Genomic DNA, 57671 nt, shown 5'->3' on the forward strand with positions numbered 1-57671 from the left:
CGGCAGGCGATCCGGATCACCCGCCGCACCGGCGAAGGCCACCGCTCGATGAACTGGTCGGCCATGAGCCGGGTTTGGCTGTCCGCGGTCGCGTCGGTGAGCACCAGCCAACTGCCGGGTGCGGTCTCGCATCCCGCCTGTGGACCGGCCTCGACCGTGATCGGGCTTTCGATCCACTCGGCATCGAACATCTTCTGCGCCAACGGCAGTGGCACCGCCCGGCGCTCGACCCGTCGCAGGTAGATGCCGCCGATTTCGGCCGCTATCTGCCCGGCGTCGTCGATCAAGACGACGTTGCCCAACTTGCCGGCGCCGCCGTCGAGGTTGACCAGCTGGGCGCGACACGTGAGGTGGCGGCCGATGTCGCGGTAGACCCGAACCTTGTCGAAGGACACCGGCAGATAGCTGGCTTCGGCTGACCCCGCGACCTCGCCGTCGGGTATTGCGGCACCCAGGCTTTGCAGGGCCGCATCCAGCATGGCCGGATGAAGCCGGTATCCGGGGTGCCGGGGAGCCTCGTCGGGAAGGGTGATCTCGGTTTCGGCGGAACCGTCGGACAAACGCGATATTCGGCTCAGCGCGGCGAAGGCGGGACCATGGTGTTGACCGGTCTGGCGGAGCAGGGCATAGAAATCGGCGGGCGACACGGCTCCCGCGGTGGACGAACGATGCGCCCCCGGACGGGTGTGCGCGGCGTCGGGCGGCGCCTGTTCGACCCTGGCCGTGGCGTGCCGGCGGAAGTCGCCGTTGGGCGAGCGGGAATACATTTCGACCCGAATCTGGCTGTCCCCATTGCGAATCAACTGGGTGGTCAGCTGGGTGTGGTTGTCGAGGGGCAGCATCTGCTCGACCTCGAACTGGTTGACGCCGATCGAGTCGGCGGATACGCCCAGCGCTTCGGCACCCGCAGCCAACGCGATCTCGGCGAACGCCGCGGCCGGCATGATCGGTTGGCCGAACACCTTGTGATCGGCCAGCCACGGGGATACGTCGGTGCCGACATCGGCCTGCCACACGTGGTTTCCGCCGCTGGGCATCTGGATGTGGGCGCCGAGCAGTGGATGGGTGGCGGCCAGTTCCGACATCGCGGATCGATCCGTGACCCAGAATCTGCTGTGCTGCCACGGTGTGCACGGTACGTCCACGAGGCGCCCGCTGGTGTCGTCCGGGGTGGTCGCCCCGACTGTGGCGAGTTGGGTGTGGAAGAACAGGGTTTGGTCTTGGTCGCGGTTCATTGTCCCCGTGACGATCTGGTCACCGGCCCCCTCCAGGGTTTCGGTGATGGCGTGAATGAGCACCGGGTGCGGGCTCATCTCGATGAAGGCATGGCAGCCATGGTGCTCGGCGGCGGCTGCGGCTCTAATGGCCTGGTGGAATCGCACCGGGTTGCGCAGGTTGGCCGACCAATAGTCGGCATCCATCACCGGGTGCGAATGCGCTTCACAGGGGTGAGTGGTTGTGATGATCGGGATGCGCGGCGGCTGCGGGGTCAAATCCGCGAGCGCGCTTCGCAATTCGGGCAGGATGGGGTCGATGATCGGGTGATGGGAGGCCACGTCGACCTCGACGCGTCGGGCCAGCCGATTCTGTGCGGCAACCGCAGCGATTATCGCGTCGACCGCCTCGGGCGGCCCGGCGATCACCGACTGACGCGGCGATGCATACACCGCCAGCGTCACTTGCGGATAGTCGGCGATCAGCGACTCGGTGGCATCGGCATCGAGTTCGAGCAGCGCCATCGCGCCCTGACCCGACAGCCGGGCCATCAACCGCGACCGGGTGGCGATCACCTTCAAGCCCTGCTCGGCTGTCAACGCGCCGGCCACGACCGCCGCGGCCACCTCACCCATCGAATGCCCGATCACCGCATCGGGTGTCACGCCATAGGACCGCCACAACTCGGTCAGGGCCAGCTGCATCCCGACCAGCACTGGCTGGATGCGGTCGATGCCCACGACCTCGTCGCCCGCGGAAAGTGTCTGCTGTAACGAAAAGCCAACCTGGGCAACGAATACCGGCTCCAGCTCGGCTACCGCCTTGGCGAACGCTGGTTCGTCGGCCAGCAACTGCCGGCCCATCCCGGCCCACTGCGAGCCCTGACCCGAGTACACGAATACCCGGCCCGGCCCACCAGCACGCTGATCACAGCCCACCACACCCACCCGCGGCTGTCCGGCCGCCAGCGCCCGCAAGCCTGCGACCGCCTCCGCGCGGTCACGCGCGATCACGGTGGCGACCTTGGCGTACCGGCTCCGGTGACGGTTCATGGTGTGCGCCACGTCGGCAAGCGATGCCGCCGCGCCCGGCCCGGACATCCAGTCGGCCAACGCCGCGGCCATGGCGGCCACGCGTTGCACCGTCTTGCCCGACACCGCCACGGTCGTGACGGGGGATGCTTCGACGGCTGCCGGTGGTGCCTGGCCCGGGCCTTGCTCGAGGACGACGTGTGCGTTGGTCCCGCTGAGGCCGAACGACGACACCGCGGCGCGGCGCGGTCCGGATGCCGCGGGCCACGGGGCGGTATCGGTAGGCACGAACAGCCGGGTCGCCGACGCGTCGATGGCGGGGTTCCACCGGGTGAAGTGCAGATTGCGCGGAATCTGTCCGCGCTCGACCGCCAGCACCGCCTTGATGAATCCGGCCACCCCGGCGGCGGCCTCCAGGTGACCGATGTTGGTCTTGACCGAGCCCAACGCGCACGCGCTCTCGCTCTGGCCTTTACCAACGCCATACGTGGTCGCCAGCGACTCGAACTCGATGGGATCGCCCAATATTGTTCCGGTGCCGTGTGTTTCGACATACTGGACGCTGTCGGCGGTGACGTCGGCGAGCCGCAGCGCCGAGGCGATCACGTCGCGCTGAGCCAGCGCGTTGGGTGCGGTCATGCCGTTGGAGCGGCCGTCCTGGTTGGTTGCCGAACCTCGGACCACCGCCAGTACCCGGTCCCGGTCGCGCAGCGCGTCGGCCAACCGTTTGAGCACCACCACACCGCAGCCCTCGCCGCGCACGAATCCGTCGGCGTTGGCGTCGAAGCTGTTGCAGCGACCGGTCGGCGACAGCGCCGACCACTTGGACAGCGCGATCGCGGTGAACGGGGACAACGTGAGCTGCACCCCGCCGGCGAGTGCGACGTCGGTTTCGCGCAGCCGCAGGCTTTGACAGGCCAGGTGGATCGCCACCAACGACGACGAGCACGCGGTGTCCACGGCGACGGCCGGACCGCGCAATCCCAGCAGGTAGGAGATCCGGCCCACCGCAGCGCAATGCGGGGTTCCGGTGCTCAGGTAGGCGTCGATGTCGGCTCTGCGTTCGATGTTGACGATCGTGTAGTCCCACGACGACAGCCCCATCATCACGCCGGTTCGGCTGCCGCTCAGGGAATCCGGCTGGATACCGGCGTGTTCGAGCGCTTCCCAGGCAACCTCGAGCAGCATTCGATGCTGTGGGTCCATCGCCACGGCTTCGCGGGGCGTGATGCCGAAGAAGTCGGCGTCGAAAGCGTCGACGTCGGAAACGAAACCGCCCCATTTCGTCGTCATTCGCCCGGGCGCCGACGGGTCGGGGTCGTAGAACGCGTCCGCATCCCAGCGATCCGGCGGCACCTCGCCGATGGTGTCCACACCGTCGACCAGCAGTTGCCAAAAGCTTTCCGGTCCAGTCACATTCCCGGGGAAACGGCAACCGACACCCACCACCGCGATCGGCTCGGCGATGTCGGTGGGGAAGACCGTCCCGGCGCGCACGAGCTCGCGCGCCAGGGCGGCCCGGGCGTTCGGCGACAGTTGCGCCGCGCGCTCTGCCAGGCTCGTCATGACTCACCTCGCGCGGCGGCTTCCAGCTCGCTGGCTTCGACCAGATCGGCGAGCAAGTCCATCTCCTCGTCAGACAGTTCGGGTTCCGCGTCAGCGGTCTGCTGCGCAGCGGCCGGCGGCGCATAGTCCATGCGTTCGCACAAGGCGGCCGCCAGATCGGTGATCGTCGGGTAGGCCCACACCAGGGCGACCGGCAAGGTGATGCCCAGACTTGCTTCCAGCCGGTTTCGCAATTCCAGGGCCATCAGCGAATCGAGCCCCAGAGTCTCCAACGGCCGGTCGTGGTCGATCGGATCGCTCGAGCGCAGCACCCCGCGGATCTCGCCGGCGATCGCCGACGCCAGGTAGCCGGGCCGCTCGGCCGCGTCGAGGGCGTCCAGCTGCGCCCGGACCTTGCCGCCGCCGCTTCGCTCGGGCACCGTCGACTCCTGCAATTTCGCGAACAACGACGACCCGGCCACCGCGGGGAAGGATTGGAACCACTGCCGGGCGTCCAGGCTGAACACACCGGTGCGCGCCCGATCGGCGGCGAGCACCGCCTGCATCGCGGCCAGTCCCTGCTCGGCGGTGATCATCGACACGCCCAGGTCGGCGAAGAACTGAGCGCGACCGACCTCGGCCCATGGGCCCCAGTTGATTCCGACCGCGGGCAGTCCACGCGAGCGCCGATACGCGACCAGGCCGTCGACCCAGGAGTTCGCGGCGGCGTAGGCGCCCTGCCCGGGTGTGCCGAGCAGCGCGGCGGCCGAGGAGAAGGTGAGCCACCAGTCCACGTCCCGCGACGCCGTTGCCTGGTGCAGCCGCCAGCTGCCGTCGACCTTCGGAGCGAAAACCCGCGCGGCGGCCGAATCGGTCATGTTCAACACGATTTCGTCGGCCAGCACCATCGCGCTGTGCAGGACACCGGCCAGCCGGAAACCGGCCGCTTCGACCGCTTGCACCAGCCGGTCGGCGGTACCCGGTTCGGCGATGTCGCCGGTGACCACCTCGATCCGGTGACCCGCGGCGCGCAGCTCCGCGATGGCCGCCCCGACATCGTCGCCGGGAGCCGAACGTCCGTTCAGGACAACCAATCCCGCGCCCTGCTCGACCAGCCGGCGGGCGACGACGAAGCCGAGACCGCCCATGCCGCCGACGATCAGGTAGCCGCCGTCGGGGCTGACCAGTGGGAGTGGTGGCGGCGACGCGACCGCTTCGATGCTGCCGCTATCCGGTATCGAGATGACGATTTTGCCGGTGTGCTTACCGGAGGCCATCAGCCGGAATGCGTCGGCCGCGTCGCGCAGGCTGAATTCGGTGACGGGCAGCACCGGCAGGCTACCGGCTGCCACGTGCTCCAGGATGTGTTGCAGGAGCTGGCGGTACTTCGCCGGTTGCAGCTTGAGGTTCAGGTCGAGGTCTACCACGGAGAACGACGCGCTTTTGGCCAGCGCGGCCAGCCCCAGGTTGGCGTCTGCGTAGACGTCCTTCTTACCGAGCTCGATGAACCGGCCACCGGGCGCCAGGATCTGCACACCACGCTGAATTGCTTCTCCGGCAAGCGAATTGAGAACGATATCGACCCCGTAGCCGTTGGTGAGCTCGAGGATCTCGTCGGCGAAATCCACACTGCGTGAGTCGCCGACGTACTCGACGCCGAGCTTGGAGAGCATGTCGCGTTTGGCGTCCGAGCCGGCTGTGGTGTAGATGCGGGCGCCGATCATCTTCGCGATCGAGACCGCTGCCATGCCGACGCCGCCGGTGGCGGAGTGGATGAGCACACGTTCGCCCGGGGCCAGCCGCCCGATCTCGCACAGTGAATGCCAGGCGGTCAGATATGCGACGCCGAACGTGGCCGCCTCGTTGTCGGGCAGCGCGTCGGGGATGGGGACGACGAGATCGGCGAGCGTGCCCACGTGGGTGCCGAAGGTGCCGGGACCGAAGGCGATGACGCGCTGCCCGATCTCGACCGAGTCGACGTCGTCGCCGACGGCGGTCACGTAGCCGACGCACTCGCCACCGATCACCGGCGCGGCGCCGTCGAGCCCCGGATACACGCCCATCGCCTTGAGCACGTCGCTGAAGTTGAGTCCCGCGGCGACCACCCGGACCTCGACCTGATCGCCGTGCGGCCTGGGCCGTTTCACCTCGTGGACCGTGAGCGCGTCCAGCCGGCCGGGCTGGTCGATCTGCAGCCGGACAGCTCCGCCCAAAGGCCCGGTGCCGTCGAGGTTCACGACGGTGCGGCGGGACTCGGCGGCCAGATCACCCTTCGCGGTGGTGGGGGCGGGCACCAGCCGGTTGACGTAGCGCTGTCCGTCGCGGTAGGCGACCTCGTCGTGGTCCGACCCGGCGAGCAGCTCCGCGGTCAGGTCGGTCACTGAGCCGGTGCCTTCGGGTTCGATGTCGACGAGGGTGGTCTTGAGTTCGGAATGCTCGAACGTCAACACCCGGGCGATTCCACGTAACTCGGTCTGCGCCAACGTGACCGAGTCGGTGGGATCGAACTGCTGGGCGCCGCGGGTGACGATCCACAGCCGCGGGCTCTTACGGGTGCCCATCCGCGTCACGGTCTCCACCACACGGGCGATCAGCAGGGTGCGCGTCTGCGCCAGCTCCAGCTGACCGTCGTCGGGCAACGATTCGTCGACGCTGCGGGGGGGACAGACCATGACGATGCCGTCCCACCCGGAGCCGGATCGGGTGATCGCCGCGTGCAGCGCCGCGTCGTCGTGCGGCGAGACCAGTTCCACCTCGATACGGTCGGACAGCGACGACCGCAACGCGGGCAGCAACGGGTCGCCCGCGGCCGGGTCACCGATCAACAACAGCCGGTCCGGGCCCGGGGACGTGGGGTCCGCCTTGGTCGGCGGCGCCGGTTCCCACTCCAACGTGAACAGGCGTTGGGTGAGTTCGGTTGCGCCACTGCCGGATCCAAGCACGGCCATTTCGACTTCGTCGATGACCAGCAGCGGCAGGCCATCCGGATCGGTCAGGACGACTTCGCCGACCAGCCGGTCCGAACCCTCGCGCGCGGCGAGGGTGCCGACGGCGCGGACGCCGCGGGTGACGTCGCCGTATACCTGCACGCCCGCGTAACGTACCGGCACCACCAGGGATTTCCGGGCGGTCTGCCCGCCGGCCAGGTCGGTGGCCATCCGGGTGGCGCCCAGCGTCTGCAACGCGATGTCCATCATGACCGGATGCAGTAGGAAGTCGCGGGAACCCGGTCTGGCCGACGAGGGTAGCCGCACGTCGGCGCGGGCCGCGCCGGATTGCTCGACGGCGAGCCCGACGATGCCTTGAAACGCCGGTCCGTGTTGTTGGCCGGCGCCGCGCAGTCGCTGGTAGAGCTCGTCGGGGTCGAGTTCGTCCGCCGTGTCGCCGACCGCCGCACCAGGTGCCTCGGCATCCGACGGCGCCACTGACTGGGCGCGGGCAACGGTGGCGGTGGCATGGGTGGTCCATTCCGAAGACCCACTGCGAGAGCGTATTTCGATCCGGCAGCGTTGTTCGTCGCCGGTGAGCGTGGTGACCAGTACGGTGCCTTCGGTCACGTGCAGCATCTGGTGGAGGTCGAGCTCGCCGATCATCCAGGGCTGCTCGGGCCCGTCGTGCTCGACCGGGAAGGCCTCCGTCGCGGCGGCCAGCGCGACCTCGGCGTACGCCGCCCCCGGCAGCACGCAGAGGTCGTCGATGACGTGATCGCCGAGCCACAACAGGTCCGGGGCGAGCTCGCTTTCCCAAATCCGGGTGCCGTTGGTGGGGTCGGTGACACCGACGCCGAGCAGCGGGTGGATACCTGCCCGGTGTAATGCGGACCCGGAGTGCGACGTGGCGCTGATCCAGTGGTGGGTGTGCTGCCACGGGGTGGTGGGCAGCACGGGGTGCGGTTCGGGCGGGTGCGGGGTTTGCGGCGGGTGCGTGGTGTGTGTCGTGTTGAGGTTGGTGTGGAACGTCAGGGTGTCGTGGGTGTCGCGTTGCAGCGTGCCGATGCTCAGATACTCGGCGTCGTGATGCGTGCTCGCGAGGGTGTCGCTGATCGAGTGGGTCAGCAGCGGGTGCGCGCTGATCTCGATGAAGGTGTGGTGGGGCCCGCCCGGGCCGCCGAAGGCATGCGCGATGGCCTGGTGGAAACGCACCGGGTTGCGCATGTTGGTGGCCCAGTGCTCGGCGTCGAAGACCGGTTGGCTGTCGAGGTCGGCGTAGGTGGTGGAGATGATCGGCATGGTCGGCGGCCGCGGGGTGAGATCGGCAAGTTCCGAACGCATTCGGGGCTGCAGCGCATCCATGGCCGGGTTGTGCGGGGCCACCTCGATGTTGACCCGGGTGGCGAAGCCGCCCCGTTGGCGCACCGTCTCGATAAGAGCGCCGATCTGTTGCGGCGGCCCGGCGATCACGGTTTGGCGTGGTGAGGCGTAGATCCCGAGGCTCACCTGCGGGTAGTCGGCGATGAGGGCTTCGGTTTCGGTGGCGTCGAGTTCCAGCAGCGCCATCGTGCCCTGCCCGGACAGCGGCGCCATCAGTCGCGACCGGGTGGCGGTGACCCGCAGGCCCTGCGCCGGCGTGAGCGCGCCGGCGACCACCGCGGCGGCCACTTCGCCCATGGAGTGGCCGATCACCAGGTCGGGCTGCACCCCGTAGGAGCGCCACAGCTCGGTGAGCGCCAGCTGCATGCCGATCACCCCGAGCTGGATCTGCTCGATGCCGACCAGCTCCTTGCCGCCGGCGATCACCTCCTGCAGCGAAAACCCGGCCTGCGCAACGAAATCCGGCTCCAGTTCGGCTACGGCGGCAGCGAATGCCGGTTCGTCGGCCAGCAGCTGGCGGCCCATTCCGGCCCACTGCGACCCACGTCCGGAGTAGACGAACACCGTGCCCGGCCCGATCGAGCCCTCCCGGGGAGCCACCACGCCCGGGGCGGATTGACCCGCGGCCAGCGCCCGCAACCCCGCCACCGCCTGGCCCCGATCCACGGCGGTCACCGTGGCGAACTTGGCGTGCCGGGGCCGGTGATGGTTGAGGGTGTGCGCGGCGTCGGCCAGCGACACCCCGGCGCCCGGGCCTTCCAGCCAATCCGCCAGCACCGATGCCGTTGCGGCCACCCGCTGCGTCGTCTTGCCCGACACCACCAGGGTCGACACCGCCGGAGCCGGGCCGCGCGGCGCAACCGCCGCCGGGGCGGGCGCCTGCTCGATCACCACATGCGCGTTCGTCCCGCTGACGCCGAACGAAGAGATGCCCGCGCGCCGCGGCCGGCCGGTTTCCGGCCATGCCATGCCGTCGGCCGCGATGGTCAGCCGGGCCGCGGCCTCGCTGGCATGCGGTGTTAACTCCCCGAAGTTGAGGTGCCGCGGAATGTAGCCGTTGCCCACGGCGAGTACGGCTTTCATGAACCCGGCGACACCCGCCGCGGCTTCCAGGTGACCCAGGTTGGTCTTCACCGAGCCGATCACCAACGGAGGTGAGCTCTCCCGCTCGCTGAAAACCTTGCTCAGCGAGTCGAGTTCGATCGGGTCACCCAAGGGAGTGCCCGTCCCGTGGGCTTCGATGTAGTCGATGTCGGCAGCCGCTAATCTGGACGACGCCAATGCGGTGCGCAGCAGTGCTTGTTGGGCGGGCCCGTTGGGGACGGTCACCCCGCTGCTGGCGCCGTCCTGGTTGACGGCCGACCCGCGCACCACCGCAAGGATGCGGTCGCCGTCGCGCACCGCGTCGTCCAACCGCTTGAGCACCACCACCGCGGCGCCCTCGCCGCGGACGTATCCGTCGGCGGACGCATCGAAGGTCTTGCACTGACCTTCCGGCGACAGCATTCCCCAGCGCGAGCACGCGATGCTCGGTCCGGGGCTGAGCAACAGGTTGGTCCCACCGACCAGCGCCATGTCGCTTTCCCGCGAACGCAGGCTCTGGCAGGCCAGGTGCACCGCCACCAACGACGACGAGCAGGCCGTGTCGATGACCACCGCGGGGCCGCGAGCACCCAGGATGTAGGCCAGCCGTCCGGCGGCGAAGTTCGCCGAGTTCCCGGTCGGGATGTAGGCGTCGAGCTCTTCGGGGCGAAGCTGACCGGCCAAGGTCAGCATGTAGTCGTAGGCGGTGACGCCGACGAATACCGAGGTTTGGGTGCCGCGGATCAAATGCGGTGGCAGGCCAGCGTTCTCCAACGCTTCCCAGGCGACTTCGATCAACAACCGCTGCTGGGGGTCCATGGCCGCGGCTTCACGGGGGGAGATCGAGAAGAACTCGGCGTCGAATTCGTCGGGCTGCCAGTCGGTGAGGAATCCGCCGTCACGGCTGCAAATGGTCCCCGGCACGGTGTGGTCGTCGGTGTAGAAGGCGTCGGCGTCCCACCGCTCGGCGGGAACCCGGACGATGCCGCTTCGGCCGTCGCACAACAACTCCCAGAACTGTTCGGGGTTGTTCACCCCGCCCGGGAACCGGCATCCCATGCCCACCACCGCGATTGGCTCGGTGCTGGACTTTTCGGCAAGTTCCAGGCGCGCCGTGAGGTCGTCGATTTTGTGCAACGCCTCGGTAATGATCGCTCGGCGATCCGGTGTCGCGGCGGTCATCGCGTTCCCCTTAGTCGTTCGGAAAGCTGTTCCAGGAGCTCGTCTTCGGTGAGTTCGTCGTAGGTGTCGGGGACCGGCTCGTCAGGTGCGGCCCCTTCCGTTGACGCGCTTGTTTCGATGAGCTCGGGCAGGATGGTGGCCAGATAGTCGGTAAGGCTGTAAACCGTCGGGTAGTCGAAAACCACCGATGCGGGCAGGAACTCGCCGAGGCTTTCCGACAGCGACCGTTGCAGCGTGACGCTCATCAGCGAATCCATGCCGAGTTGGAAGAAGCCCGCCGACGGGTCCAGCGTCTGGGTGGCGGGCATTCCCATCACCGCGGCGGCCAATGCGCCGACGTGGTCGAACAGCATGTCCTGTCGGCGTTGCGGGTGACATTTCCGCAAGGCTTGGCGGAATTCGCTTTCCGGCAACGTGACATCTTCCGGCGCCGGCAGTAGGTCGTCGACGATACGCAGTGATCCCCTGGTGCGGTATGCGGCCGCCAGCAGCGGCCAATCCGCGGCCACCACGGCCGTGCGCACCCCAGCCGCCGGGTTCATCACCAGCGGCAGCGCCCCGATGGCGACCTCGTCGTCCATGGGCAGCAGCCCCGATCCCACACTGACCTGATTGGCCTGATGCTCGGCATCGGCAAGGGATTTCCACAACCCCCAGTCGACGACGGTGGCCGGCAGGCCCATAACGCGGCGCGCATACGCCAGGGCGTCCAAGTAACCGCTGGTCGCCGTGTAGTGCGCCAACCAGCGCGAACCGGTCAGGCCTGAGATGGAGGAGAACAGCACGAAATAGCGCGCCGGCGTCGTCACCGACAGGCGGTGCAACAGGGCTGCGGCGTCCAGTTTGGGCGCGAACATGGCCTCGACGTCGTCGTCGGTCATCTCGCTCAGCAAGACCGGCCGGCCGGCGAAGGCAGCCAGGTAGATGCCCTCCAGCGGCGGCAAGTCGGCGCCGAACCGGTCGAACAGCGCCGTCATGGCGCCTTCGTCGGTCACATCCGCGGCAACCGTGACGAGGCTCTTGCCTGCTGCGGCAAGGCTTTCGGCCAGCGCGTGCAGCCGGTCGCCGGGGTTGCGTGATACCGCGACGATGGTCGTGGCTCCCATCTGGGCCAGTTGGCGGATCAGGTGCGGCCCGATGTTGCCGGTAGCCCCGATCACCAGTTGACTCGCGTCAGAACTGAGGGCGACGGTGTCGGTGGGCACCGGCCGCCACTGCAGCCGGGGCACATGGCGGGCACCCAGCCGGTACACGACCTGGTCCTCCTCGTCGGCACCCCGGACTGCGGCCAGCAGCTGCCGCACCGCCAGCGCTGCCGGTGTCGAGTGGTCGAGATCGATGAGCCCGCCCCAGATTTCGGGATGCTCCAGGGCCAGCGAGCGACCCAGGCCCCACAGCACCGCATGGGCGGGGTTGGCCCGATCACCCTCCGCGACGGGTTGGGCATTGCGGGTCACGACGAACAACTTCGCCGGCGAGTTGCGTGCCCTCATTGCGGCGGCAAGCCGCCGGGTTGCGTGGAATACCCGGTAGGCCTGTCCCACGTCCAGGGGGTCGGCGGAAACTGGCGGTGCGTAGAGCACATGGTCCAGCGCGGGCCGGGCTTGCAGCAGCGCGCGCAGGTCACCGTCGTCGGCGAGCGCGGTCAACGGCAGGAGCTCGACCCGGGAATCCGCACCCGCGACACGGCGCAGCTCGGTGCACAATTCGTCATCGGCTACCATCAGCCAGCGCGCGGTGCTTGGTGGATCGGGCTGCGGTGCCGGGCAGGCCGGCCAGGCCAGTTCGTAGCACCAATCGTCGAGCGTGCGGTTTTCGGAGTGCACGTGTCCGGGCGTCGCGACTTTGTTGGGAGTCGGACGCTCGGTGCCCGCCGCGGCGCTGATCCAGTGGCGGGTGTGTTGCCACGGGGTGGTGGGGATGGCGGGGTGCGGCTCCGGCGGGTGCGGGGTCTGCGGTGGGTGGTCCAGGGCGGTGTAGAGGTTACCGCGGAACGTGCCGGTGTCATCGGTATCGCGTTGCAGCGTCCCGATAGTCGCGAAGGTGCCCGCGCTGCCTTCCGGGTGTGCGGCTTCCAGCGTGTCGGTGATGGCCTGGGTCAACAGCGGGTGTGCGCTGATCTCGATGAAGGTGTGGTGCTGGGCGCCGGCCGCAGTGATGGCTTGCTGGAAGCGCACCGGGTTGCGCATGTTGGTGGCCCAGTGCTCGGCGTCGAAAACCGGTCGGGTAGACAGGTTTTCGTAAGTGGTGGAGATGATCGGAATGGTTGGTGTCCGCGGGGCCAGATCGGCCAGTTCCGAACGCATCCGGGGCTGCAGCGCATCCATGGCCGGATTGTGCGGGGCCACTTCGATATTCACCCGGCCGGCGAAGCGGTTCTGGGCCCGCACCCGGGTGATCAGCTGGTCGATCTGCGCGGTGGGCCCGGCGATCACGGTCTGGCGCGGGGAGTTGTAGATCCCCAGAGTCACCTGCGGGTAGTCGGCGATGAGCGCTTCGGTCTGCGCGGCGTCGAGGCCGAGGATGGCCATGCCGCCCTGCCCGGACAGCGGGGCCATCAGCCGCGAACGGGTGGCGGTGACCCGCAATCCCTCGGCGGGGGTAAGGGCTCCGGCGACCACGGCAGCGGCCACCTCGCCCATGGAGTGGCCGATCACCAGGTCGGGTTGCACCCCGTAGGAGCGCCACAGCTGGGTCAATGTCAGCTGCATGCCGATGAGGCCCAGCTGGATCTGCTCGATACCGACCAGTTCCTTTCCGCCGGAAATGACCTCGTGCAGCGAGAAGCCGGCCTGCTCGACGAAAACCGGCTCCAATTCGGCGACCGCGGCGGCGAAAGCGGGCTCGTCGGCGAGCAATCGGCGACCCATCCCGGCCCATTGCGATCCGCGTCCGGAGTAGACGAACACCGTGCCCGGCCCGGGCGAGCCGTCCCGGGGGCCGACCACGCCGGTGGCGTGCTGCCCGGCCGCCAGGGCACGCAACCCGGCCACCGCCTGGGCGCGTTCGCGGGCGACCACGATGCCGTACTTGGCGTGCCGGGCGCGGTGGTGATTCAGCGTGTGGGCCACGTCGGTCAGCGCCACCTCGGCGCCCGGGCCCTCCATCCAGTCGGCCAGCACGGCCGCCGTGGCGGCCACCCGCTGCGGCGTCTTGCCGGTCACCAGCAGCGTCGACACCTCGGTGTCGGGTTCGGTGTCGGTGCAGGTGTTGGTGTCGGGACCCGATACCGGAACCTGTTCGGGACCCTGCTCGATGATGACGTGCGCGTTGGTCCCGCCCAGTCCGAACGACGACACCGCCGCGCGCCGCGGCCCGACTTGACCCGCCGTGGCCGGCCACGCAGTGTTCTCGGTGGGAACGAAGAACCTCGTCGGCGCGACATCGATGGCTGGATTCCATTGCGAGAAATGCAGATTCGGCGGGATCGTGGCGTGCTGCACCGCCAGCGCGGCCTTGATGAACCCCGCGATCCCGGCCGCCGCCTCCAGATGCCCGATATTGGTCTTCACCGCCCCGAGCGCGCACGAACCCTCGCCCCGGCCGTATGTCGACGCCAGCGCCTCGAACTCGATCGGATCGCCCAGTACCGTGCCCGTTCCATGGGTTTCGACATAGTTCACGCTTTCGGGTGCGACGTCACTAGATCGCAACGCATCGGCGATCACGTCGCACTGGGCCGCCGTATTGGGCGCAGTCACCCCGTTGGAGCGGCCGTCCTGGTTGACCGCCGAGCCGCGCACCACTGCGAGCACCCGGTCGCCGTCGCGCACCGCGTCGGTCAACCGCTTGAGCACCACGACGCCGGCGCCCTCGCCGCGCACGAACCCGTCGGCCGCCGCGTCGAAGGTGGCGCACCGGCCCTGTGGGGACAGCAATCCCCAGGCCGATATCGCGATTTGGGTCTCCGGGCGAAGGGTGATGCTGACGCCGCCGGCCAGCGCCAAGTCCGTTTCACGCAGCCGCAGGCTTTGACAGGCCAGGTGAACCGCCACCAACGACGATGAACACGCGGTGTCCACCGCCACCGCCGGACCGCGCAGCCCCAACAGGTACGAGATCCGGCCCACCGTGATGCTGTGCGCGTTTCCGGTGCCGCTGTAGGCGTCCACGTTTTCCGGGCTGGCGGCCAGCATGGACTGGTATTCGTTGAAATAGACGCCCATCATGACGCCGGTCCGGCTGCCGGCCAGTGAATCCGGCGGAATGCCGGCATGTTCGAGGGCCTCCCAGGACACCTCGAGCAGCATCCGTTGCTGCGGGTCCATCGCGGCGGCTTCGCGAGGGGTGATGCCGAAAAAGTCGGCGTCGAAGCCGGCGACGTCGGGCACGAATCCGCCCCACTTGGTGGTCATCCGGCCCGGCGTCAACGGGTCGGGGTCGTAGAACGCGTCGGCGTCCCACCGATCGGCCGGTACCCGCGAGATCGCGTTGCGCGCGTCAACCAGCAAGTCCCAGAAGCTGTCCGGGTCGGTGGCGCCGCCGGGAAACCGGCAGCCGATCCCCACCACCGCGACCGGCTCGGCCACCGCGATCCGGGAGATCTTGGTGAACTCCTCGGCCAACGTGGCGCGTTGCTGTGCGCTCATACCGGAGATCCGGCTGAAGGCGGTGCGTATCACCTTTCGCCCTCGGTCGAGGTCGATTCGATCCGGTCGAACAGGCTGTCCAACACGCTTCCCGCCGAAGCGGACAACGCGGCTATCTCATCGGCGGCCGAATCCTGCTGTGGTGCGACGAGTTTGGTGAGGTACTGGGCCAGCAATGCCACCGTCGGATGATTGAACAGCATGGTCGCCGACAGCTCTATCCCGACGAATTGCTCGGCTTCGCGCCGAATCGCCATCGCCATCAACGAGTTGAGCCCCAGTTCGGCGAACGGTCGGTCGGTGTCCAGTTCTGTTTCCCGCAACCGCAGCTCGGCGGCGATGATGCCGCGCAGTCCTTTCTCGAGCTCGGTGCGCACCTCGGTGGTCGACATTTGCGACCAGTCCTGCGCCGGCTTCAGGTGCGCGGCTGCACCGATCGACCCGGGCGCGGCGGCCGGCGAGGGCACCGGCACCACGACGGCTTGCGCGACGTCGTAGCCGTCGACGTATTCCCACGCGGTGAAAGCTTCCGACGGCGTGATGTCGCGCGAACCCATGCGCTGCAGCTCGTCGCTGACGATCTGGGCGTCGGCGGCGAAACCAAGCCCCCGCCAGGCAACCCAGTCGAGACTCATGGTGTGGCAGCCCTGTTGACGGCGGGCCCGTGCCAACGCGTCCAGATAGGAGTTGGCGGCCGCGTACGAACCCTGTCCCGGGATGCCGAATATGCCTGCCGCCGAAGCCGTCAGGAAGAGGAAGTCCACGCTGCCGGGTGGGAACGCCTCGTGTAGCACCTGGCTGCCGGCGACCTTGGGCCACATGACCTGTCGCACCGCATCGTCGGTCAGCTGCGTCACCAGTTGATCGTTGGTGACGCCAGCGGCGTGGATGATCCCGCGGATCGGCGCGGCTCCGTCCCGATCGCGCTTGGCCAGCAGGGCCTGTACGTCGTCGCGGCATCCGACGTCGACGGCGACGGCTTCCACCGCCACGCCCCGCATTTCCAGCGCACGGATGGCGTCGATCTTCGTTCGCAGGCCGGCGTCGAGGGCTTCGAGTTCCCAGTCCCGCCGTGGCGGCAACGGGGTACGACCGGTCAGCACCAGGCGACGGGCGCCGCGATCGGCGAGCCAATCGGCCATCAGCAGACCCAGCGCTCCCATCCCACCGGTGATGAGGTAGGCCGCATCGGGGCGGCACTGCAAAGACGGGCGCACCGGCGTGCCACGCACCGGCGCCAGGGCGGGGGCCAGTACCACGCCGTCTCGTGATACCAGGATCGACTTGCTTGGTGCCGCAAGCAAATCGACAAGTATCGGCGCGAATTCGTCCAGGTCGGCGTCGGCCGCAAGGTCGACCAGCCCACCCCACAGCTGGGGATGTTCGGCGGCGATGACGCCCGCAAGGCCCCACAGGAAGCTCTGGCGCAGCGCCGACGGCGTCACCGATTCGTGGACTCCGCGGGTGACGATCCACAGCACGGCCGGCTCATCGGCATCTCGTGCCGCCAAAGTCTTTACCAGAGCCCCGATTTCGGCGGTGATCCGCACGGAGAAGTCGACGTCGGTCTCGTCGGCTGTTGCCGGGTGGGAGTCCGCGACGTAAAGCAGATAACGGGCATCCGACACCGCTGCGGGCGGGAATCCGGCGTTCTCGAGATGTGTCCGAAGCGGGGCGCCGTCATCACCGATCACTGCGACGGGCTGCGGTCCGGTCACCCGACCGGGTGCCGGGTGGGCTTGCGCGTCAACGACATCGGCGCGCGGTTGCCAGTCGATCGTGTGCACGAAGGTCCGGGCGTCGGTGCTCTCGGCGGCCGGTTGCCCGTCGCCGAAGTCCAGCGCCCGGTAGCGAAGTGAGCGCATCGACATGCTGGCTGCGCCGCCGGGGGCGGTGATGTCGACATCGACGGTGATCCCGTCGGCGTCGCGGGCGGTTCGGGTGAGCCTCACCGAGGCGCGCGGTGTCCCGACAGGGTCGCCGAACCACATCTGCTCGATGGCAGCCGGCACGTAGAGCCGCGGGTCGGTGTCGTCGGCCAGCGCCCCGACGTGCACTGCGGCGTCCAGTAGCGGTGCGGTCGAGCCCTCGGGCAGTGCCTCGGGAAGCTCGATCCCGACGGTGAGCCCGGTGGCTTCCGGTGTCCATGAATCCACCGACCAGATGAAGGGCAGGCCGTCGACGCCATGGGCGGCGAACAACGCTGCAACGTCGGGAATCTCGTCGCCGTGAACATTCTGACGGTGGTATCCGTTGTCGGGAAGGGCCGAACCGGCCGGTGACGACGAAAGTCGCGCTGTCGCATGCCGTGTCCACCGGTTCGACGACGCTTCGGCAGCCGGAATCGAGGCCAGGCCGATCGACAGGTTGTCGGCGACCACCTGGATCAGTCGCGGCTGGTCGGCGAAAACGGGTTGCTCAAATCGGATGTCGGTCAGCGCGCCATAGCCCAATTCTGTTGCGGCGGAGACCATTGTATGCAGCACAACGGAGGCTGGGACGAGTTCGACCCGGTGGAATCGATACCGGCCCCGGTACGGCTTGGCATCCGGTGCCAACCTGGCTTGCCAGAGATGAGACGGCGGACTCGACAGGACCGAGGTGTGTTGGCCGAGCAGGGTGCCCGCCGCGGGAGCCGCAGCGGCCACGTGGGCCGAGCGTTTGGTGGTGATCCAGTGGCGGTGGTGCTGCCAGGGAGTGGTCGGGATGGGCGGGTGCGGCTCGGGCGGGTGTGGCGTGTGCGGTGGGTGGTCGGTGTGGACGGTGTTGAGGTTGGTGCGGAAGGTGATGGTGTCGTCGCTGTCACGTTGCAGGGTGCCGATGCTGGTGTATCGGGTTCCGTGCTGGGCGCTGCGCAGTGTGTCCATGACGGCCTGAGTCAGCAGCGGGTGTGCGCTGATCTCGATGAAGGTGTGGTGGGTGCCGCCGGCCCGTGCGATGGCCTGCTGGAAGTGCACCGGGTTGCGCATGTTGGTGGCCCAGTGCTCGGCATCGAACACCGGGCAGCTGTCGACGTCTTCGTAGGTGGTGGAGATGACCGGAATCGTCGGGGTCTGCGGGCTCAAATCGGCCAGCTCCGAACGCATCTGGGGCTGCAGCGGATCCATGGCCGGGTTGTGGGGAGCCACTTCGATATTGACGCGGCTGGCGAACCGATCCCGGGCCCGCACCCGGCTGATCAATTCGTCGATCTGCCCGGTGGGACCGGCGATCACGGTCTGGCGCGGCGAGTTGTATATCCCCAGTGTCACTTGCGGGTAGTCGGCGATGAGTGCCTTGGTCTCGGTGGCGTCGAGTTCGAGCAGGGCCATGCCGCCCTGCCCCGACAACGGCGCCATCAGGCGAGACCTCGTCGCGGTCACCCGCAAGCCCTCGGCAGGTGTCAGCGCTCCGGCGACCACGGCGGCGGCCACTTCGCCCATCGAGTGGCCGATCACCGCGTCGGGTTGCACTCCGTAGGAGCGCCACAGCGCGGTCAGCGCCAGCTGCGTGCCGATCAGGCCCAGCTGAATCTGTTCGATGCCGACCAGTTCCTTGCCATTGGCGAGCACGTCGTGCAGCGAGAAGCCGGCCTGTTCGACGAACACCGGCTCCAGGTCGGCGATGGCCTCAGCGAAATCGGGCTCGTCAGCCAGTAGTTGGCGGCCCATGCCGGGCCATTGCCAGCCGCGACCGGAGTAGACGAACACGGTGCCCGGCCCCGGCGAACCCTCCTGGGGGCCGACCACGCCAATGGCGTGCTGACCGGCGGCCAGCGCACGCAATCCGGCTACCGCCTGCGCACGGTCACGCGCGACCACAGTGCCGAATTTGGCCTGGCGGGACCGGTGATGATTGACGGTGTGGGCGACATCGGCCAACGGCACCTCCGCGCCGGGGCCCTCCATCCAGTCGGCCAGCACCCCTGCCGTCGCGGCCACCCGCTGCGCCGCCTTACCCGCTACCACCAGCGTCGACACCGCCGGGTCCAGGTCGCGCTGAGGTGACGGCGACACTTCCTGGCCCTGTTCGATCACCACGTGCGCGTTGGTACCGCCGAATCCGAATGACGACACACCAGCGCGCCGCGGATGGCCGGTCTGCGGCCATTCCGTCAGCGTGTCAACGACTTTCATCCGCAGGTCGGCGAACGGGATGTGCGGGTTGGGGCTTTCGAAGCGCTGGTTCGGCGGAATCCGGCCATGCTGTACCGCCAGCACCGTTTTGATGAAGCCGGCGATGCCGGCCGCGGCCTCGGTGTGGCCGAGATTGGTCTTGACGGCGCCGATGAGCAGGGGAGCGTCCTCGGGGCGTCCGCGGCCCAGCACGGTGCCGAGGGCTCGGGCTTCGATCGGATCGCCCAGCAGCGTTCCGGTGCCGTGAGCTTCGACGAAGTCGACTTCGTTGGGCTGCATCCCCGCGTTGGTGTAGGCCGCGCGGAGTACGGCCATCTGGGCCGCCGGGTTGGGTGCCATCAGCCCATTGGAGCGGCCGTCCTGATTGACTGCCGAGCCGCAGATCACCGCCAGCACTCGGTCGCCGTCGCGTTGCGCGTCGGTCAACCGCTTGAGCACCACCACCCCGGCGCCTTCGCCCCGCACAAAACCGTCGGCGGCCGCATCGAAGGCGCGGCAATGACCGGTGGGCGACAACGCACCCACTTGGTCGAAGCCGCGAAATACGGCCGGGGACAACAACAAATTCACGCCGGCGGCGATGGCCAGGTTGCAGTCCTGCGTCCGAAGGCCCTGGCAGGCCAGGTGGATCGCCACCAACGACGACGAGCATGCGGTATCCAGCGCCACCGACGGGCCGCGCAGGTCGAGGAAATACGAGAGGCGGTTGGCGATGATGCTCATCGCGCCGCCGGTATTGCTCCAGCCGTCGACCTGCGACAGATCGGTGGAGGCGATAGCGCCGTATTCGCTCAAGCACGACCCGGCGAATACTCCCGTCTGCGAGCGCCGCAGCGCGCTGGGCGCAATTCCGGCGTGTTCCAACGCTTCCCAGGCCACTTCCAGCAGCAGGCGCTGCTGGGGGTCCATCTTGTCGGCTTCGCTGGGGGAGATCTCGAAGAACTCCGCGTCGAATGCGTCGATGTCGGGCAGGAATGAGCCCCACCGCGTGGTGCGGTCCAGCAGTGCCCGCACTTCCGGCGAGCCGTCGTCGAACTGTTCCCACCGTTCGTCGGGGACCTTCCCGATCGCCGAACGGCGGTCACAAAGAAACTGCCACAACGCATCTGGGCCGGTGATCCCCCCGGGAAACCGGCACCCCATGCCGATCACGGCGATCGGCTCTTCCAGCGAGCTTCGACCGGGACGCTTGAGCGCCGCGTCCGACTCGGAATCGGGCTCGGGCGCGGTGAGATATGCGGCCAGGGCGTTGATCGTCGGATGTTCCCAGAAGTCGATCGGGGATACCGTCTTGCCCAATAACTCGGTCAACTCGCCGGACAGCACCACCGCGTCACGCGAACTCACCCCGAGATCGGCCAGTGACAGATTGGGGTTGACCTCGTCGGGTGTACAACCGATATTCGTCACCAAGTAGTCGACAAGCCAATGGCGAAGATCGGCTTCGCCATTGATGCTCGCCGTCATGCGCTCACATCCAGGCGTTTGAAGCCGTCGCGGCGATACCGTTCGACGCAGGCCGAACGGCGCACCTTGCCGCTGGTGGTGATCGGAATCGACCCGGGGGAGACCAGAACCAGGTCGGCCACCCGCAAGCTGTGTGACCTCGAGATCGCGAAGGTGACTTCACGCTTGACCGAACGTAGCTTGCGCATGGCCTCTTCGGCGGACGCCCCGCGTCGCTTCAGCTCGATGATCGCGACTAGTTGCTCGGTGATGTCGTCCGGGACGGATATCGCCGCGACGCGGCCACCGGTGATCTCCTGGATCGTCGCCTCGATGTCGTCGGGGTAGTGATTGCGGCCATCGACGATGAGAAGGTCTTTGATGCGGCCCATGATGAACAGTTCGCCGTCGGATATGACACCCAGGTCTCCGGTCCGCAGCCACGGTCCCTCGGGCGCTCCCGGGGCGGGATCGACCAGCTTGGCTTTGAACGTGCGCGCCGTCTGCTCCGGCTTGCGCCAATATCCCATCGCAACGTGGTCACCGTGCAACCAGATCTCACCGACCGTCCCCGGCGGATTCTCGATCATGGTCTCGGGGTCGACGATGCGCACGGCCGACGGGTCCGGCGAACCGTAACTGATGAGTTCGGTGCCGACCGGCCCGTCGGTTCCGCTGCGCCTGGCCTGTCCGGCAGTCAACTGTTCGTAGTCGAAACGAACGGTCCTGGGCGCAGTACCCCGTTCGGGGGTCGCCACGTAGAGGGTCGCTTCCGCGAGCCCGTAGGAGGGCCGCACGGCCGTCGGGCTGAGGTTGTACCGGGCGAAACGCTCGGTGAAGCGCTTCACGGTCGCCACGTGGATTCGCTCGCTGCCACTGACGATTCCGACCACGTCACCGAGGTCGAGCCCTGCCATATCCTCGTCGGACGTCCGTCGCACGGCCAATTCGAAGGCGAAATTCGGTGCCGCGGAGAAGCAGCTTCCGGTGGTGGCGAGCAATTGCATCCAGCAGGCCGGCCGCCGCAAGAACGACATCGGGCTGAATAGGACTGCGCTTCGGCCCGCGACCAGTGGCGCACATATTCCAAGAATCAGGCCCATGTCATGAAACAAGGGCAGCCACGACAGCAGCACCGCGTCGATCGGCATTTCGGGACCGCCGAAATAGCCATAGAGGCTCTGTGTCACGTTGGCGATGACGTTTTTGTGCGACACGATGACACCGGCCGGCGTGCGGGTCGAACCAGAAGTGTATTGCAGATAAGCCGCTCCGGTCGACAGCCGCGGTGGCGCCGCCAGCTGACGCTGCGAGTCCAGATCAAGCAGATCGACCTCGATGACGAACGGCGCGGGTCGTCCGTCTTGCGCGTTCGCGTATTTCGCGACGTCGGCGACGACCGACGACGTCGTCAGAATGGCGACCGGGTTGGAGTCGCGCAATACCGCGGAAACGCGATCGTCGTGAATACCATACTGCGGCGTCGAGAGCGGAACTGCGATAAATCCAGCCTGCAGGGCGCCCAGGAATGCAATGACATATTCCAGACTCTGTGGCGCCAGAATAGCTACGCGATCACCCGGTGACCCGTACAATTTGAGCTCTTCAGCGATGGTGTAGGCACGACCGTACACCTGCGACCACGTCAAACTCTCAGCGAACCCCTTCGGGTCCAATCCGTAGTCGATGAATGTATACGCGGTGGTGTCAGCGTGCTGATCCGCCCGCTGCTTCAGCAAAGCAGGGACGGAAGAGTCGATCACCGGCATCGCACTTAACTCCCATCGGCTTGTCGGTTTTGATTGTGTGTTGCACCCGCGAATCACTGAAACAGTGCGACTGACCAGCATCGTGAAACCCGCGAGTCCGAGCTGACTAGTCCGCTATGACAACGAGGCAGCTTTTGCTGTTGAAGCACACCGATGTGCCCATGCTGACCGCCCCCGGAATGACCTCGTTCCCCATACGACTAGTCGGTCTACGTAAGGAAACCACCTCTCGGGACGGGTGCGGGCAGTATTTGGAAAATCCACACTTTCCCCACAGCGTCCGCCAATGCTACCGCCCGCTATCGCACCGTTCCGACCTGCATTAAGCCTTTGTACCAGGGACTCCGCTGTGAGCCGGGGTGGCAGATGTGACTTTTGATACATCAGTGACAGATGACTAGTGCAGTGAGAGTTGGTGTCTCGATTCTGGCACGCTGGTGCCAGCAGTTTGGGACCGGCGTCTCGTTGTGACAAAGTTCACAGCCTTGCCCGGGGGTGATGCGCGCGGCGGGCGGTCGGCCAACCGGACCGGGGCCCGGCATCGCGGCTGCCGTTGCGACATCGGACCGGCTCTGGCGCAGTTGTTGGCGAACTTCGGCAGCAACCCGGCCGGAGGTGGCAAGACTGGCGTGTGACGTGGCGGCCGAGTTGTCGCAGGTTTTGTCGCAGCTAAGCTTTATGGAGCTGTTGGAGCGTCCGGTCCTCGATGTCGCCTACGAGCTCTGGCAAATTGTTGTTGAGATAGAAATGATCCCCCGGGAAGACGCGGATCGCGAATTCGCCAGTCGTTCGGTCGCGCCACGGCTCCATGTCTTCTCGGGTGGTAATCCAATCCTTATCCCCGATGTATGCGTATATTGGGCACGATACTTTTTTCTCCGGCGGGCAGGTATAGCCCGCAATGGCGCGGACGGCTCGCAATGTGGGTAGTACCCCCACCCGAAATTCTTCGTCGGCAAAGAAATCCGGATTAGTGCCGGTCGCTCGGGCTACCAAATCCAGCATCTCGTTATCCGAGAAACCCTCGAGTTGTTTGTATCTGATATGGCCGGGTGCCGAGGTGGCCGACACAAACAGTGCGAGGATGCGGTAACCGGCTGATTGAAACCGCAATGCGACTTCGAAGGCCAGCATTCCGCCCATGCTGTGACCGAAGAAGATGACCGGATCGCCGATCGGGGCGGTCGGCTTCATCATGGCGAACACTTCGTCAGCGAGACCCGGAATGCTTTCCAGCGGCGGCAGGCCGGACCGGTCGTTCTGTCCCGGGTACTGGACAGCTATTCGCTTCAGGTCACCGGAAAACTCGCGAGAGAATGCGACATAGTCTTTTGCGGTTCCACCGGCGTGCGGGAAGATATACAGCGTAGGGCTTTTGCCGTCGTTCGAGCGGGCGTGCACGGCGCCACCCTACCGAACGCGCACATCAACCTCGCCCAACCTCGCCCAAACCTCGCCCAAACATCGCCAAACCTCGCCCAAACATCGCCAAACATCGATGCCGGGCACCCGTCGACCGAGGGTGGCCAGACATCGCGGACATCGCGAACGAATACCGCGCCAGCCCCGCGGCGTCTGGGGGCGGGTGCGGCCTGCGGTGTCGGCCGAAGCCGGGAAACAGGCCGACACACCGACGTCGCCACCGACGTCACAGGGATAACAGCAGGCACACTGGTAACAACAAACCATGCCAGGGATGCCGGGAGGATATGGCCGTGTACCGAGTCTTTGAAGCGCTCGACGAATTGAGCGCAATTGTCGAAGAGGCCCGTGGCGTGCCGATGACGGCGGGCTGCGTGGTGCCACGCGGCGACGTGCTCGAGCTGATCGACGACATCAAGGACGCGATCCCCGGCGAACTCGATGACGCGCAGGACGTACTCGACGCCCGCGATTCGATGCTGCACGACGCAAAAGCGCATGCCGACGCCATGGTTTCTTCAGCGACCACCGAGGCAGACTCGATGCTGAACCATGCACGCGCGGAGGCGGACCGAATTCTGTCCGACGCGAAATCCCAGGCCGATCGAATGGTGGGTGAAGCGCGCCAGCACAGTGAGCGGATGGTCGCGGACGCCCGGGCGGAGGCGATGCGCATTGCCGCCTCAGCGAAGCGGGAGTACGAGGCCAGCATCAGCCGGGCCAAGTCCGAATGCGATCGATTGATTGAAAGCGGCAACATCTCCTACGAGAAGGCGGTGCAGGAGGGCATCAAGGAACAGCAGCGCCTGGTGTCGCAGAACGAGGTCGTGCAGGCGGCCAATGCGGAGGCCACCCGCCTGATCGACACGGCGCACGCCGAGTCCGACCGGCTGCGCGGCGAATGCGACGTCTATGTGGACACCAAGCTTGCCGAGTTCGAAGAAATGCTCAACGGCACACTTCGCTCCGTCGGACGAGGCCGTCATCAGCTTCGCACCGCTGCCGGTACGCACGACTACGCAACGCGCTAGTCGAGTTCCCGCCGCAGGAGAGTCGGCCGCGGCAGTGGGGTTCGGCGCGGCAGCCGGCGGATTCCCGCCAGAGCCCGGCGCGCGCCGTAGGATCTCCCCTATGGCGAGGCAGCACAGCCAGACAGTCCGCGGACGTCTGACCGCGCCGATGGCGATTGACATCGCCCGGCTGGGGCGTCGCCCCGGGGCCATGTTCACCGTGCAGGACAAAGTGGACAGTCCCGTGCGCATCGGCGTGGAGCTGATTGCCATCCAGCGGGGTGCCCCGCTGGCCCTGGACCTGCGCGTGGAGTCGGTTTCGGAGGGAGTGTTGGTCACCGGAACGGTTACCGCCCCCACGACCGGGGAGTGCTCCCGCTGCCTGACCGCGATTCAAGGTCGGGTACGGGTTGTCCTGACCGAACTGTTCGCCTATCCCAACAGCACGACCGCGGCCACTACCGAGGAGGACGAGGTCGGGCACGTCGTCGACGAGAAGATCGATCTCGAGCAGTCGATCATCGACGCGGTCGGCCTGGAATTGCCGTTTTCCCCGGTGTGCCGGCCTGACTGCCCCGGGCTATGCCCGCAGTGCGGTGTCGTGCTGGACACCGACCCCGACCATCGCCATGACCAGATCGACCCCAGGTGGGCGAAGCTGACCGATATCGTCACGGCGCAGAGCCCCGACGCCGCGGATCGAGGTGAGCGGTGACGGCGTCGTCACGGCAGAGTCTGCTCGACGCGCTCGGTGTCGACCTCTCCGATGAACTTCTGTCGCTGGCGTTGACGCACCGCAGCTATGCCTACGAGAACGGCGGGCTACCGACCAACGAGCGGCTGGAGTTTCTCGGCGATGCGGTCCTGGGGCTGACCATCACCGACGAGCTCTACCATCGCCACCCCGACCGTTCCGAAGGCGACCTGGCCAAACTGCGGGCCAGTGTGGTCAATACCCAGGCGCTAGCCGACGTCGCGCGCAATCTGTCCGACAACGGCCTCGGTGTGCACATGCTGCTGGGCCGCGGCGAGGCCAACACCGGTGGAGCCGACAAGTCCAGCATCCTGGCCGACGGTATGGAATCGCTGCTGGGCGCGATCTACCTGCAGCACGGTATCGAGGTGTCGCGCAAGGTGATCCTGAAGTTGTTCGGACCACTGCTGGACGCGGCGGCGACGCTGGGCGCCGGGCTGGACTGGAAGACCAGCTTGCAGGAGCTGACCGCGGCGCGCGGGCTGGGCACCCCGTCCTATCAGGTCACCTCCACCGGCCCGGACCATGACAAGGAGTTCACCGCGGCGGTCGTCGTGATGGACGCCGAGTACGGGTCGGGTATGGGTCGGTCCAAAAAAGAAGCCGAGCAGAAAGCCGCGTCAGCCGCCTACAAGGCGCTCGAGGCATTGGACGTGCTGGACACGGCTGGGAAACCTTCGCCCTAGATGCCCGAACTACCCGAGGTCGAGGTGGTGCGGCGTGGCTTAGCGGCCCATGTGGTGGGCAAGACGATGACCGCGGTGCGGGTCCATCACCCCAGGGCGGTACGGCGCCACGAGGCCGGACCCGCCGACCTGACGGCGCGGCTGCTGGGCGCGCAAATCACCGGAACCGACCGGCGCGGCAAGTACTTGTGGCTGACGCTGGATAGCCCGGATAGCGCACTTGTGGTGCACCTGGGCATGAGCGGGCAGATGTTGCTGGGGGCAGTGCCGCGCTCCGACCACGTCCGGATCTCCGCCCTGCTCGACGACGGGACCGTGCTGAGCTTTGCCGACCAGCGCACCTTCGGCGGGTGGCTGCTTGCCGACCTGGTGACCGTGGACGGCAGCGTGGTGCCGGCGCCGATCGCCCACCTGGCAAGGGATCCGCTCGACCCACGGTTCGATGCCCATGCCGTCGTAGAGGTCTTGCGGCGCAAACACTCCGAACTCAAGCGCCAGCTCCTGAACCAACAGGTGGTCTCCGGAATCGGCAACATCTACGCCGACGAAGCGCTGTGGCGGGCCAAGCTGAACGGCGCCCGGCTGGCCGCAACCCTGACCCGCCGGCAACTGAGCGCCGTCCTTGATGCCGCCGCCGACGTGATGCGTGACGCGCTGGCCCAGGGTGGGACGTCGTTCGATTCGCTATACGTCAATGTCAACGGCGAGTCGGGCTATTTCGACCGATCGCTGGACGCCTACGGCCGCGACGGCCAGAACTGCCGGCGCTGCGGCGCGGTGATTCGCCGGGAGAAGTTCATGAACCGCTCGTCGTTCTACTGTCCGCGATGCCAGCCGCGGCCGCGGCGTTGACGCGTCGAGATCGACCTCAGGGTGGTGCTCTCTCGAACTTTTCCGCGCTGCCCTAAATCTCGGCACGATAGCACGATAGAAAGAAGCTATGACGCAACTGTGGGTCGAACGCACCGGCACTCGCCGCTATACGGGATACAGCTCGCGCGGAGCGCAGGTGCTCGTTGGCTCCGAAGACGTCGACGGGGTGTTCACCCCCGGTGAGCTGATGAAGATCGCGCTCGCCGCGTGCAGCGGCATGTCCAGTGATCAGCCGCTGGCCCGTCGCCTCGGCGACGACTACCGGGCGGTGATCAAGGTATCGGGTGCGGCCGACCGCGACCAGGAGCGCTATCCGCTGCTCGAGGAAACCCTGGAGCTCGACCTGTCGGGTGTGGCCGCCGAGGAGAAGGAGCGCCTGCTGTTGGTCGTCGACAGGGCCATCGACCTGGTGTGCACCGTCGGGCGCACCTTGAAGTCGGGCACCACCGTCAACGTCGAGGTCACCGATGTCGGCACCTGACGTGCGGCTGACCGCCTGGGTGCACGGCCGGGTCCAGGGCGTCGGTTTCCGCTGGTGGACCCGCTGCCGGGCTCTGGAGCTGGGCCTGACCGGCTATGCGGCCAACCAGGCCGACGCCCGCGTGCTGGTGGTCGCCCAGGGGCCGCGTGAGTCGGGGGAGCAGTTGCTGCGGCTGCTACAGGGTGGCGCCGCCCCTGGTCGCGTTGACAAGGTGGTCGCCGACTGGTCGGAGGCGTCGGAGCGGATCGCCGGGTTCAGCGAGCGGTAATCTGGCTGCTCGTGTACCTCAAGAGTCTGACGCTGAAGGGCTTCAAATCCTTCGCCGCGGCAACGACTCTGCGGTTCGAGCCGGGTATCACCGTCGTCGTCGGTCCCAACGGATCCGGCAAGTCCAACGTGGTCGACGCGCTGGCGTGGGTTATGGGGGAGCAGGGGGCCAAGACCCTGCGCGGCGGCAAGATGGAAGACGTCATCTTCGCCGGCACCTCGTCGCGTGCCCCGCTGGGCCGGGCCGAAGTCACCGTCACCATCGACAACTCCGACAACGCGCTGCCGATCGAGTACACCGAGGTGTCGATCACCCGGCGGATGTTCCGCGACGGCGCCAGCGAATACGAAATCAACGGCAGCAGTTGCCGTTTGATGGACGTCCAGGAGCTGTTGAGCGACTCCGGCATCGGCCGCGAGATGCATGTGATCGTCGGGCAGGGCAAGCTCGACGAGATCCTGCAGTCGCGGCCCGAGGAGCGCCGGGCCTTCATCGAAGAAGCCGCGGGCGTGCTCAAACATCGCAAGCGTAAAGAGAAGGCGCTGCGCAAACTGGACGCGATGGCGGCGAACCTGGCGCGGCTCACCGACTTGACCACCGAGCTGCGGCGCCAGCTCAAGCCGCTGGGCCGGCAAGCCGAAGTCGCCCGGCGTGCCGCAACCATCCAGGCCGACCTGCGCGACGCCCGGCTGCGGCTGGCCGCCGACGATCTGGTCGGCCGGCGCGCCGAGCGCGCAGTGATCGTGGACGCCGAGAACGCGATGCGCCGCGAACATGACGAGGCCGCCGCGCGGCTGTCGGTGGCCGCCGAGGAGCTGGCCGCACACGAGGCCGCACTGACCGAGCTCTCCCAACGGGCCGAGGCGGTACAGCACACCTGGTTCGGCCTTTCGGCCCTGGCCGAACGGGTGGGCGCGACGGTACGCATCGCCAGCGAGCGTGCTCAGCATCTCGACGCCGAGCCGTTGACCAGCAGCGACACCGACCCCAGAAAACCCCAGGAGCTGGAAGCCGAGGCCGAGCAGGTGGCCGCCGCCGAACAGCAGCTGTTGGCGGAGCTGGCCGCCGCGCGCACCCGCCTGGATGGCGCCCGCGCCGAGCTGGCCGAACGGGAGCGTCAAGCGGCCGAGGCCGACCGCGCCCATCTGGCGGCGGTGCGGGCGGAGGCCGACCGGCGCGAGGGCCTGGCGCGGCTTGCCGGGCAGGTGGAAACCATGCGGGCACGCGTGGAGTCGATCGACGACAGCGTCGCGCGGCTGTCCGAACGGATCGAAGAGGCCGCCGCGCGTGCTCAGCAGGCTCGCGCGGAATTCGAAGCCGTGCAGGGCCGCGTCGGCGAATTGGACCAGGGCGAGATCGGCCTGGACGAGCAGCACGAGCGGACGGTGGCCGCGTTGCGGCTGGCCGACCAGCGCGTGGCCGAACTCCAGGTGGCCGAACGCGACGCCGAACGCCGGGTGGCGTCGCTGCGGGCCCGCATCGACGCCCTCTCGGTGGGACTGGACCGTAAGGACGGCGCGGCGTGGCTTGCCCGCAACCACGGCGGCGCGGGAGTTCTCGGGCCGATCGCCCAGCTCGTCAAGGTCCGCCCGGGCTATGAGGCCGCACTGGCAGCGGTGCTGGGAGCAGCGGCCGACGCGCTGGCCGTCGACGGCCCCGGCGCGGCTCGCGCCGCGGTCAGCGCGCTCAAGGAGGCCGACGGCGGCCGGGCGGCGCTGGTGTTGAGTGACTGGCCGGTCCCGGACAACCCGGCCCCGGAGTTGCCCGGCGGCGCGCGGTGGGCACTGGATCTGATCGAGGCGCCGCCGCGATTGCGCGGGGCGATCACCGCGATGCTTTGGGGCGTCGCGGTGGTCAACGACCTGGCCGAAGCGCTGGATCTGGTGGCGGTTCGGCCCCAGCTGCGGGCCGTCACCCTGGACGGTGACCTGGTGGGAACCGGCTGGGTGAGCGGCGGGTCCGACCGCAAGCCCAGCACGCTGGAGATCACCTCCGAAATCGACAAGGCCCGCAGCGACCTGGCCGCGGCCGAGACGCAGGTGGCTCACCTCAGCGCGGCGCTGTCCGGCGCACTGACCGAACAAGCGGCTCGCCAGGACTCGGCCGACCAGGCGCTGGCTGCGCTCAACGAATCCGACGCCACCATTTCGGCGACCTACGAGCAGCTGGGCCGGCTCGGTCAGGACGCGCGCGCGGCCGAGGAAGAGTGGACCAGGCTGCTGCGGCAGCGCGAGGAACTGGAAGCCGGGCGGGCGCAGACGCTCGAGGAGGTCATCGAACTCGAGACCAGGCTGCGCAACGCCCAACAAACCCAACACGTGCAGGCGGCCGAGCCCAGCACGGCAGCAGTCAGGCAGGCGATCGCGGCTGCGACCGAAAGTGCGCGGGCCGTTGAAGTGGAGGCGCGATTGGCGGTGCGGACCGCCGAGGAACGCGCCAATGCCGTTCGGGGAAGGGCAGATTCGCTGCGCCGCGCGGCTGCGGCCGAACGGGAGGCGCGGCTGCGGGCCCAGCAGGCGCTGGAAGCGCGACTGCGCTCGGCCGCAGTTGCCGCGGCCGTCGCCGAGTCCGGGCGGCTGTTGGCGTGGCGATTGAACCGGGTGGTGGACGCGGCGTCGCAACTTCGTGACGAGCTCGCCGCCGAACGCCGGCAGCGGTTGGGGGCCATGGCGGCGGTTCGCGAAGAGACCAGCACGTTGAGCGCGCGGGTGGCTGCGCTGACCGATTCGCTGCACCGTGACGAGGTGGCAGAGGCCCAGGCGGCAATGCGAATCGAGCAGCTCGAACACACGGTGCTGGAGCAGTTCGGGATGGCGCCAGCCGATTTGATCGCCGAGTACGGTCCCGAGGTGCCGCTGCCGCCCACCGAGCTGGAGATGGCCGAGTTCGAGCAGGCCCGCGAACGCGGCGAGCAGGTGGTCGCGCCCGCCCCGATGCGGTTCGACCGCGCTACCCAGGAGCGCCGGGCCAAACGCGCCGAGCGTGACCTGGCCGAACTCGGCAGGGTCAATCCGCTGGCCCTCGAGGAGTTCGCGGCGCTGGAGGAGCGCTACAACTTCCTTTCCACCCAACTCGAGGACGTCAAGGCCGCCCGCAAGGACCTGCTTGACGTCGTCGCCGACGTCGACGCCCGCATCCTGCAGGTTTTCAGCGACGCGTTCGTCGACGTGGAACGCGAATTCCGGGTCGTGTTCGGCTCGCTGTTCCCCGGCGGCGAAGGCCGGCTGCGGCTGACTGCGCCCGACGACATGCTGACCACCGGCATCGAGGTGGAAGCCCGTCCGCCGGGTAAGAAGGTCACCCGGCTGTCGTTGCTGTCGGGTGGGGAGAAGGCGCTGACCGCGGTCGCGATGCTGGTGGCGATCTTCCGGGCCCGACCGTCGCCGTTCTACATCATGGACGAGGTGGAGGCCGCCCTGGACGACACCAACCTGCGCCGGCTGCTCGGCCTGTTCGAACAGCTGCGCGACCGGTCTCAGCTCATCATCATCACGCACCAGAAGCCGACGATGGAAGTCGCGGATGCCCTCTACGGCGTGACCATGCAAGGCGATGGCATCACCGCCGTGATCTCGCAGCGAATGCGGGGTCAGCAGCTGGATGAGCTGGTCGCCAATTCTTCTTGACGGTGACCCGTAGCGTGGGGCCCGGGCGCCCCGGTAAGCCCCTGGAAGGATGTCAGTGTGTCGGAAGGTCTGTGGATCGCCATTGCGGTCGTCGCCGCCCTGGTCGTCATCGCCGCGCTGGTCATCGGCCTGGTGCGCTATCGCCGTCGGCGGATCCGCCTGTCGACCCAGCCGAAACCGGGCGTAATCGACCGTTCGGGCGGCTACACCGCGTCGTCCGGCATCACCTTCAGCCAGACGCCCTCGGCTGTCGAGACGGTCGAACCGGTCGATCGGATCGACACCAGCGGACTGCCCGCAGTGGGCGACGATGCGACCCTCCCGCGTGACGCCGTCAAACGCACCATCTCCGATGTCCATCTCCCCGAAGTCGAGCCCGAACCCGAGGCCATTGCGCCGCCGGTAGCGCCGGAAGTCGAGGCGATCGAGCCGCCGGAAGGGCGCTTGGAGCGGCTGCGCGGGCGGCTCGCCAAGTCGCAGAACGCCTTCGGCCGCAGCATGCTGGGTTTGCTCGGCGTCGGCGACCTGGACGAGGACTCCTGGCAGGACGTCGAGGACACCTTGTTGGTCGCCGACCTGGGCCCGGTGGTCACCCAGTCGGTGGTGTCGCAGCTGCGCAGCCGGCTGGCCAGCGCCAATGTGCGTTCCGAGGCGGATGCCCGGGCCGTGCTACGAGACGTCCTCGTCAAAGAACTGCAACCGGTCATGGACCGCTCGATCCGGGCGCTGCCACACGCCGACCATCCCTCGGTGCTGCTGGTGGTGGGTGTCAACGGCACCGGCAAGACCACCACCGTCGGTAAGTTGGCGCGGGTGCTGGTGGCCGACGGCCGGCGGGTGGTGCTCGGCGCGGCCGACACCTTCCGGGCCGCGGCGGCCGATCAACTGCAGACCTGGGCGGCCCGGGTGGGTGCGGAGGTGGTGCGCGGGGCCGAAGGCGCCGACCCGGCATCGGTGGCCTTCGATGCCGTCGACAAGGGCATCGCCCACGGCGCCGACGTCGTGCTCATCGACACAGCCGGCCGGCTGCACACCAAGGTCGGGTTGATGGACGAACTCGGCAAGGTCAAGCGCGTGGTTACCCGCCGTGCTGCTGTTGACGAGGTGCTGCTGGTGCTCGACGCCACGATCGGGCAGAACGGGCTGGCGCAGGCCAGGGTTTTCGCCGAAGTCGTCGACATCACCGGCGTGGTGCTCACCAAACTGGACGGAACGGCCAAGGGCGGCATTGTCTTCCGCGTGCAACAGGAGCTTGGCGTGCCGGTCAAGCTGGTCGGGCTCGGCGAAGGCCCCGACGACCTGGCGCCGTTTGAACCGGCCGCCTTCGTCGACGCCCTGCTCGGCTAGCAGCTCTTACACAGCAAGCTCTACGTTAATTTTCACGAAACATCACCGCACCATCGCCGCAACAACTACTGCGCATGGTTCTGGATCAGGTCGCCAGTCATAGTCCTGGGGCCCTCCCAACGCTGACTGGAGGTGATAGCGAGTGGACCAATTCCCGATCATGGGCATACCCAACGCCGGCGATACGGCCTGGATGCTGGCGAGTTCCGCCCTCGTGCTGTTGATGACGCCGGGCCTGGCTTTCTTTTACGGCGGCATGGTGCGCGCCAAGAGCGTGCTGAACATGATCATGATGAGCGTCAGTGCGATGGGCGTCGTCACCGTGCTCTGGGTGCTCTACGGCTACTCGATGGCGTTCGGCGACGACGTCGGCAACATTGCCGGCAACCCGACGGAATACTGGGGCCTGAAGGGCCTGATCGGTGGCAACGCGGTGGCCGCCGATCCCGCGACGCAAACCGCGGCGGTGAATATTCCGCTGGCCGGCACCCTGCCGGCTACCGTGTTCGTGGCATTCCAGCTGATGTTCGCGATCATCACGGTTGCCTTGATCTCGGGTGCGGTCGCCGACCGGCTCAAGTTCGGTGCCTGGCTGGCGTTCGCCGGGCTCTGGGCGACGTTCGTCTACTTCCCGGTGGCGCACTGGGTCTTCGCGTTCGACAAGTTCGCTTCCGCGCACGGCGGCTGGATCGCCAACAAGCTGCACGCCATCGACTTCGCCGGGGGCACCGCGGTCCATATCAACGCCGGTGTGGCCGGCCTGGTACTGGCGATCGTGCTGGGCAAGCGCAAGGGCTGGCCCACGACGCTGTTCCGGCCGCACAACCTGCCGTTCGTGATGCTCGGGGCCGGGCTGTTGTGGTTCGGCTGGTACGGATTCAACGCCGGGTCGGCCACCAGCTCCAACGGCGCCGCCGGGTCGACGTTCATCACCACCACCGTCGCCACCGCCGCGGCCATGCTGGGCTGGCTGCTGACCGAACGCATCCGCGACGGTAAGGCCACCACGCTGGGCGCGGCGTCGGGCATAGTCGCCGGACTGGTCGCCATCACCCCGTCCTGCTCGTCGGTCAACGTTCTCGGCGCGTTGGCGGTCGGTGCGGTGGCCGGTGTGCTGTGTGCGCTGGCGGTCGGCCTGAAATTCAAGCTGGGCTTCGACGACTCGCTGGACGTGGTCGGGGTACACCTGGTCGGCGGTTTGGTGGGCACCTTGCTGATCGGTTTGCTGGCCGCTCCCGAGAGCGTGGCCATCAACGGCGTGGCCGGGGTGTCGAAGGGGTTGTTCTACGGCGGCGGGTTCGCGCAGCTGGAACGGCAAGCGGTCGGCGCGTTCAGCGTTCTGGTCTACTCTGGCGTCGTCACGCTTATCTTGGCTCTTATCCTGAAGTACACCATCGGGCTGCGGCTGGGTGCGGAGGAAGAATACGCGGGCATCGACGAGGCTGAGCACGCCGAGAGCGGCTATGATTTCGCGGTCACCAGCGGTTCGGTTCTTCCCCGTCCCGGCCCGGCGCTGGGTTCGCGTAATGGCCTGGAAGAGCGAGTGAGCGAGAAAGTGGAGGCGGAGCCGATATGAAGCTGATCACCGCGATCGTCAAGCCGTTCACCCTCGACGACGTCAAGGCCAGCCTCGAGGACGCCGGTGTCCTGGGGATGACCGTCAGCGAAATCCAGGGCTATGGACGGCAGAAGGGCCACACCGAGGTCTACCGGGGCGCCGAATACTCGGTCGATTTCGTGCCCAAGGTCCGGGTCGAAGTCGTCGTCGACGATTCCATTGTCGACAAGGTCGTCGACAGCATCGTGCGGGCGGCCCGCACCGGCAAGATCGGCGACGGCAAGGTGTGGGTCAGCCCCGTGGACACCATCGTGCGGGTACGCACCGGTGAACGCGGACCGGACGCGCTGTGAGAGTCGCCGCGCATTGCTGAACCGATCGGGGAAGGGCCGGCGCCGGCCCCACCCGGGATGACTCCCGAGCAGCCAGGTCAGTGCGGAACCGCCTGCCCGGCAAGCGATTTGGTTGCCGCACGGCGCCAATTGCTGTCCGACGACCAGCGGGCACCGCATCCTGCGGAGCTGCGACAGGCCTGGCTGGATCTGCACGAGTCCTGGCTGGCCGCCAAGGCCGCAGAAATCGGGATCACCGACGACAGCGGCTTCGCGATCGTCGGGGTCGGTGGGCTCGGCCGACGCGAACTGCTGCCGCATTCCGACCTGGACCTGCTGCTGGTGCACGACGGCAAGCCTGCCGAGGTGCTGGGGGAGGTCGCCGACAAGCTGTGGTACCCGTTGTGGGACGCCAACATTCGGCTCGACCACAGCGTGCGAACCGTTCCCGACGCGCTGGGCGTGGCCAATTCCGACCTGGTGGCCGCCCTGGGCATGCTGGAAGCCCGTCACATCGCCGGCGACAAGCGACTTTCGGACGGGTTGATCGAAGGCGTGCGGCGGCAATGGCGCAGCGGAATACGTTCGCGCATGGACGAACTCGTCGAAATAACTCATGACCGTTGGTTGCGTTACGGCCGCATCGCCCACCGCGCCGAACCCGACCTCAAGTCGGGTCGCGGTGGCCTTCGCGACGTGCAGTTGCTCAACGCGCTGTCGATCGCGCAGCTCATCGACCGCCACGGCATGGCCGCCCCGGGCCTGCCGGTGGGTTCGCTGGACGACGCCTACCTCACGCTGCTCAACGTGCGCACCGAACTGCACCGGGTATCGGGCCGCGGACACGATCTGCTGCTGGCCCAGCACGCCGACGACATCAGCGCAGCCCTGCATTTCGGCGACCGATTCGACTTGGCACGGATGCTGTCCGGCGCCGGCCGCACCATCGCCTACCACTCCGAAACCGGGCTGCGCACCGCCGCCAACGCGTTGCCGCGGCGGGGCATCTCGGCCTTACGGCACCGGCCGAAGCGGCGACCGCTGGACGAAGGTGTCGTCGAGTACGCCAGCGAAATCGTGCTCGCCCGTGACGCTCACCCCGAACGTGATCCCGGACTGATGCTGCGCGTGGCCGCCGCCGCAGCCGACACCGGACTGCCCATCGGCGCCGCTACCTTGAGCCGACTGGCCACCTGCACCCCGGAGCTGCCGACGCCCTGGCCGCGTGAGGTATTGGACGACCTGCTGGTGGTACTGCTTGCTGGCCCGACCGCGGTGGGGACGATCGAAGCGCTCGACCGCACCGGCTTGTGGGGCCGATTGCTGCCGGAATGGGGCAGCATCCGCGACCTCCCGCCCCGCGATGTCGCTCACAAATGGACCGTGGACCGGCATGTGATCGAGACCGCGATCCATGCCGCGCCGCTGTCCACCCGGGTGGCTCGCCCCGATTTGTTGGCGCTCGGTGCGCTGCTGCACGACATCGGTAAGGGCAGGGGCGCCGACCACAGTGTCCTCGGCTCCGAAATGGTCATGCAGATCGGCGAGCGGCTGGGTCTACCGCCGGCGGACATCGATGTGCTCTCGAAGCTGGTCCGTCATCACCTGCTGCTACCCGTCGTCGCCACCCGCAGCGACTTGAACGACCCGAAGACCATCGAGGGCGTATCCGAGGCCCTGGGCGGGGACCCGCAATTGCTCGAGGTGCTGCACGCGCTGACGGAAGCCGACTCGAAGGCCACCGGCCCGGGGGTGTGGAGCGAGTGGAAGGCGTCGCTGGTCGACAAACTGGTGTCACGCTGCCGGATGGTGATGGCCGGCGAGGCCCTGCCTCAGGCGAAACCCCTTGCTCCGCACTATCTTTCGTTGGCTGCCGATCACGGCGTGCACGTGGAGATCGGGCTCGGCGACAGCGCGCGGATGTACCAGGTGGTGATGGTCGCTCCGGACAAGCCCGGGTTGGTCTCCAAAGCCGCTGCCGTGCTGGCGCTGAATTCGCTGGGCGTCCATTCCGCGGCGGTGAACAGTCACGACGGTGTTGCGATCACCGAATTCGTGGTGTCCCCGCTGTTCGGTTCGCCGCCGGCGGCCGAACTGCTGCGCCAGCAGTTCGTCGGTGCCCTCGGCGGCGACGTCGACGTGCTGGCCATGGTGGAAAAGCGGGACAGCGAGGCCAGCAGTTTCGCATCCGAGCGAGCCGGTGAGGTGGTGGCCGGAGTGCCGGTCACGCGTTCGGCCGCCCCACCGCGCATCCTGTGGCTGGAATCTGCCAGCTCCCGTCGGCTCATCCTGGAGGTTCGTGCCATGGATAGACCGGGATTGCTCGCGCTGCTCGCGCACGCCCTGGAGCGCGCGGGCGCAGATATCCTGTGGGCCAAGGTCAACACGTTCGGGTCGACCGCGGCCGACGTTTTCTGCGTGACGGTTCCCGGGGAGTCCGACATACCCGCCGCGGTCGAGCAGCAGCTGTCGGCGGTGCTGGGTACCCCCGCCGACGTATTGGTCGACGAGCCCGTCGGCGATTAACCGGCCCGCGGTCAAGCCTGCTCAGGGTTCAATTGGCGCAACGCTTCGATGCGCGCCTTGAGCTGCTCGCGGGTTGCGGCGGCGATCGGCGGGCCGCCGCAGCGCCGGCGAAGTTCGTTGTGGATCCAGCCGTGCGGCCTGCCGGTGCGGTGATGGGCGATCGCCACCAGGCTGTTGAGCTCGCGGCGCAGCTCGCGGAGTTGGCCGTGGGTGGTGGCCGGCTGGGCGGGGCCTGCTTGCGCGGCCCCTTGCTGAAGCCGGGCCCGCCTTTGCAGTTGCTCGTCTTGGCGGCGGTGCAGCAGGGCGCGCATCTGCTCCGCGTCGAGCAGCCCGGGGATGCCGAGGTAGTCGGCCTCCTCGTCGCTTCCCGCCGGAGTGGCGGTGCCGAACGACGATCCGTCGAAGATGACTTGATCCAATTCGGCGTCGGCTCCCAGCGCGGTGAAGCCGGTTTCGCCCGGTTCGGTCTGTGTCCTGGTGGCGGGATCACCGGTGAGCGGATCGTCGCCCGATTCCCGGTGCGGCTTGCCCAGCACGTGATCGCGCTGCGCCTCCAGCTCGCTGGCCAGCTGCAGCAGGGTGGGAACCGACGGCAAGAAGATGCTTGCGGTTTCACCGGGTCGACGTGACCGCACGAACCGGCCAACCGCCTGCGCGAAGAACAGCGGCGTCGAGGCGCTGGTGGCATAGATTCCCACCGACAGGCGAGGCACGTCGACGCCTTCGGAAACCATCCGCACCGCGACCAGCCACCGGCTGGTGCTGGAGGCGAATTCCGCGATGCGGGAAGAGGATCCGGGATCGTCGGACAAAACGACGGTGGGCGCTTCGGACGTCAGCTTGGTCAGCAACCCGGCATAGGCTCGGGCCGCCGTCCGGTCCGAGGCGATGATCATGCCACCGGCGTCGGGCACCTGGGCGCGCAGTTGACGCAGCCGCTGGTCGGCGGCGGTGATGACCGCCGGCATCCACTCGCCGGCAGGGTCCAGCGCCGTGCGCCAGGCCCGTGCGGTCTGCTCGGCCGACAACGGCTCACCCAGGCGCGCCTCATGCTCCTCGCCGGCGCTGTCGCGCCAGCGCGCCTGCCCGGAGTAGGCGAGGAACACCACCGGCCGGACCACGCCGTCGGCAAGGGCTTCGGCATAGCCGTAGGTGTGGTCGGCTTGGGAACGCAGCACGCCGTCCCCGTCGGGTGCGTAGCTGACGAACGGGATCGGACTGTCGTCACTGCGAAACGGTGTGCCCGTCAGGCCGAGACGGCGGGTGGCGTCGCCGAACGCCTCCCGGATGGCGTCGCCCCAGGTCTTGGCATCGCCGCCGTGGTGGATCTCGTCGAAAACGACCAGCGTCTTGCGTTGTTCGGTGCGCACCCGGTGCAGCGTCGGATGCGCGGCGACCTGGGCGTAGGTGACGACGACGCCGTGGTACTCCGGTGAAGTCTGGGGGTTGGAGTTGGTGAACCTGGGGTCCAGGGCCAGCCCGTGCCGTGCGGCGGCCTGTGCCCACTGGATTTTCAGGTGCTCGGTGGGCACCACGACGGTGACGTGTTCGACCGCGCGATGGCTCAGCAATTCGGCCGTGATCCGCAGGGCGAACGTCGTCTTGCCCGATCCGGGGGTGGCTACGGCCAGAAAATCCCGCGGCTCGGCGGCCAGGTACTTGACGATTGCCCGGCGCTGCCAGCCCCGCAACGGCCGACTGCCTTCGGCGTCGGCGTGACTGACCTGCTGCATCGAACACTGCCCCCAGATGCTCACCCGCGCGTGGCGGTTCACGTTCACGCCGTCACCTGGCTCCGCACGCCGACCCGACGTGCCGGCCTGTTGCGGCACAACACGCGGGGAGCCGTTGTCGGCACACCGGCGGGCGCGACGAAAGTGTTGCGGGTCGGATCAGTGCGGCTGGGCGGCGAGTGTGAAATCTAGCATGGCAACGCTTTTCGGTGCAGTCGCGACATGGGTCACTTCCGGATCAGCCCGCCGCGTTCTTCGGGTCGACCGCTGCGCGGGTGAGAGCTTGGGGTCTGTACGCAGCTCATATTCGGCGCGAAAACCCACTGGTAGACCGCCGGGGCCGTAAAGGCCATAAAGCGGCCCCGGCTGTCACCGGCTAGGGCGCGCCTATCGTGAGCTGCCCCGCTCGGCTCGGCCACGTCGGGCCGGACGCACTCACCGCGATTTACGTCAGCGCGATCTGCTCCGGCGTGTCGTCGCGGTGGTGTAGATGTCGCGGCACGGGCCTGGATGGTGGTGAGCTGTTGCGCCCCGCTTCGCGGGGCTGGCACTCACCACGGGCTCGACGGCGAGGCCCGTATCGTCGCCCGGCTAGGCTGGCAGACGTGTTTGAATCGCTGTCCGACCGGTTGACCAGTGCCCTCCAGGGGCTACGCGGCAAGGGTCGCCTGACCGACGCCGATATCGATGCCACGACGCGTGAAATCCGGTTGGCGCTGCTGGAAGCCGACGTTTCGCTGCCCGTGGTCAGGGCGTTCGTCCACCGGATCAAAGAACGCGCCCGCGGCGCCGAAGTATCCGGGGCACTCAATCCGGCCCAACAGGTCGTCAAGATCGTCAACGACGAACTCATCGGCATCCTCGGTGGCCAGACCCGCGAACTGGTGTTCGCCAAGACGCCGCCGACCGTCATCATGCTCGCCGGCCTGCAGGGCTCCGGCAAGACGACGCTGGCCGGCAAGCTCGCCGCGCGCCTCAAGAGCCAAGGACACACACCGCTGCTCGTGGCCTGCGACCTGCAGCGCCCGGCCGCGGTCAATCAGCTGCAGGTCGTCGGCCAACGCGCCGGGGTGACGGTGTTCGCTCCGCATCCCGGCGCATCACCTGAGTCCGGACCCGGCGACCCGGTCGCCGTCGCCGCGGCGGGACTGGCCGAAGCCCGGGCCAAACACTTCGACGTCGTCATCGTCGACACCGCCGGACGGCTGGGTATCGACGAGGAGCTGATGGGCCAGGCCGCGGCGATTCGAGACGCCGTCAATCCTGACGAGGTGCTGTTCGTCCTGGACGCGATGATCGGCCAGGATGCGGTGGCCACCGCTCAGGCATTCGGCGAGGGTGTCGGCTTCACCGGCGTGGTCTTGACCAAGCTGGACGGCGACGCCCGCGGTGGGGCGGCGCTGTCGGTCCGCGAAGTAACCGGTGTGCCAATCCTTTTCGCCTCTACCGGGGAGAAGTTGGGGGACTTCGACGTCTTCCATCCGGACCGGATGGCCAGTCGCATCCTGGGAATGGGTGATGTGCTGAGCCTGATCGAACAGGCCGAGCAGGTCTTCGACGCGCAGCGAGCCGAGGAAGCCGCGGTCAAGATCGGGGCCGGCGAGCTGACTCTGGAAGACTTCCTCGAGCAGATGCTCGCCGTCCGCAAGATGGGCCCCATCGGCAACCTGCTGGGCATGCTGCCCGGCGCGGGTCAGATGAAGGAAGCGCTGGCCGAGATCGACGACAAGCAACTCGACCGGGTGCAGGCCATCATTCGCGGGATGACCCCCGAAGAGCGGGCCGACCCCAAGATCATCAACGCGTCGCGGCGGCTGCGCATTGCCAACGGCTCGGGCGTGACGGTCTCCGAGGTCAACCAGCTCGTCGACCGCTTCTTCGAAGCCCGCAAGATGATGTCCTCGATGCTCGGCGGCATGGGTATCCCCGGTCTTGGCCGCAAGTCCGCGACGCGCAAATCCAAGGCCGCCCGCGGAAAGGCCGGCAAGAAGGGCAAGAAGGGCGCCCGCGGTCCGACACCGCCGAAGGTCAAGAGCCCCTTCGGCATGCCGGCTATGCCGGCTATGCCGGGTATGCCGGCGGGATTCCCGGACCTGTCGCACATGCCTGAAGGCCTCGACGAGCTGCCGCCCGGACTGGCCGACTTCGACCTTTCCAAGCTCAAGTTCCCGGGCAACCCCGGCAAGAAGTAGCCGCGCCGTGCCCCTGCACGTGCGAGGCCTGGCGCTGCCCGACGAGAACCCGATCGACCTGTGGATCGTCGACGGTCGCATCAGCACCGAGCCCGTTGCCGGCGCCGACACCGTCTTCGGTGCTTCCGGGGGCGGCTGGATCCTGCCGGGCCTAGTGGACGCGCACTGCCACGTCGGGCTGGGGCAACACGGCGCCATCGCCCTCGACGAGGCGGCAACCCAGGCGCAGACCGAACGTGACGTGGGCGCACTGCTGCTGCGTGATTGCGGTTCACCGACCGATACCCGCAGTCTCGACGACCGCCACGACCTGCCTCGCATCATCCGCGCCGGCAGGCATCTGGCCAGGCCCAAGCGCTACATCCCCGGTTTTGCTGTCGAACTCGAGGACGAATCGCAGCTACCGGCCGCGGTGGCCGAGCAGGCCCGCCGCGGCGACGGTTGGGTCAAGCTGGTCGGCGACTGGATCGACCGCCAAGTCGGCGATCTCGCCCCGCTGTGGTCCGACGACGTCCTCAAGGCCGCCATCGCTGCCGCACACGCACACGGGGCCCGGGTCACCGCCCACGTCTTCGGTGAGGACGCACTGCCGGGTCTGATCAACGCCGGAATCGACTGTATCGAGCATGGCACTGGGCTGACCGACGACACCATCGCGCTGATGCTCGAACACCACACCGCGTTGGTGCCCACGCTGATCAACGTCGAAAACTTCCCGGGTATCGCGGGTTCGGCGACTCGCTATCCGAGCTACGCCGCCCACATGCGCGACCTGTATGCCCGCACCTATCCACGGGTGGCCGCGGCCCGGGAGGCCGGAGTTGCGGTGTATGCCGGTAGTGATGCCGGCAGCACGGTCCGACATGGACGTATCGCCGACGAGGTCGAGGCCCTCAAGAACATCGGGATGAGTCCGACCGAAGCAGTGGGCGCGGCGTGCTGGGATGCCCGCCGCTGGTTGGGCCGGCCCGGCCTGGACCACGGCGCATCGGCTGATTTGTTGTGCTACGTCGAGGACCCTCGGCAGGGCCCCGGTGTGCTGAACCGGCCCGATGTGATAATCCTGCGCGGCAAGACGTTTCGGGCCAAGTGTTAACCGACTGTTAGCTGGACGCTTGCCGGGCGTGCTGTCGCGGCTGCGGTTACCATCGCGGAATGGCGTTGGCCGGCGGCGCGACCTTTGCCGCCTACACAATCGTGCGACTTCTGGGGTCGGGCCCGACGGGCGAGGTCTATCTCGTCGACGACCCACGCTCGGCGCAGTGGGCGGCATTGAAAGTTCTCTCGCCGGCCCTGTCGTCGGACCCCGAGTTCGGCCGGCGATTCCACCGGGAGACCGCTGTCGCCGCGAACCTCTATCACCCCAACATCGTCGAGGTCCACGACCGCGACGAATTCGAGGGCCGGCTGTGGATCGCGATGGACTACATCGACGGCATCAGCGCCGCGCAGCTGATGCGCGAGCGGTTTCCGGCGGTCTTGCCGGTCGGCGAGGTGCTCGCCATAGTCAGCGCCACGGCCGCCGCTCTCGACTACGCCCATCAGCGGGGAGTGCTGCATGGCGACATCAAACCCGCCAACATCCTGGTGACCAACCCGGGGCCGGGCGAGCCGCGGATCTTGTTGAGCGACTTCGGGATAGCGCAGCGCGCGCCGGAACAGGCGACGGGGACCGAGGCCGACGGGCGCGCCGACCAGTACGCCTTGGCAGCCACCGCTTTTCAGCTGTTGACCGGCACGTCGCGGGTCGACGTGCCGGGCAAGCTCAGCGACCTGCGCCCGGACTTGGCGCGATTCGATACGGCCTTGTCCAGGGCGCTCAGCGCCGATCCCGCCGGTCGTTTCGGGAGCTGCCGGGAGTTCGCCGATGCGCTCAACGAGAAGGCCGGGGTCATGCCGGTCGACCAGCGCCCCGAGGCTTTAGATGCAACGACGGTCTGGTCGGCCGCCACCGTTGCCGAACCCGCCTATGTCGTCGACTACCCGGTCTATGACTGGCCGCAGTACCCAGCTGCACCACCGACCCCACCGCCGGCCCCCGAACCGGTGACACAGCAACGGCGCGCCACCCCGCTGCAGTCGGCGGCCGCGGCGGTGGCCCGGCGCCTCGAAGCGTTCTCCCAATCAACGCAAGAACCGGGCAAGCGCAGATCGCGCCGGATCCTGCTCGGCTCGGCCGTCGTAGTACTGCTCGTTGGCCTGCTCGCCGTCGGCATCGCGATCGGTCGCAAGACGACCGGCGACCATCCTCAGGCGGCCGGGCCGCGGATCAGTTCATCCGCCGCATCCAGCATGCCTGCGACCAGCGACCCGGCCGCCCCGCCGGCCCCCCTCGACGGCACCTACCAAATCGAGGTCCAACGCTCGAAGCAGACTTACGACTACACCCCGAGCCCGCAGCCTCCGGACGTCAACACCTGGTGGGCAATCCGGTCTTCGTGCACACCGACGGGGTGTCTGGCCGCGGCCACCATGCTCGACGACAACGACCACACGCAGGCAAAGTCGGGTGTTCGCCCGCTGGTCTTGGAGTTCGGCCAAGGTCAGTGGAAGTCCCGGTCCGAGGCGGTGCAGTTCGCGTGCATCGGACCCAACGGCGCGGCCAGCACCCAGGCCACCACCCAGGTGCTGTCGTTGCGGCCCCAACCGGTCGGGGATCTTGTGGGCGAGATGGTGGTCACCGTGCACAGCAACGATTGCGGTCAACAGGGAGCGGTCATTCGCATCCCGGCGGTGGCCAGCCGCAGCGGTGATCTGCCGTCCGCGGTCAACGTGCCGGATCCCGTGACCATTCCCGAAAACCCACCGGCAACCACAACGCCAACCACGCCGCCGTCCGGCCCGGGTCGCTGAGACTACGGCCGCCGCTTCGGCAGGAGAATCGCGCGTGCCGGAAAAGATTGCGAGTGATCACTATCTATGTTACCTTCGTGGCAACTCGACGACCCGGAGGAACTGTGAGCTACGACGTAATCATTCGCAACGGACTGTGGTTCGACGGCACCGGCGCCGCGCCGCAGACCCGCAGCCTGGGCATCCGTGACGGAGTAGTGGCCACGGTGTCCCACAAGGCGCTGGACGAAACCGGTTGTCCGGAGGTGATCGACGCGGCGGGGAAGTGGGTGGTGCCCGGATTCATCGACGTGCACACCCACTACGACGCCGAGGTGCTGCTCGATCCCGGACTGCGCGAATCGGTGCGCCACGGCGTCACCACGGTGCTGCTGGGCAACTGTTCGCTGTCGACGGTGTATGCCAACTCCGAGGACGCCGCCGACCTTTTCAGCCGCGTCGAAGCGGTGCCGCGCGAGTTCGTCCACCGTGCCCTGGACACCAACCGGACGTGGTCCACGGCAGCCGAATACATCAAGGCCATCGACACCCTGCCGCTGGGCCCGAATGTTGGCTCGCTGCTTGGCCATTCGGATTTACGTGCGGCGGTGCTCGGGCTTGACCGCGCCACCGATGCCACCGTCCGGCCCACCGATGCCGAGCTGGAGACGATGGCGAGGTTGCTCGACGAGGCGCTCGACGCCGGAATGCTCGGCATGTCCGGGATGGACGCGGCGATCGACAAGCTCGACGGCGACCGTTTCCGGTCCCGCGCGCTGCCGTCCACCTTCGCGACCTGGCGTGAGCGGCGCAAGCTCATCTCGGTGTTGCGCAAGCGCGGCCGGATCCTGCAGAGCGCGCCCGACCTCGACAGGCCGGCGACCGGACTGCTGTTCTTCTTGGCCAGCAGCCGAATCCTCAATCGCCGCAAGGGAGTTCGGATGAGCATGCTGGTGTCGGCGGACGCCAAGTCGATGCCGCTGGCCGTGCACACCTTCGGGCTCGGCACCCGCGTCCTCAACAAGCTGCTGGGCGCCAGCGTGCGCTTCCAGCACCTGCCGGTCCCGTTCGAGCTGTACTCCGACGGAATCGATCTGCCGGTCTTCGAAGAATTCGGCGCCGGCACGGCGGCGCTGCATCTGCGTGAGCAATTGGAACGCAACGAATTGCTGGCCGACGAGTCCTATCGCCGGCGGTTCCGGCGCGAGTTCGACCGCATCAAGCTCGGACCCACGTTGTGGCACCGCGACTTCCACGACGCGGTGATCGTCGAGTGCCCCGACAAATCGTTGATCGGCAAGAGCTTCGGGCAAATCGCCGACCAACGTGGACTGCATCCGCTCGACGCGTTTCTCGACGTGCTGGTGGACAACGGCGAACGCAATGTGCGCTGGACTACCACCGTCGCCAACCACCGGCCTAACGAGCTCAACAAGCTCGCCGCCGACCCGAGCGTCCACATGGGCTTCTCCGACGCCGGCGCGCACCTGCGCAACATGGCCTTCTACAACTTCCCGCTTCGGTTGCTCAAGCGGACGCGGGACGCCGACCGGGCCGGCAAACGATTCCTGTCCGTCCAGCGTGCGGTGCATCGCCTGACCGGTGAAGTGGCCGAGTGGTTCGGCATCAACGCCGGCACGCTGCGCCAGGGCGACCGCGCGGACTTCGTGGTGATCGACCCGGCCCATCTCGACGAATCGGTGGACGGATACCACGAGGCGGAGGCCTCCTTCTACGGCGGCTTGCGGCGCATGGTCAACCGCAACGACGCGACCGTCGTCGCTACCGGGGTCAACGGCGCCGTCGTGTTCCGCGGGGGTCAGTTCCGGGACGGTTACGGGCAGACCGTGCAGTCGGGACGGTACTTGCGAGCGGGTGAGCGCCAAGCCATGAGGGTCGGCGCCTGAGATGGCGCGCACCCAGCAGCAACGCCGCGAGGAAACCGTCGGACGGCTTCTCGACGCCAGTATCGCCACCATCATCGAAGTGGGCTATGCCCGGGCATCCGCGGCCATGATCACCAAGCGCGCCGGGGTGTCGGTAGGCGCACTGTTCCGCCACTTCGACACGATGGGCGACTTCATGGCGGCGACGGCTTCGGAGGTGTTGCGCCGTCAGCTCGAGACGTTCACCAAGCGCGTTGCCGAGATACCGGCCGACCGGCCGGCGCTGGAATCGGCGCTGGCACTACTGAGGGACATCACCAGCGGTCCGACTAACGCCGTGCTGTACGAACTGCTGATCGCCGCGCGCACCGACGACAAGCTCAGAGACACATTGCAGCAGGAACTCGGCCAGTATTCAGCGAAGATCTACGATGTGGCCCGGTCGCTGCCGGGTGCCGAGAGCTTCCCGGAGGAGACGTTTCCGGTCATCGTGGCAGTGCTGACGAACGTGTTCGACGGAGCCGCCGTGGTGCAGGGGATACTGCCACAGCCGGAGATCGAGGAGCGGCGGATCCCGGTGCTCACCGCCTTGCTGACCGGCGGCTTGTGACCGCGAGAAGACGCAGAATCGCCCATTTTCGCTGAAATATGGGCGATTCTGCGTCTTCTCGCGGTGCCGGCGGTACTAGAGGGAATCGATGCTGGCTTGCGGGCTGAGGGCAAATCCCCAGTCGAACAGGCTGGCGGCCTGATCCCAATAGGTGGGGCCGCCCTCTTTGACCATCCCGTACATCATGGCGATCACCAGCCGGCGGCCGTTTCGGGCAGCGGCGCCGACGAATGTCTTGCGCGCGGCGTTGGTGAACCCGGTCTTGCCGCCGATCGCACCCGGATAGCGCTGTAGCAGCTCATCCTGGTTGACGATCGGTTGGTCACCGTTATCGCCGGGGAACATCGCCGAGGGTTCGGCAGTGATATGAGCAAACACCGGGTTGGCCATTGCGGCCCGGAAGATGACCGCGAGGTCGTGCGCCGTCGAGGCGCCGGAACCGCCGGGTCCGTCCAAGCCGGACGGGGTAGCCGCATGGGTGCTTCCTGCACCCAGGGCAGCGGCTTTGGCGTTCATCTTGGCCACGGCGACGTCCTGGCCGCCCAGCATGTGCGCCAGTGTGTTGGCGGCGTCATTACCAGAAACCAGCAGCAGCGCGTCGAGCAGCTCCCGCGCGGTATAGGTGCGGCCCGGCTTGATGCCGACACAATTGCATTCGACCTGGGTGTCGGCAATGTCGGCGACGACGGTCGAATTCAGGTCGAGTTCGTCCAGCGCAACCAATGCCAGCAGCACCTTGATCGTGCTCGCGGGCGGATGGGCGACATTCTGCTCGCGTTCGGCCAGTACCTGGCCGCTGTCGAGATCGGCCACGATCCAGGTCTGGGCCGGACCGTCAGGGATCGGTACCGAGCCGGCAGGCTGGACATCGCTATCTGCCCTCGAGACCGGGGAGGTGGCGGCCGCGTTGACGCTGGCGACCGCGAGCAACGCTGCGGCCGCAGCCATGAGCTTCCGCATGGGCGCAGAGTTTATCGTCCAGTGTTACGTGACGCCCAATTCGGCGGGCGCCCGGCGCGTCAGCGGGAATGCCTACGGCCACGGCATGTCACGCCAGGAGTAGAAGGCTCCGGTGCCAATGTCATGGATACCGTAGGAGTCCCAGTAGTAGTCGTGGCAGACATTCCCGTCCCGGGGCACGGGTCTGCCCGCTGGATTGGGGTCACCCGGGCGCCATTGCTGGCATGACTGGAGGCTCGGGCAGCCCCCGGGGAGCGGCCTGGGCTGAAGGTGCTGCCAGCGCCACACCGCTCAGCAGCAACAGGGTCGTTGCCAGTCCCGCGATCGCTGATTTCATAGTGGCTGGATTATTCTCCTCGGCAACACTTCGTGTCCTGGGAAAAGACGGAATCCGCGACGTGCGGTTCATCCTGACTCCTTCGTTGCTGCGGTCGGTTCTTTCGCAAATGGACATCGGCCGCAGCGATACCGATCTCAACTTCCGGGACTCCATGCCGCGGTGGGATCGCTACCGACTGAAAACTCCGTCAGGTCGGCGGTGTTGAATCAAACCGTGTTGACCCTGGCCGAAATTTCTGACCGGTTGGAGATCCAGCAACTGTTGGTGGACTATTCCACAGCGATCGACTTGCGCCGATTCGACGATCTCGACAAAGTGTTCAGCCCTGACGCGTACATCGACTACCGCGCGCTGGGCGGTATCGACGGCCACTATCCCGCAGTGAAGAAGTGGCTGGCTGAGGTGCTGCCGAACTTTCCCGTGTACGCGCACATGCTCGGCAACTTCTCGGTGCGCATCCACGGCGATACCGCGTCGTCGCGGGTGATCTGCTTCAACCCGATGGTGCTGCCGGGCGACCAGCAGCAGGTGCTGTTCTGCGGACTGTGGTACGACGACGAATTCGTGCGCACCCCCGAGGGCTGGCGAATGACACGTCGCGTCGAATCGAAGGTGTTCCAGAAAGTGCTGTGACCGTCGCAACCCGCTGCGACTGGCTAGACACACCGAGCCGGGCTTGCGATCGCCACGGGACCGATGGTGGCAACCCGCTGCGCCCGGCTAGACACGCTTGCGAGTCGCCACGGATTTCCCCGGGGTCAGCGCCTTCTGGCACAATAGGCGGCTGTCCGGCGCGCGACCCACCTCTGTCGAAGTGCTCGCACGGCGGTGAGACACGCGAGGCAAAACCGGACCCCGGCATCCCGCCCTGGTCGCTGAATTGCAGCGTGACACACAGGAGAAGTCGCTTAATCATGGCTGTGAAGATCAAGCTCACCCGGCTTGGCAAGATCCGCAATCCGCAGTACCGCATCGCCGTCGCCGATGCGCGCACCCGCCGCGACGGCCGCTCGATCGAGGTCATCGGCAGGTACCACCCCAAAGAAGAGCCGAGCCTGATCGAGATCAACTCCGAGCGCGCCCAGTACTGGCTGTCGGTGGGTGCTCAGCCCACCGAACCCGTCCTCAAGCTGCTCAAGATCACCGGCGACTGGCAGAAGTTCAGGGGACTTCCGGGTGCGGAGGGCCGGTTGAAGGTTGCCCCGCCCAAGCCCAGCAAGCTCGAATTGTTCAACGCCGCGCTGGCCGCCGCAGAGGGCGGTCCCACCACCGAGGCCGCCAAACCGAAGAAGAAGTCGCCGGCCAAGAAGGCCGCCAAGGGTGCCCAAGAAGCCGGCGCCACCCCTGAAGCCGGTTCCGCGGCCGAGAAGACAGAAGCGCCCGCCGAGGGTGCCGAACAATCCGAGCCGACCGAAAGTTGACCGGCGCCATGAGCACGGTGGTAGTCGACGCTGTCGAACACCTGGTCCGCGGGATCGTGGACAACCCCGACGATGTGCGGGTGGATATGGTGACCAGCCGTCGTGGACGAACGGTGGAGGTTCACGTGCATCCCGACGACCTGGGCAAGGTGATCGGCCGCGGGGGGCGTACCGCGACCGCGTTGCGCACGCTGGTTGCCGGTATCGGCGGCCGGGGCATTCGCGTCGACGTGGTGGACACCGACCAGTAGCTGAGCCCATGCTCATGGAGCACCCATGGAGCTGGTAGTCGGGCGTGTGGTGAAGGCGCACGGTATCAGCGGCGAACTCGTCGTCGAAATCCGCACCGACGATCCGGACACCCGGTTCGCCCCCGGAACGCTGTTGCGCGCCAAGAGTTCCCGCGACCCGGGCCAGAAGCGCAGCTATGTGATCGACAGCGTGCGCGACCATGGCGCGCGGCTCCTCGTGCGTTTGGTCGGCGTCACCGATCGTGATGCGGCCGACGCGTTGCGCGGCAGTGTGTTCGTCATCGACTCTGCCGACCTGCCGCCGATCGAGGAGGCCGACACCTACTACGACCACCAGCTGGAGGGTCTGCGAGTCCGCACGGCGACGGGCCAGGACGTCGGCGTCGTCACCGAGGTGCTGCACACCGCTGCCGGCGAGCTGTTGGCGGTGCGGCGTACGGCTGGCAGCCAAAAGGGCGAGGTGTTGGTGCCGTTCGTCCGCGCCATCGTCACTTCCGTGTCGCTAGAGGACGGTGTTCTGCAGATTGATCCGCCAGACGGTTTGCTGGATCTGAGCTAGCGGAGGCGTATCGACATGAAAATCGACATAGTCACGATCTTCCCTGGCTACCTGGACCCGCTGCGGCAGTCGTTGCCGGGCAAGGCAATTGCGTCAGGGCTGGTCGACTTGCAGGTGCACGACCTACGGCGGTGGACCCACGACGTGCACCGCTCGGTGGACGATACGCCGTACGGCGGCGGCCCGGGAATGGTGATGAAGGCGCCGGTATGGGGTGCGGCGCTCGACGAAATATGTTCTGCTGAAACGCTTTTGGTAGTTCCCACGCCCGCTGGTGCGCTGTTCGACCAGGCTACCGCGCAACGTTGGAGCACTGAGCAGCACCTGGTGTTCGCCTGCGGCCGTTACGAGGGCATCGACCAGCGAGTCGTCGAGGATGCCGCCCGGCGGATGCGCGTGGCAGAGGTCTCGATCGGCGACTACGTACTACCCGGTGGCGAGTCGGCGGCCGTGGTCATGATCGAAACCGTGCTGCGGCTGCTGGCCGGAGTCCTGGGCAATCCCGATTCCGTCCAGCTTGATTCGCACTCGCCAGGTCTGGACGGGCTGCTGGAGGGCCCCAGCTACACCAGGCCACCGAGTTGGCGGGGTCTGGACGTGCCTGAGGTCCTGCTCTCCGGTGACCACGCCCGCATTGCCGCCTGGCGTCGGCAGGTCGCGCTACAGCGCACTCGCGAGCGGCGACCGGAATTGGCCCCACCAGATTGAGACCCCACCGAGCTGAGGCTGCCGAGCAGCCGCAGACTCGCACACGGGAAGCCGGACCTGTGCGATTGTGTGTCTGCTCGCACCCCAGCGTGCGCCGCCCCAGCGAGCGCCGGAGCGTGGAGCGGATCAGATACGGCCGTTGGGGAAGATCGTCTTGACGGCTTGGGTGATGGTTTCGCGCGCGGTGGCCTCGTCGGAAGCTTGTAACGACTCGATCACCATGATGTAGCGGCGGTCAGAGCCCACGACACCGGTCGACAGGTGCATCCAGTTTGCCCCGATACAGCACATCCAGCCTTGTTTGACCGCGACCGGCTCCGCGTACAACCCATCGGGAATGCCGAACCGCTGGGGGTAGCCGTCGACTCCGGTCGGGGTGGACCGGGCCAGGTCGTTCACGATGAACCCGGCGCGGTCCAGCGGCAGTCCACCCGTGCCGTCGAGCAGCATTTCGTAGTAGCGGATCAGGTCGGGTGAGGTACTGATCGTGTTCCACCAGCGCCCGTCGCTGGGCGGCGTGGTCGACGTCAGTCCATATCGGGCGGCCACTTGGGTGATGGTGGCGTCGCCGCCGAGCTGAATCCAGAACCTCTCGGCGGCGCCGTCGTCGGATGACCGCAGCATGAGGTCCAGGGCCTGGTGATCGTCCGCGGTGAGGGTGAGTTTGCCCTGCGATTCCTGCAGGAGCAGCTGGTCGGCGATGAACAGCTTGGAGACCGAGGCGGTCGCGATGATCGAGGTGTTGCCATTGGAGACCAGTTGCCGGGTCGCGCGATCGAGAAGGGCGACCGACAAGGTGGCGCCCTTAGCAGCGGCATCGTCGGTCGCCTGCTGGATGCGTTCCTGCACTCCGCTCAACCCGGCGCCGGACAGCAGCGCATCCGGTGCGCCGGGCGGGGCGATCGCCCGCAACAACAACTCGACGAGCTGCTGTTGCGGCTGGGCGGGGTAACGGGACGCGCTGTGATCGGGCGTGCTGTATGCCTTCGCCTGTACCTTTGCCTCGCAAGCCGCAACCACGACCAATGCCACCGCCGCCGCGGCGGTGAGCATCGTAAGCGGCCGTGCTCGCATCCTTCTCCTCTTGCATCTTCCGGCATCGCGAAGACGTGCAGGTGGGCGGCCGCATTGCCATGTGCCCGGGCATCACGCAAAAGTGCGGGTCCGACTCATGCGGTTTGACCCCGTTCATATGTACCATTCGCCGGTGCTTGCGGGCGGGCGTGAACCGCGCTGATTTCCTGTGATTTTCATGGCACGCACGGCGTCTGGCACAATTGACCAGTTGTCCGCGCAGGCCGGGTGTCCTCGCCTGTTGCGGCATACAGCCATAAGCCCGTATCCATCGGCTTGCTAACCGCCTCACGCCTGCGTGTCGGCGGTTCACCAGGCCGCGAACCGGAGGAAGTGTCTTTCCATGAACAGGCTGGACTTCGTCGACAAGGCGTCGCTGCGCGACGACATCCCGGCCTTCAGCCCGGGTGACACCATCAACGTGCACGTCAAGGTCATCGAGGGCGCCAAGGAGCGTATCCAGGTGTTCAAGGGCGTGGTGATCCGCCGGCAGGGCGGAGGTATCCGCGAGACATTCACGGTGCGTAAGGAAAGCTACGGTGTCGGCGTCGAACGGACTTTCCCGGTGCATTCGCCGAACATCGACCACATCGAGGTGGTGACGCGCGGCGACGTTCGCCGCGCCAAGCTGTACTACCTGCGGGAGCTTCGCGGCAAGAAGGCCAAGATCAAGGAGAAGCGCTGACCGGCGCTGGCGTGGTGACCGGGGCGGCCCCGACACGCCAGTCGCAAAGGACATGGCGTGTGCTGGCTACGCTGATCCCGTGACCGAAACCACGGACTCCCCGTCTGAGCGCGAGCCCGGCGCTGGTCAGCCGGAATCGAAGGCGTCTGGTCCCGAATCTGACACCACCGGCGAGACACCCCGGCCAGCCGGCGCGGCCGAGTCCGCAGAAGCCGACAACGGCGCATCCAAGCCGGCCAAGAAGTCGACACTGCGGGAACTTGCCACTCTGACGGTGATCGCGGTGGTGCTCTACTACGTCATGTTGACGTTCGTGGCGCGTCCTTATTTGATTCCTTCGGAATCGATGGAGCCCACCCTGCACGGGTGTTCGACCTGCGTCGGTGACCGCATTCTGGTGGATAAGCTCACCTACCGCTTCAGCTCGCCCAAACCCGGCGACGTCATCGTCTTCAGGGGACCGCCCTCGTGGAACGTGGGTTACAAGTCGATTCGCTCGAGCAATACGCTGGTGCGCTGGGCGCAGAACGCGCTGTCGTTCATCGGTTTCGTGCCTCCTGACGAAAACGACCTGGTGAAACGTGTCATCGCGGTCGGTGGACAAACGGTTCAGTGCCGCTCTGACACCGGCTTGACGGTCAACGGCAAACCCCTCAAGGAGCCGTACCTGGATCCGTCCACCATGATGGCCGACCCGTCGGTCTATCCCTGCCTGGGCAGCGAGTTCGGCCCGGTGACCGTTCCGCCCGGGCGACTGTGGGTGATGGGCGACAACCGGACCCATTCGGCGGACTCACGCGCTCACTGTCCGATGATGTGCACCGGGGATCCCATGGCGGGCACCGTGCCGATATCCAACGTGATCGGTAAGGCCCGCTTCATCGTGTGGCCGCCGTCGCGATGGGGTGTGGTGCGGTCGGTGAACGCGCAACAAGGGCAGTAGCCGTGGCTGGAATATGAATAAGACCTGGCCACCACGGACAGTGATCCGCAAAGCTGGGGGTTTGCGCACCCTGGAATCTGCACTGCACCGCAGCGGGCTGGGTCCGGTCGCGGGGGTGGACGAGGTGGGGCGCGGCGCCTGCGCCGGCCCGTTGGTGGTGGCGGCGTGCGTGCTGGGCCCGAATCGCTTGGAAAGCCTTGCCGCCCTGGATGATTCGAAGAAGCTTACCGAGAAGGCGCGGGAGAAGCTGTTTCCGTTGATCTGCCGCTATGCCCTGACCTACCACGTGGTGTTCATCCCGTCGGTCGAGGTCGACCGGCGCGGTGTGCACGTGGCCAACATCGAAGGCATGCGGCGCGCGGTGGCCGGGCTGGCGGTGCGGCCCGGCTACGTGCTGAGCGACGGCTTCCGGGTGCCCGGGTTGCCTATGCCGTCGCTGCCGGTGATCGGGGGCGACGCGGCGGCCGCGTGCATTGCCGCGGCCAGCGTGCTGGCGAAGGTCAGCAGAGACCGATTGATGGTCACGATGGATGCGCAGTATCCGGGGTACGGTTTCGCCGAGCATAAGGGCTATAGCACGCCCGCGCACACCCTCGCGCTGGCCCGGCTGGGTCCTTGCCCGGAGCATCGTTACTCCTTTATCAACGTCCGCCGGGTTGCGGACGGATCGGACGTCCGGGTGGTGGCCGAGTGCGATCCGGACCCTCCGGAAGAGCGCGGCGAAGTCCGGTGAGGAAAGATGGTGCGCGAGTTCCCGCCCGGCGACGTTTCGCGCCGTGTAGCACTTAGGGCTCGGCGGGACCCTGGGCCGGGAAGTCAGGCATATTGGCTGGGAGAAGGACGTCTGAGCAGATGAGTGGCAGATGAGTGCAGAGGATCTCGAAAAGTACGAAACCGAGATGGAGCTCTCGCTGTACCGCGAATACAAGGACATCGTCGGCCAGTTCAGCTACGTCGTAGAAACGGAACGACGCTTTTACCTGGCGAACAGCGTGGAGATGGTGCCGCGTAACGCCGACGGCGAGGTGTATTTCGAGCTGCGGCTGGCCGACGCATGGGTATGGGATATGTACCGGCCCGCTCGGTTCGTCAAGCAGGTGCGGGTGGTCACCTTCAAGGACGTCAACATCGAGGAAGTCGAGAAGCCCGAGCTGCGGTTGCCTGAATAACGCTGGATAACAGCGGTGTGGCCGCGCGGTTGCTCGGCAGAAAGACTGCGGATTACTGATCGTGGGGCGGCAGCTGGCCCCGGTTCTCGATGACCTTGCGCGCCACGTCCGCCAATTTGATATTCAGGCTCTGGGAATGGCGCCGCAGCACGTCGAACGCGTGGTCCTCGGTCATGTCGTGCAGCAACATCAGCATGCCGACCGCCTTGCCGATTTCGCGATTGCTGAGCAGCCCTCGGCGCAGGCTGGCGGCGTCTTCCCCGTGGGCGATGGCGTTGACGGCCACGCTGGCGAACGACGCCAGCACCGCCGCCCGCCCGGCGGATTCGGTGTCGAAGCGGTTGGGGGCATCGGCGAACAGGTTGAGCGCGGCGGCCTTGCGTTTGTCGATTTGCAGCCGGAAGCCCATGGCGCCGCGCACCGGCGTATCGGCGACCAGGGCGGCCGCGAACTTGGGCCACTGGCTGGGCGTGGTCAGGTCTGTTTCGATCTGCGGGGTTTCTTCCTCGATCGCGTCGATGCACGGGCCGTCGCCGGCGCGCCGTTCGATTTCGTCGATGCGCTGTGCCAGCCGGTCGCTGGCGCCGACCGTGACGTAGCGGTCGTTGGTCTTCACCAGCATGCTGGCGTGGTCGCAGCCGGGGACGATCAAGGTCGCCGCGACGCAGATGGCGGCGTAGATCTCCGACGGATTTGCCCCTTGATAGATGATCTCGGCCAGGGCGGAGAAGACGGTGGCCGGATCGGCCATCGTCGCGCCCGATGTCGAGCCCTGGGAGCTGCGCTTCGGTGTGCCCGCCACGTCCCTCCCTCACTTCAGCTGCCCGGACCGCCGTGCCGACGTGCTGGCCGTAGACTACCGGCCACGGTTGTGTGCTCAAGCTCCGACAGCACGTTCTAACTCTTTCAGCGATGTCTCCAGGTGGCCCAGCATGCGCTGCAGATGTGGCACGCTGCGTCTGCACCCGACGAGCCCGAAGTCCAGATTACCGGCGTTGTTGGTGACTGTGATGTTCATTGCCTGACCGTCGAGCGCGATGGACAGGGGATAATTTCCGACCAGCTGTGCGCCCCGCCAATACAGTGGGTCGGCGGCGCCCGGCACATTCGAAATGACGATGTTGAACGGTGGCGGGGCGGTGGCAACGAAGCCGGGAATCAGCCCGAAGACCAGACCGCCGGTGAGAAAAACCGACAGCGCCAGCTGCTGGACGCGGGGCAGCTGGCTGAACACTTCCTTGTTGTCGCGCATCGACTGGTTGATGGCGTATAAGCGGACCGCCGGGTCCTCGACATGGGTGCTGAGGTTGCACAAGACCGTGCCCACCATGTTTCCGCCGCGCTCGGCGTCGCCTTCCTTTCGCAGGCTCACCGGGACCATGGCGGTCAGCGGCGTGTCGGGCAGTGCGTGCTGGTCGATCAGGTAAGCGCGCAGGGCGCCGGCCGACATGGCCAGCACGACGTCGTTGACGGTCACGTTGGCGGCGTTCTTCACCGCCTTGATTCGATCCAGCGACCATGACTGTGCGGCGACCCGCCGCGCTCCGCCGATCCGGACGTTGAACATGGTCTTGGGAGCCCGGAACGGCAGCGTGAGTTGCTGCTCCAGCAAGCCGGCACGTGCCAGTGACAGTGTCGACGGCGCCAGGGCCGCCGCCGATCCGACCGTCTGGGTGAGCAGCTGAAGCGGTGAAGACTTCCGGCCGGTGTGGGTGCGTTCTCGCGGCTTCAGCGTCCACGGCACCCGGATCTCGTCGTCGTCGGGGTCTGTGGTCAATGCCCGCTGCATCAACTTCTGCGCAGACACGCCGTCCTGCAGCGAATGGTGGAACTTGACGTAGACCGCGTAGCGGCCGTCGTTGAGGCCTTCCACCAGGTGTGCTTCCCACAGCGGCCGGTGCCGGTCGAGCAGGCTGCCGTGCAGCCGCGAGGCCAGCTCCAGCAGCTCGCGTACCCGGCCCGGCCGAGGCAGTGCGGACCGGCGGAAGTGGTAGTCGAGTTCGATGTTCTTGTCGAAAGTCCACGCGAGGTTGGTGACAGCGCTGAGGAACGCCGGATGCTTGCGGAACATCGGCTGGACATCGGTGCAATGGAGCATGGCTTCATAGGCATCGGTCACGAAGTTTTCGTCAGCATGCTCGGGCGGCTGGAAGAGCTGCAGGGCGCCGACGTGCATCGGATGTTCGCGCGATTCGCCGAGCAGGAACATCGAATCGGTCGGTGTTATCAGCTTCATGTCCGTCTCCCGCGTAGGCCTGTACAAGCGGGATAGCCACCCGCAGCGTGTGGCACACATTAGTCGGACATCAGTCGGACCCGGTCGAAGCGTTTGGGCGCCGGCGCCGCGGGGGAATCCAAGGTCAATGGGAGTTACTGTCGCCGTTACCGGGCCGACCGGAGAGATCGGCATCTCGGCGGTGACGGCGCTCGAGCGCGAACCGGCGGTGGAGAAGATTGTCGGGATGGCGCGCCGGCCGTTCGACCCGACGGTGCACGGGTGGAGGAAAACCGTTTATCAGCAGGGCGACATCTTGGATCGCGACATGGTAGACGCGTTGGTCGCACAGGCCGACGTGGTAGTCCACCTGGCGTTCATCATCATGGGCTCACGCGCGCAGAGTGCCCGGGTCAACCTGGAGGGCACCCGAAACGTGTTCGAAGCCACGGTTGCCGCGCGGCGGCCGCGGCGGTTGGTCTATACGTCCTCGGTCGCCGCATACGGCTACCACTCCGACAACCCGGTGCCACTGACCGAGGACACGCCCGCCCGCGGGTCGCCCGAGCACTACTACTCCCAGCAGAAGGCGACCTGCGAGGCCGAACTGGCGGAAATCACCAAAGGCTCGTCGCTGCAAGTGTTCGTCCTGCGGCCATGCATCGTCGCCGGACCCGAGGCTCACGCGTTGGCCGAGGCGATGCCGTGCAACCAGCTGCCGGCCCCGGTGCGGGCCTTGAGCAAGGCGCTGCCGATGTTGAAGCCGATCGTGCCCGATCCCGGTTTTCCGTTGCAGCTGGTGCACCACGACGACGTCGCGGCCGCGATCGCGCTGGCCGCCACCGCTCCGGTACCGCCGGGGGCATACAACATCGCCGCCGACGGCACGGTGACGGTGACGGACGTGGCCAAGGCGCTGGGCGGG

Annotated in this window: 35 protein-coding genes and 2 pseudogenes (1 of these 37 running past the window's edge); 26 read left to right on the top strand and 11 right to left on the bottom strand. The window is 67.2% G+C overall.

Going from position 1 to position 57671, the window contains the following annotated elements:
• The 6 genes from EET03_RS07995 to EET03_RS08020 form a co-directional block, all read right to left on the bottom strand.
• A partial coding sequence (locus tag EET03_RS07995; RefSeq protein WP_136625660.1) for a type I polyketide synthase occupies positions 1-3812 on the bottom strand: 3812 nt, incomplete at its 3' end.
• The gene (locus EET03_RS08000) at positions 3809-10366 is read right to left on the bottom strand and encodes a type I polyketide synthase (protein WP_099194061.1); all 6558 of its coding nucleotides are present in this window, start codon (positions 10364-10366) and stop codon (positions 3809-3811) included. The genes EET03_RS07995 and EET03_RS08000, both read right to left, overlap by 4 nt.
• A complete protein-coding gene (locus EET03_RS08005; RefSeq protein WP_099194062.1) occupies positions 10363-14988 on the bottom strand; it encodes a type I polyketide synthase in 4626 nt (1541 codons plus the stop codon). The genes EET03_RS08000 and EET03_RS08005 overlap by 4 nt, the downstream gene beginning before the upstream one ends.
• Complete coding sequence (locus EET03_RS08010; RefSeq protein WP_099194063.1) at positions 14985-20537, bottom strand: type I polyketide synthase; 5553 nt, start codon at positions 20535-20537, stop codon at positions 14985-14987. The genes EET03_RS08005 and EET03_RS08010 overlap by 4 nt, the downstream gene beginning before the upstream one ends.
• Complete coding sequence (gene fadD26, locus EET03_RS08015) at positions 20534-22285, bottom strand: long-chain-fatty-acid--AMP ligase FAAL26/FadD26 (protein WP_075543608.1); 1752 nt, start codon at positions 22283-22285, stop codon at positions 20534-20536. The genes EET03_RS08010 and fadD26 overlap by 4 nt, the downstream gene beginning before the upstream one ends.
• Before the next feature lie 669 nt (positions 22286-22954).
• Positions 22955-23686 carry a thioesterase II family protein gene (locus tag EET03_RS08020; RefSeq protein WP_075543607.1) on the bottom strand — a complete coding sequence of 244 codons (732 nt, stop codon included), beginning with the start codon at positions 23684-23686 and terminating at the stop codon, positions 22955-22957.
• Between the two features lie 314 nt (positions 23687-24000).
• Between EET03_RS08020 and sepIVA the strand changes: the two genes are divergently transcribed.
• From sepIVA to EET03_RS08075, 11 genes are all read left to right on the top strand, one after another.
• A complete protein-coding gene (gene sepIVA / locus EET03_RS08025) occupies positions 24001-24738 on the top strand; it encodes a cell division protein SepIVA (protein ID WP_075543612.1) in 738 nt (245 codons plus the stop codon).
• Positions 24739-24838: 100 nt separating this feature from the next.
• Positions 24839-25432, top strand: coding sequence for a YceD family protein (locus tag EET03_RS08030; RefSeq protein WP_082274737.1), 594 nt, complete (start codon positions 24839-24841; stop codon positions 25430-25432).
• The gene (gene rnc, locus EET03_RS08035; protein ID WP_063471008.1) at positions 25429-26157 is read left to right on the top strand and encodes a ribonuclease III; all 729 of its coding nucleotides are present in this window, start codon (positions 25429-25431) and stop codon (positions 26155-26157) included. The genes EET03_RS08030 and rnc overlap by 4 nt, the downstream gene beginning before the upstream one ends.
• Complete coding sequence (gene mutM / locus EET03_RS08040) at positions 26158-27009, top strand: DNA-formamidopyrimidine glycosylase (protein ID WP_075543604.1); 852 nt, start codon at positions 26158-26160, stop codon at positions 27007-27009.
• 88 nt (positions 27010-27097) lie between these two features.
• Entirely contained in the window at positions 27098-27511 is a 414-nt protein-coding gene (locus EET03_RS08045) for an OsmC family protein (protein WP_063471010.1), read from the top strand.
• Positions 27498-27779 carry an acylphosphatase gene (locus tag EET03_RS08050; RefSeq protein WP_075543603.1) on the top strand — a complete coding sequence of 94 codons (282 nt, stop codon included), beginning with the start codon at positions 27498-27500 and terminating at the stop codon, positions 27777-27779. The genes EET03_RS08045 and EET03_RS08050 overlap by 14 nt, the downstream gene beginning before the upstream one ends.
• 11 nt (positions 27780-27790) lie before the next feature.
• Positions 27791-31405: a chromosome segregation protein SMC gene (gene smc, locus EET03_RS08055; RefSeq protein WP_075543602.1), complete on the top strand. Its 3615-nt coding sequence runs from the start codon at positions 27791-27793 to the stop codon at positions 31403-31405.
• A 57-nt stretch (positions 31406-31462) separates the two neighbouring features.
• Positions 31463-32752: a signal recognition particle-docking protein FtsY gene (gene ftsY / locus EET03_RS08060; RefSeq protein WP_075543601.1), complete on the top strand. Its 1290-nt coding sequence runs from the start codon at positions 31463-31465 to the stop codon at positions 32750-32752.
• 142 nt (positions 32753-32894) lie between these two features.
• Entirely contained in the window at positions 32895-34328 is a 1434-nt protein-coding gene (locus EET03_RS08065) for an ammonium transporter (RefSeq protein WP_099194064.1), read from the top strand.
• Positions 34325-34663, top strand: a complete 339-nt coding sequence (gene glnB, locus EET03_RS08070) for a nitrogen regulatory protein P-II (RefSeq protein WP_023372285.1) — start codon at positions 34325-34327, stop codon at positions 34661-34663. The genes EET03_RS08065 and glnB overlap by 4 nt, the downstream gene beginning before the upstream one ends.
• A gap of 57 nt (positions 34664-34720) precedes the next feature.
• Positions 34721-37168 carry a [protein-PII] uridylyltransferase gene (locus tag EET03_RS08075; protein ID WP_075543600.1) on the top strand — a complete coding sequence of 816 codons (2448 nt, stop codon included), beginning with the start codon at positions 34721-34723 and terminating at the stop codon, positions 37166-37168.
• A gap of 11 nt (positions 37169-37179) precedes the next feature.
• On the opposite strand, the gene EET03_RS08080 is transcribed toward EET03_RS08075, so the two are convergent.
• Positions 37180-38901 (bottom strand): DEAD/DEAH box helicase, encoded by a 1722-nt coding sequence (locus EET03_RS08080; RefSeq protein WP_075543610.1) that lies wholly within the window; start codon positions 38899-38901, stop codon positions 37180-37182.
• 605 nt (positions 38902-39506) lie between these two features.
• Between EET03_RS08080 and ffh the strand changes: the two genes are divergently transcribed.
• The 5 genes and pseudogenes from ffh (at position 39507) to EET03_RS08105 (ending at position 46421) form a co-directional block, all read left to right on the top strand.
• On the top strand, positions 39507-41093 hold the full coding sequence (gene ffh / locus EET03_RS08085) for a signal recognition particle protein (RefSeq protein WP_075543599.1): 1587 nt from the start codon (positions 39507-39509) through the stop codon (positions 41091-41093).
• Positions 41094-41100: 7 nt separating this feature from the next.
• Positions 41101-42189, top strand: a complete 1089-nt coding sequence (locus EET03_RS08090) for an amidohydrolase family protein (RefSeq protein WP_075543598.1) — start codon at positions 41101-41103, stop codon at positions 42187-42189.
• Between the two features lie 59 nt (positions 42190-42248).
• Positions 42249-43946, top strand: a complete 1698-nt coding sequence (locus EET03_RS08095; RefSeq protein WP_099194065.1) for a serine/threonine-protein kinase — start codon at positions 42249-42251, stop codon at positions 43944-43946.
• A 66-nt stretch (positions 43947-44012) separates the two neighbouring features.
• Positions 44013-45832: pseudogene (locus EET03_RS08100) on the top strand (N-acyl-D-amino-acid deacylase family protein).
• 1 nt (position 45833) lies between these two features.
• Entirely contained in the window at positions 45834-46421 is a 588-nt protein-coding gene (locus tag EET03_RS08105) for a TetR/AcrR family transcriptional regulator (protein ID WP_075543595.1), read from the top strand.
• Positions 46422-46496: 75 nt separating this feature from the next.
• On the opposite strand, the gene EET03_RS08110 is transcribed toward EET03_RS08105, so the two are convergent.
• Positions 46497-47381 (bottom strand): D-alanyl-D-alanine carboxypeptidase family protein, encoded by an 885-nt coding sequence (locus tag EET03_RS08110; RefSeq protein WP_075543594.1) that lies wholly within the window; start codon positions 47379-47381, stop codon positions 46497-46499.
• A gap of 553 nt (positions 47382-47934) precedes the next feature.
• Between EET03_RS08110 and EET03_RS08115 the strand changes: the two genes are divergently transcribed.
• From EET03_RS08115 to trmD, 5 genes are all read left to right on the top strand, one after another.
• A complete protein-coding gene (locus tag EET03_RS08115) occupies positions 47935-48354 on the top strand; it encodes a nuclear transport factor 2 family protein (protein ID WP_075543609.1) in 420 nt (139 codons plus the stop codon).
• A 281-nt stretch (positions 48355-48635) separates the two neighbouring features.
• Positions 48636-49142 (top strand): 30S ribosomal protein S16, encoded by a 507-nt coding sequence (gene rpsP, locus EET03_RS08120; RefSeq protein ID WP_075543593.1) that lies wholly within the window; start codon positions 48636-48638, stop codon positions 49140-49142.
• A gap of 8 nt (positions 49143-49150) precedes the next feature.
• The gene (locus EET03_RS08125; protein ID WP_003878715.1) at positions 49151-49393 is read left to right on the top strand and encodes an RNA-binding protein; all 243 of its coding nucleotides are present in this window, start codon (positions 49151-49153) and stop codon (positions 49391-49393) included.
• A gap of 25 nt (positions 49394-49418) precedes the next feature.
• Positions 49419-49952, top strand: a complete 534-nt coding sequence (rimM, locus tag EET03_RS08130; protein WP_075543592.1) for a ribosome maturation factor RimM — start codon at positions 49419-49421, stop codon at positions 49950-49952.
• Positions 49953-49967: 15 nt separating this feature from the next.
• Positions 49968-50660 carry a tRNA (guanosine(37)-N1)-methyltransferase TrmD gene (gene trmD, locus EET03_RS08135; protein ID WP_063472646.1) on the top strand — a complete coding sequence of 231 codons (693 nt, stop codon included), beginning with the start codon at positions 49968-49970 and terminating at the stop codon, positions 50658-50660.
• A 126-nt stretch (positions 50661-50786) separates the two neighbouring features.
• Here the strand turns inward: trmD and EET03_RS08140 are convergent, their stop codons facing one another.
• Positions 50787-51734 (bottom strand): serine hydrolase, encoded by a 948-nt coding sequence (locus EET03_RS08140; protein WP_075543591.1) that lies wholly within the window; start codon positions 51732-51734, stop codon positions 50787-50789.
• A gap of 343 nt (positions 51735-52077) precedes the next feature.
• On the opposite strand from EET03_RS08140, the gene rplS reads away from it, so the two are divergent.
• The 4 genes and pseudogenes from rplS to EET03_RS08160 all read left to right on the top strand — a co-directional run bounded on the left by rplS (position 52078) and on the right by EET03_RS08160 (position 54531).
• Complete coding sequence (rplS, locus tag EET03_RS08145; protein ID WP_023372313.1) at positions 52078-52419, top strand: 50S ribosomal protein L19; 342 nt, start codon at positions 52078-52080, stop codon at positions 52417-52419.
• Positions 52420-52498: 79 nt separating this feature from the next.
• Entirely contained in the window at positions 52499-53362 is an 864-nt protein-coding gene (lepB, locus tag EET03_RS08150; RefSeq protein WP_075543590.1) for a signal peptidase I, read from the top strand.
• Positions 53363-53375: 13 nt separating this feature from the next.
• Positions 53376-54144: pseudogene (locus tag EET03_RS08155) on the top strand (ribonuclease HII).
• Between the two features lie 81 nt (positions 54145-54225).
• Positions 54226-54531, top strand: coding sequence for a DUF2469 domain-containing protein (locus EET03_RS08160; RefSeq protein ID WP_012393608.1), 306 nt, complete (start codon positions 54226-54228; stop codon positions 54529-54531).
• A 52-nt stretch (positions 54532-54583) separates the two neighbouring features.
• Here EET03_RS08160 and EET03_RS08165 read toward each other — a convergent pair whose 3' ends face one another.
• Together EET03_RS08165 and EET03_RS08170 are read right to left on the bottom strand one after the other, a co-directional pair.
• The gene (locus EET03_RS08165) at positions 54584-55282 is read right to left on the bottom strand and encodes a GAF and ANTAR domain-containing protein (RefSeq protein WP_036391326.1); all 699 of its coding nucleotides are present in this window, start codon (positions 55280-55282) and stop codon (positions 54584-54586) included.
• Between the two features lie 126 nt (positions 55283-55408).
• Positions 55409-56767 carry a WS/DGAT/MGAT family O-acyltransferase gene (locus tag EET03_RS08170; RefSeq protein WP_075543588.1) on the bottom strand — a complete coding sequence of 453 codons (1359 nt, stop codon included), beginning with the start codon at positions 56765-56767 and terminating at the stop codon, positions 55409-55411.
• A gap of 127 nt (positions 56768-56894) precedes the next feature.
• Between EET03_RS08170 and EET03_RS08175 the strand changes: the two genes are divergently transcribed.
• Positions 56895-57671, top strand: the 5' portion of a protein-coding gene (locus EET03_RS08175; protein ID WP_075543587.1) for an NAD-dependent epimerase/dehydratase family protein. It continues 204 nt past the right edge of the window; 777 of the gene's 981 nt are visible here — the first part of the coding sequence; its start codon is at positions 56895-56897; its stop codon lies off the right edge, out of view.

The organism is Mycobacterium innocens, from assembly GCF_900566055.1.
In the GTDB taxonomy this organism is placed as follows: Bacteria; Actinomycetota; Actinomycetes; order Mycobacteriales; family Mycobacteriaceae; genus Mycobacterium; species Mycobacterium innocens.

Coding starts and splice junctions, on each gene's coding strand:
- EET03_RS08000 (WP_099194061.1), bottom strand. CDS start 10,366: ATGACCGCCGCGACACCGGATCGCCGAGCGATCATTACCGAGGCGTTG.
- EET03_RS08010 (WP_099194063.1), bottom strand. CDS start 20,537: ATGACGGCGAGCATCAATGGCGAAGCCGATCTTCGCCATTGGCTTGTC.
- fadD26 (WP_075543608.1), bottom strand. CDS start 22,285: ATGCCGGTGATCGACTCTTCCGTCCCTGCTTTGCTGAAGCAGCGGGCG.
- EET03_RS08030 (WP_082274737.1), top strand. CDS start 24,839: ATGGCGAGGCAGCACAGCCAGACAGTCCGCGGACGTCTGACCGCGCCG.
- mutM (WP_075543604.1), top strand. CDS start 26,158: ATGCCCGAACTACCCGAGGTCGAGGTGGTGCGGCGTGGCTTAGCGGCC.
- EET03_RS08045 (WP_063471010.1), top strand. CDS start 27,098: ATGACGCAACTGTGGGTCGAACGCACCGGCACTCGCCGCTATACGGGA.
- EET03_RS08050 (WP_075543603.1), top strand. CDS start 27,498: ATGTCGGCACCTGACGTGCGGCTGACCGCCTGGGTGCACGGCCGGGTC.
- glnB (WP_023372285.1), top strand. CDS start 34,325: ATGAAGCTGATCACCGCGATCGTCAAGCCGTTCACCCTCGACGACGTC.
- EET03_RS08075 (WP_075543600.1), top strand. CDS start 34,721: ATGACTCCCGAGCAGCCAGGTCAGTGCGGAACCGCCTGCCCGGCAAGC.
- EET03_RS08080 (WP_075543610.1), bottom strand. CDS start 38,901: ATGCAGCAGGTCAGTCACGCCGACGCCGAAGGCAGTCGGCCGTTGCGG.
- EET03_RS08095 (WP_099194065.1), top strand. CDS start 42,249: ATGGCGTTGGCCGGCGGCGCGACCTTTGCCGCCTACACAATCGTGCGA.
- EET03_RS08105 (WP_075543595.1), top strand. CDS start 45,834: ATGGCGCGCACCCAGCAGCAACGCCGCGAGGAAACCGTCGGACGGCTT.
- EET03_RS08110 (WP_075543594.1), bottom strand. CDS start 47,381: ATGCGGAAGCTCATGGCTGCGGCCGCAGCGTTGCTCGCGGTCGCCAGC.
- rpsP (WP_075543593.1), top strand. CDS start 48,636: ATGGCTGTGAAGATCAAGCTCACCCGGCTTGGCAAGATCCGCAATCCG.
- EET03_RS08125 (WP_003878715.1), top strand. CDS start 49,151: ATGAGCACGGTGGTAGTCGACGCTGTCGAACACCTGGTCCGCGGGATC.
- rimM (WP_075543592.1), top strand. CDS start 49,419: ATGGAGCTGGTAGTCGGGCGTGTGGTGAAGGCGCACGGTATCAGCGGC.
- trmD (WP_063472646.1), top strand. CDS start 49,968: ATGAAAATCGACATAGTCACGATCTTCCCTGGCTACCTGGACCCGCTG.
- EET03_RS08140 (WP_075543591.1), bottom strand. CDS start 51,734: ATGCGAGCACGGCCGCTTACGATGCTCACCGCCGCGGCGGCGGTGGCA.
- rplS (WP_023372313.1), top strand. CDS start 52,078: ATGAACAGGCTGGACTTCGTCGACAAGGCGTCGCTGCGCGACGACATC.
- EET03_RS08160 (WP_012393608.1), top strand. CDS start 54,226: ATGAGTGCAGAGGATCTCGAAAAGTACGAAACCGAGATGGAGCTCTCG.
- EET03_RS08165 (WP_036391326.1), bottom strand. CDS start 55,282: ATGGCCGATCCGGCCACCGTCTTCTCCGCCCTGGCCGAGATCATCTAT.
- EET03_RS08170 (WP_075543588.1), bottom strand. CDS start 56,767: ATGAAGCTGATAACACCGACCGATTCGATGTTCCTGCTCGGCGAATCG.